The organism is Microbacterium jepli (genome assembly GCF_047237905.1).
GTDB lineage: Bacteria > Actinomycetota > Actinomycetes > Actinomycetales > Microbacteriaceae > Microbacterium.
Map to the genome: position 1 here is coordinate 2,104,632 of NZ_JBDFLW010000005.1, position 56,767 is coordinate 2,161,398.

51 protein-coding genes and 1 tRNA gene (1 of these 52 running past the window's edge) are annotated in these 56,767 nt (G+C 71.5%); 21 read left to right on the forward strand and 31 right to left on the reverse strand.

The window, feature by feature from the left end:
- Window positions 1–78 precede the first annotated feature (78 nt).
- The 4 genes from ABC304_RS14240 (at window position 79) to ABC304_RS14255 (ending at window position 2,980) form a co-directional block, all read left to right on the forward strand.
- Window positions 79–549, forward strand: a complete 471-nt coding sequence (locus tag ABC304_RS14240) for an NfeD family protein (protein ID WP_412931586.1) — start codon at window positions 79–81, stop codon at window positions 547–549.
- On the forward strand, window positions 546–1,661 hold the full coding sequence (locus ABC304_RS14245) for an SPFH domain-containing protein (RefSeq protein ID WP_412931588.1): 1,116 nt from the start codon (window positions 546–548) through the stop codon (window positions 1,659–1,661). Before ABC304_RS14240 ends, ABC304_RS14245 begins: the two co-directional genes overlap by 4 nt.
- A gap of 10 nt (window positions 1,662–1,671) precedes the next feature.
- Window positions 1,672–2,466, forward strand: coding sequence for a glycerophosphodiester phosphodiesterase family protein (locus ABC304_RS14250; RefSeq protein WP_412931590.1), 795 nt, complete (start codon window positions 1,672–1,674; stop codon window positions 2,464–2,466).
- A gap of 130 nt (window positions 2,467–2,596) precedes the next feature.
- Window positions 2,597–2,980: an RNA polymerase-binding protein RbpA gene (locus ABC304_RS14255; protein WP_127095365.1), complete on the forward strand. Its 384-nt coding sequence runs from the start codon at window positions 2,597–2,599 to the stop codon at window positions 2,978–2,980.
- Here ABC304_RS14255 and lnt read toward each other — a convergent pair.
- The 9 genes from lnt to ABC304_RS14300 all read right to left on the reverse strand — a co-directional run bounded on the left by lnt (window position 2,970) and on the right by ABC304_RS14300 (window position 13,044).
- Window positions 2,970–4,553, reverse strand: a complete 1,584-nt coding sequence (gene lnt, locus ABC304_RS14260) for an apolipoprotein N-acyltransferase (RefSeq protein WP_412931594.1) — start codon at window positions 4,551–4,553, stop codon at window positions 2,970–2,972. The two genes, ABC304_RS14255 and lnt, sit on opposite strands and share 11 nt — an antisense overlap.
- Window positions 4,554–4,615: 62 nt before the next feature.
- Window positions 4,616–7,132 (reverse strand): DEAD/DEAH box helicase, encoded by a 2,517-nt coding sequence (locus tag ABC304_RS14265; RefSeq protein WP_412931596.1) that lies wholly within the window; start codon window positions 7,130–7,132, stop codon window positions 4,616–4,618.
- Window positions 7,129–7,881, reverse strand: a complete 753-nt coding sequence (gene tatC, locus ABC304_RS14270; RefSeq protein ID WP_412931598.1) for a twin-arginine translocase subunit TatC — start codon at window positions 7,879–7,881, stop codon at window positions 7,129–7,131. Before tatC ends, ABC304_RS14265 begins: the two co-directional genes overlap by 4 nt.
- Window positions 7,882–7,945: 64 nt before the next feature.
- Complete coding sequence (gene tatA, locus ABC304_RS14275; RefSeq protein WP_412931599.1) at window positions 7,946–8,224, reverse strand: Sec-independent protein translocase subunit TatA; 279 nt, start codon at window positions 8,222–8,224, stop codon at window positions 7,946–7,948.
- Window positions 8,225–8,337: 113 nt separating this feature from the next.
- Window positions 8,338–9,297 (reverse strand): helix-turn-helix transcriptional regulator, encoded by a 960-nt coding sequence (locus tag ABC304_RS14280; protein ID WP_412931602.1) that lies wholly within the window; start codon window positions 9,295–9,297, stop codon window positions 8,338–8,340.
- Complete coding sequence (locus tag ABC304_RS14285) at window positions 9,294–10,289, reverse strand: helix-turn-helix transcriptional regulator (protein WP_412931604.1); 996 nt, start codon at window positions 10,287–10,289, stop codon at window positions 9,294–9,296. Before ABC304_RS14285 ends, ABC304_RS14280 begins: the two co-directional genes overlap by 4 nt.
- Window positions 10,290–10,333: 44 nt before the next feature.
- Window positions 10,334–11,299: an FKBP-type peptidyl-prolyl cis-trans isomerase gene (locus ABC304_RS14290; RefSeq protein WP_412931606.1), complete on the reverse strand. Its 966-nt coding sequence runs from the start codon at window positions 11,297–11,299 to the stop codon at window positions 10,334–10,336.
- Window positions 11,300–11,308: 9 nt separating this feature from the next.
- Window positions 11,309–12,361 carry a tRNA (adenine-N1)-methyltransferase gene (locus ABC304_RS14295; protein WP_412931607.1) on the reverse strand — a complete coding sequence of 351 codons (1,053 nt, stop codon included), beginning with the start codon at window positions 12,359–12,361 and terminating at the stop codon, window positions 11,309–11,311.
- Window positions 12,358–13,044, reverse strand: coding sequence for an HAD family hydrolase (locus tag ABC304_RS14300; RefSeq protein WP_412931610.1), 687 nt, complete (start codon window positions 13,042–13,044; stop codon window positions 12,358–12,360). Before ABC304_RS14300 ends, ABC304_RS14295 begins: the two co-directional genes overlap by 4 nt.
- Before the next feature lie 96 nt (window positions 13,045–13,140).
- Here ABC304_RS14300 and ABC304_RS14305 point away from each other — a divergent pair, with 96 nt between their 5' ends.
- The gene (locus tag ABC304_RS14305) at window positions 13,141–14,013 is read left to right on the forward strand and encodes a PAC2 family protein (protein ID WP_412931612.1); all 873 of its coding nucleotides are present in this window, start codon (window positions 13,141–13,143) and stop codon (window positions 14,011–14,013) included.
- Between the two features lie 25 nt (window positions 14,014–14,038).
- Here the strand turns inward: ABC304_RS14305 and ABC304_RS14310 are convergent, their stop codons facing one another.
- Window positions 14,039–14,860 (reverse strand): undecaprenyl-diphosphate phosphatase, encoded by an 822-nt coding sequence (locus ABC304_RS14310; protein ID WP_412931613.1) that lies wholly within the window; start codon window positions 14,858–14,860, stop codon window positions 14,039–14,041.
- A gap of 57 nt (window positions 14,861–14,917) precedes the next feature.
- Window positions 14,918–16,246 (reverse strand): M20/M25/M40 family metallo-hydrolase, encoded by a 1,329-nt coding sequence (locus ABC304_RS14315; protein ID WP_412931614.1) that lies wholly within the window; start codon window positions 16,244–16,246, stop codon window positions 14,918–14,920.
- Window positions 16,247–16,365: 119 nt separating this feature from the next.
- Between ABC304_RS14315 and ABC304_RS14320 the strand changes: the two genes are divergently transcribed.
- Window positions 16,366–16,450 (forward strand) — tRNA-Leu (locus ABC304_RS14320).
- Between the two features lie 57 nt (window positions 16,451–16,507).
- On the opposite strand, the gene ABC304_RS14325 is transcribed toward ABC304_RS14320, so the two are convergent.
- The 4 genes from ABC304_RS14325 to ABC304_RS14340 all read right to left on the reverse strand — a co-directional run bounded on the left by ABC304_RS14325 (window position 16,508) and on the right by ABC304_RS14340 (window position 25,829).
- Window positions 16,508–17,593: a VIT1/CCC1 transporter family protein gene (locus tag ABC304_RS14325; protein ID WP_412931616.1), complete on the reverse strand. Its 1,086-nt coding sequence runs from the start codon at window positions 17,591–17,593 to the stop codon at window positions 16,508–16,510.
- A 128-nt stretch (window positions 17,594–17,721) separates the two neighbouring features.
- Window positions 17,722–18,270 carry an alpha-1,6-glucosidase domain-containing protein gene (locus ABC304_RS14330; RefSeq protein ID WP_412931617.1) on the reverse strand — a complete coding sequence of 183 codons (549 nt, stop codon included), beginning with the start codon at window positions 18,268–18,270 and terminating at the stop codon, window positions 17,722–17,724.
- Window positions 18,270–23,819 (reverse strand): pullulanase-type alpha-1,6-glucosidase, encoded by a 5,550-nt coding sequence (gene pulA, locus ABC304_RS14335; RefSeq protein ID WP_412931618.1) that lies wholly within the window; start codon window positions 23,817–23,819, stop codon window positions 18,270–18,272. Before pulA ends, ABC304_RS14330 begins: the two co-directional genes overlap by 1 nt.
- Window positions 23,820–23,960: 141 nt before the next feature.
- Entirely contained in the window at window positions 23,961–25,829 is a 1,869-nt protein-coding gene (locus ABC304_RS14340; RefSeq protein ID WP_412932959.1) for a DEAD/DEAH box helicase, read from the reverse strand.
- A gap of 244 nt (window positions 25,830–26,073) precedes the next feature.
- Between ABC304_RS14340 and ABC304_RS14345 the strand changes: the two genes are divergently transcribed.
- Window positions 26,074–26,928 carry an SGNH/GDSL hydrolase family protein gene (locus ABC304_RS14345; RefSeq protein ID WP_412931619.1) on the forward strand — a complete coding sequence of 285 codons (855 nt, stop codon included), beginning with the start codon at window positions 26,074–26,076 and terminating at the stop codon, window positions 26,926–26,928.
- 18 nt (window positions 26,929–26,946) lie between these two features.
- Here ABC304_RS14345 and ABC304_RS14350 read toward each other — a convergent pair whose 3' ends face one another.
- A complete protein-coding gene (locus tag ABC304_RS14350) occupies window positions 26,947–27,762 on the reverse strand; it encodes a TrmH family RNA methyltransferase (RefSeq protein WP_412931621.1) in 816 nt (271 codons plus the stop codon).
- A 155-nt stretch (window positions 27,763–27,917) separates the two neighbouring features.
- On the opposite strand from ABC304_RS14350, the gene ABC304_RS14355 reads away from it, so the two are divergent.
- The 5 genes from ABC304_RS14355 to ABC304_RS14375 all read left to right on the forward strand — a co-directional run bounded on the left by ABC304_RS14355 (window position 27,918) and on the right by ABC304_RS14375 (window position 33,179).
- Window positions 27,918–28,775: a Sir2 family NAD-dependent protein deacetylase gene (locus tag ABC304_RS14355; protein ID WP_412931622.1), complete on the forward strand. Its 858-nt coding sequence runs from the start codon at window positions 27,918–27,920 to the stop codon at window positions 28,773–28,775.
- A 188-nt stretch (window positions 28,776–28,963) separates the two neighbouring features.
- Window positions 28,964–29,569 carry a histidine phosphatase family protein gene (locus ABC304_RS14360; RefSeq protein ID WP_412931624.1) on the forward strand — a complete coding sequence of 202 codons (606 nt, stop codon included), beginning with the start codon at window positions 28,964–28,966 and terminating at the stop codon, window positions 29,567–29,569.
- 93 nt (window positions 29,570–29,662) lie between these two features.
- Complete coding sequence (locus tag ABC304_RS14365; protein WP_412931626.1) at window positions 29,663–29,965, forward strand: hypothetical protein; 303 nt, start codon at window positions 29,663–29,665, stop codon at window positions 29,963–29,965.
- 156 nt (window positions 29,966–30,121) lie between these two features.
- The gene (locus tag ABC304_RS14370) at window positions 30,122–31,642 is read left to right on the forward strand and encodes an HNH endonuclease (RefSeq protein WP_412931628.1); all 1,521 of its coding nucleotides are present in this window, start codon (window positions 30,122–30,124) and stop codon (window positions 31,640–31,642) included.
- A gap of 292 nt (window positions 31,643–31,934) precedes the next feature.
- A complete protein-coding gene (locus ABC304_RS14375) occupies window positions 31,935–33,179 on the forward strand; it encodes an MFS transporter (RefSeq protein WP_412931629.1) in 1,245 nt (414 codons plus the stop codon).
- A gap of 60 nt (window positions 33,180–33,239) precedes the next feature.
- Here the strand turns inward: ABC304_RS14375 and ABC304_RS14380 are convergent, their stop codons facing one another.
- Genes ABC304_RS14380 through ABC304_RS14400 form a run of 5 tightly spaced genes read right to left on the reverse strand, consistent with a single transcriptional unit; the run spans window position 33,240 to window position 39,514 of the window.
- The gene (locus ABC304_RS14380) at window positions 33,240–34,052 is read right to left on the reverse strand and encodes an HpcH/HpaI aldolase/citrate lyase family protein (RefSeq protein WP_412931630.1); all 813 of its coding nucleotides are present in this window, start codon (window positions 34,050–34,052) and stop codon (window positions 33,240–33,242) included.
- The gene (locus tag ABC304_RS14385) at window positions 34,049–34,603 is read right to left on the reverse strand and encodes a MaoC family dehydratase (protein ID WP_412931631.1); all 555 of its coding nucleotides are present in this window, start codon (window positions 34,601–34,603) and stop codon (window positions 34,049–34,051) included. The genes ABC304_RS14380 and ABC304_RS14385 overlap by 4 nt, the downstream gene beginning before the upstream one ends.
- Before the next feature lie 4 nt (window positions 34,604–34,607).
- A complete protein-coding gene (locus ABC304_RS14390; protein WP_412931632.1) occupies window positions 34,608–35,756 on the reverse strand; it encodes an acyl-CoA dehydrogenase family protein in 1,149 nt (382 codons plus the stop codon).
- On the reverse strand, window positions 35,737–37,941 hold the full coding sequence (locus tag ABC304_RS14395) for an acetyl/propionyl/methylcrotonyl-CoA carboxylase subunit alpha (RefSeq protein ID WP_412931633.1): 2,205 nt from the start codon (window positions 37,939–37,941) through the stop codon (window positions 35,737–35,739). Before ABC304_RS14395 ends, ABC304_RS14390 begins: the two co-directional genes overlap by 20 nt.
- Before the next feature lie 4 nt (window positions 37,942–37,945).
- Entirely contained in the window at window positions 37,946–39,514 is a 1,569-nt protein-coding gene (locus tag ABC304_RS14400; protein WP_412931635.1) for a carboxyl transferase domain-containing protein, read from the reverse strand.
- Window positions 39,515–39,619: 105 nt separating this feature from the next.
- On the opposite strand from ABC304_RS14400, the gene ABC304_RS14405 reads away from it, so the two are divergent.
- A complete protein-coding gene (locus ABC304_RS14405; RefSeq protein ID WP_412931637.1) occupies window positions 39,620–40,216 on the forward strand; it encodes an SACE_7040 family transcriptional regulator in 597 nt (198 codons plus the stop codon).
- Between the two features lie 104 nt (window positions 40,217–40,320).
- Here the strand turns inward: ABC304_RS14405 and ABC304_RS14410 are convergent, their stop codons facing one another.
- From ABC304_RS14410 to pdhA, 4 genes are all read right to left on the reverse strand, one after another.
- The gene (locus tag ABC304_RS14410; RefSeq protein ID WP_412931639.1) at window positions 40,321–41,871 is read right to left on the reverse strand and encodes a DEAD/DEAH box helicase; all 1,551 of its coding nucleotides are present in this window, start codon (window positions 41,869–41,871) and stop codon (window positions 40,321–40,323) included.
- Window positions 41,872–42,297: 426 nt separating this feature from the next.
- On the reverse strand, window positions 42,298–43,749 hold the full coding sequence (locus ABC304_RS14415) for a dihydrolipoamide acetyltransferase family protein (protein WP_412931641.1): 1,452 nt from the start codon (window positions 43,747–43,749) through the stop codon (window positions 42,298–42,300).
- The gene (locus ABC304_RS14420) at window positions 43,746–44,792 is read right to left on the reverse strand and encodes an alpha-ketoacid dehydrogenase subunit beta (protein WP_412931642.1); all 1,047 of its coding nucleotides are present in this window, start codon (window positions 44,790–44,792) and stop codon (window positions 43,746–43,748) included. The genes ABC304_RS14415 and ABC304_RS14420 overlap by 4 nt, the downstream gene beginning before the upstream one ends.
- Window positions 44,789–45,934: a pyruvate dehydrogenase (acetyl-transferring) E1 component subunit alpha gene (gene pdhA, locus ABC304_RS14425; protein WP_412931644.1), complete on the reverse strand. Its 1,146-nt coding sequence runs from the start codon at window positions 45,932–45,934 to the stop codon at window positions 44,789–44,791. Before pdhA ends, ABC304_RS14420 begins: the two co-directional genes overlap by 4 nt.
- 168 nt (window positions 45,935–46,102) lie before the next feature.
- On the opposite strand from pdhA, the gene ABC304_RS14430 reads away from it, so the two are divergent.
- Complete coding sequence (locus ABC304_RS14430) at window positions 46,103–46,576, forward strand: Lrp/AsnC family transcriptional regulator (protein ID WP_127095338.1); 474 nt, start codon at window positions 46,103–46,105, stop codon at window positions 46,574–46,576.
- On the opposite strand, the gene ABC304_RS14435 is transcribed toward ABC304_RS14430, so the two are convergent.
- The gene (locus ABC304_RS14435) at window positions 46,548–47,564 is read right to left on the reverse strand and encodes an EamA family transporter (protein WP_412931647.1); all 1,017 of its coding nucleotides are present in this window, start codon (window positions 47,562–47,564) and stop codon (window positions 46,548–46,550) included. The two genes, ABC304_RS14430 and ABC304_RS14435, sit on opposite strands and share 29 nt — an antisense overlap.
- Window positions 47,565–47,637: 73 nt before the next feature.
- Between ABC304_RS14435 and ABC304_RS14440 the strand changes: the two genes are divergently transcribed.
- A complete protein-coding gene (locus tag ABC304_RS14440; RefSeq protein ID WP_412931649.1) occupies window positions 47,638–48,192 on the forward strand; it encodes a CGNR zinc finger domain-containing protein in 555 nt (184 codons plus the stop codon).
- Here the strand turns inward: ABC304_RS14440 and ABC304_RS14445 are convergent.
- A complete protein-coding gene (locus ABC304_RS14445) occupies window positions 48,152–49,051 on the reverse strand; it encodes an alpha/beta fold hydrolase (RefSeq protein WP_412931650.1) in 900 nt (299 codons plus the stop codon). The two genes, ABC304_RS14440 and ABC304_RS14445, sit on opposite strands and share 41 nt — an antisense overlap.
- 92 nt (window positions 49,052–49,143) lie before the next feature.
- On the opposite strand from ABC304_RS14445, the gene ABC304_RS14450 reads away from it, so the two are divergent.
- Window positions 49,144–49,875, forward strand: coding sequence for an exonuclease domain-containing protein (locus ABC304_RS14450; protein WP_241240295.1), 732 nt, complete (start codon window positions 49,144–49,146; stop codon window positions 49,873–49,875).
- Between the two features lie 231 nt (window positions 49,876–50,106).
- Here ABC304_RS14450 and ABC304_RS14455 read toward each other — a convergent pair whose 3' ends face one another.
- The 3 genes from ABC304_RS14455 to glgA form a co-directional block, all read right to left on the reverse strand.
- Window positions 50,107–50,364, reverse strand: coding sequence for a type B 50S ribosomal protein L31 (locus tag ABC304_RS14455; protein ID WP_315269206.1), 258 nt, complete (start codon window positions 50,362–50,364; stop codon window positions 50,107–50,109).
- 113 nt (window positions 50,365–50,477) lie between these two features.
- The gene (locus ABC304_RS14460; RefSeq protein ID WP_412931652.1) at window positions 50,478–51,263 is read right to left on the reverse strand and encodes an ABC transporter ATP-binding protein; all 786 of its coding nucleotides are present in this window, start codon (window positions 51,261–51,263) and stop codon (window positions 50,478–50,480) included.
- A gap of 52 nt (window positions 51,264–51,315) precedes the next feature.
- On the reverse strand, window positions 51,316–52,509 hold the full coding sequence (glgA, locus tag ABC304_RS14465) for a glycogen synthase (protein WP_412931653.1): 1,194 nt from the start codon (window positions 52,507–52,509) through the stop codon (window positions 51,316–51,318).
- Between the two features lie 78 nt (window positions 52,510–52,587).
- On the opposite strand from glgA, the gene glgC reads away from it, so the two are divergent.
- Together glgC and serB are read left to right on the forward strand one after the other, a co-directional pair.
- A complete protein-coding gene (gene glgC, locus ABC304_RS14470) occupies window positions 52,588–53,832 on the forward strand; it encodes a glucose-1-phosphate adenylyltransferase (RefSeq protein WP_412931654.1) in 1,245 nt (414 codons plus the stop codon).
- Window positions 53,833–53,858: 26 nt separating this feature from the next.
- Complete coding sequence (gene serB, locus ABC304_RS14475; protein WP_412931656.1) at window positions 53,859–54,497, forward strand: phosphoserine phosphatase SerB; 639 nt, start codon at window positions 53,859–53,861, stop codon at window positions 54,495–54,497.
- Between the two features lie 90 nt (window positions 54,498–54,587).
- Here the strand turns inward: serB and ABC304_RS14480 are convergent, their stop codons facing one another.
- Window positions 54,588–55,298: a beta-ketoacyl-ACP reductase gene (locus ABC304_RS14480; protein ID WP_412931657.1), complete on the reverse strand. Its 711-nt coding sequence runs from the start codon at window positions 55,296–55,298 to the stop codon at window positions 54,588–54,590.
- A 140-nt stretch (window positions 55,299–55,438) separates the two neighbouring features.
- On the opposite strand from ABC304_RS14480, the gene ABC304_RS14485 reads away from it, so the two are divergent.
- The 3 genes from ABC304_RS14485 to ABC304_RS14495 form a co-directional block, all read left to right on the forward strand.
- A complete protein-coding gene (locus ABC304_RS14485) occupies window positions 55,439–56,128 on the forward strand; it encodes a DUF4190 domain-containing protein (protein ID WP_412931658.1) in 690 nt (229 codons plus the stop codon).
- 64 nt (window positions 56,129–56,192) lie between these two features.
- Complete coding sequence (locus ABC304_RS14490; protein ID WP_412931660.1) at window positions 56,193–56,609, forward strand: DUF3099 domain-containing protein; 417 nt, start codon at window positions 56,193–56,195, stop codon at window positions 56,607–56,609.
- Window positions 56,606–56,767: the 5' portion of a hypothetical protein gene (locus tag ABC304_RS14495; RefSeq protein ID WP_412931662.1), read on the forward strand. It continues 51 nt past the right edge of the window; only the first 162 of its 213 coding nucleotides appear in the window; its start codon is at window positions 56,606–56,608; its stop codon lies off the right edge, out of view. The genes ABC304_RS14490 and ABC304_RS14495 overlap by 4 nt, the downstream gene beginning before the upstream one ends.

Consider the following 56,767-nt stretch of genomic DNA (forward strand, 5'->3'; position numbering starts at 1 on the left):
AGGGCCTTCCGACCCTACCAACCCGGCCTCTCGCGAAAGGGTCCGTGTTAGGTTCGGAAGAAGACGAGGAGGCTCATCGTGGACATCGTCACCGCCATCGAACAGTTCGCCTGGATCGCCTGGCTGGTCCTGATCCTGCTGTTCCTCGTGATCGAGATGCTGACACTCGACTTCACCTTCCTGATGCTCAGCGTCGGCGGACTCGCCGGCCTCGGCGCCGATCTGCTCGGCGCCCCGCTGTGGCTGCAGATCGTCGTCGCCGCGGTCGTCGCCGTCGCCATGGTGCTGCTGCTGAGACCGCCGCTGCTGCGCCGCCTGCGTCGCGGCGAAGACACGACGCCCTCCAACATCGAGGCCCTCATCGGCCTCCGCGGGCAGGTGCTGTCCACGGTCACGTCGCACTCCGGACAGGTAAAGCTGTCCAACGGAGACATCTGGACCGCCCGCTCGCTCCCGGGTTCCGACATCGAGCCCGGCACCACCGTGCTCGTGAACCGCATCGACGGGGCCACCGCCCACGTCCGCCCCCAGGAGGAGCTCACCTCATGAACGACTCGATCATCCCCCAGACGATCCTCTGGATCGTCGTGGCCGCGATCATCATCTTCGCCCTGGTCACGATCCTCCGCTCCATCCGCATCGTGCCGCAGGCCACGGCCGGCATCGTCGAGCGGCTCGGGCGCTATCACAAGACCCTCAACCCCGGGTTGAACCTCCTGATCCCGTTCATCGACCGTCTCCGGCCCCTGATGGACATGCGCGAGCAGGTCGTCTCCTTCCCGCCGCAGCCCGTCATCACCGAGGACAACCTCGTCGTGTCGATCGACACGGTCGTGTACTTCCAGGTGACCGACGCACGGGCCGCGACGTACGAGATCGCCAACTATCTCGGCGCCGTCGAGCAGCTGACGACGACCACCCTCCGCAACGTCGTCGGTGGGCTGAACCTCGAAGAGGCCCTCACCAGCCGCGACAACATCAACAACCAGCTGCGGGTGGTGCTCGATGAGGCCACCGGCAAGTGGGGCATCCGCGTCGGCCGCGTGGAGCTCAAGGCGATCGACCCGCCCGTCTCCATCCAGGACTCCATGGAGAAGCAGATGCGCGCCGAGCGCGACCGTCGCGCGGCCATCCTCACCGCGGAGGGCTCCAAGCAGTCGCAGATCCTCGAGGCCGAGGGCCGGCGGCAGGCGGAGATCCTCAAGGCCGAGGGCGACAAGCAGGCGGCGGTCCTTCGCGCCCAGGGTGAGTCCGAGGCCATCCAGATGGTCTTCGACGCCATCCACATCGGCGACCCCGACGACAAGCTCCTCGCCTACCAGTACCTGCAGACGCTCCCCAAGATCGCTGAGAGCGCCTCCAGCAAGCTCTGGATCGTGCCCAGCGAGCTCACGTCGGCACTCAAGGGCATCGGCTCGGCCTTCGCGGGCGCGGAGGGTTCTGCGCAGCCGAAGCCGAAGAGCGATCCGGATGCTGCGGCCTCCCCCCGCCGGACGCCCACGCTCACGCGCTCCGAGGCCGCCGAAGCAGCGGCCCAGGCCGTGCGCGAAGCCGCTGCTGCGGCCGACGCGTTCGCGTCCGACGCGCAGTCCACGGCCGTCGGGCCCGTCGGCGACGGGCCCGACGCACGTCCCGCCGGCGACGAGCCGTCCGCACGCTGACACGCTCACGGTGACGCCGCAGCATCCGTGGTTCGCCCGGGCCACCACGCCCCGGGTGCTCGCGCACCGCGGCCTGGTGACCGCTGAAGCGGCCGCGGACGGCGTCACCGAGAACACCTTCGCGGCGATCGCCCTCGCGCACGGAGCCGGCGCGACGTACGTCGAGTCGGACTGCCACCTCACAGCCGACGGGGCCGTCGTGCTCTTCCACGACGCCGACCTCACCCGCGTCGCCGGCGACCCTCGCGCCGTCGCCGACGTGCGCCTCCACGAGCTCGAGGAGCTGATGGCCGGCCGCGGCGGGCTGCTGACCCTGACGCAGGCCCTCGAGAGCTTCCCCACGCTGCGCTTCAACCTCGACGTGAAGGCCGCGGCCGCCGCCGCAGCGGTGGGAGCGGCGGTGGCGCCCTACGCGGACCGCGTGCTCCTCACGAGCTTCTCGGACGCGCGGCGCCGCCAGGCGCTCGACGCGGCCACGCGGGAGGGTGTCCGGCCGGCGACCTCCGCGGGCCGCGGCGTCATCGCGCGGCTCCTGCTGGCCGTCGGCCTCCGCTCCCCCGCCCTCGCCCGGCGCGTGCTGCGCGGCATCGACGCGGTGCAGATCCCCGAGCGACAGGGACTCCTCCGCGTGCTCACGCCGAGGCTCCTCGACTACGCCCACCGCGCCTCAGTCGAAGTGCACGTCTGGACCGTGAACGACCCCGGTGACATGCGCCGACTCGTCGCTCTGGGCGTCGACGGACTCGTCACGGATCGCGCGGATCTCGCCCTGGCACTGGTCGACGGCGACAAGCCCCGACGCTGATCCGGCCGCTCGCGCGGTGGTAACCACAACGCCCTGAGCATCGTCTGTGAATGGCGCCGGGAAGAGCGTCCTTCGGATGATCCGCACAGGTGGCGTCGTTATACCTGAGAGCAGACGAGAGGACCACAACATGGCAGATCGCAGCCTGCGCGGCATCCGACTCGGCGCCCAGAGCCTACAAAGCGAAGACGGCGTCGTGTTCCATGAGCGCGCACAGCACACCTACACCTGCACCGTGTGTGCACGTGACACGACGATGACCTTCGCGGCGGACGCCGAGATCCCGCCCGCCTGGGAATGCCGCACGTGCGGGGCCGAGGCCCTGCTGCGCATCGGCGAGGGAACCGCCACGGTCGACCACAGCGAGGACAAGGTCGCGCGCACGCACTGGGACATGCTCCTGGAGCGTCGCACCGTGCCCGAGCTCGAGGAGCTCCTCGAGGAGCGCCTCGCCTACGTGCGCTCGCGCCGCGGTGCCGGTGACGACGCCGCCGCGCACAAGCTCAGCGCCTGACGCCCAGCGCACGCGTTCTCAGACGCCGGTCCCCACGGGGGCCGGCGTCTTCGCGTCGGCGCCGCACCGCCTGCGTCACGCCCAGCAGCACGAGGGCCGCGAGGCTTCCCCATCCGAGCACGATCTTGATCCACGGTCCGGCGACCACGGCGGGGGTGAGCCCTGTCCGCAGCGGCACGTCCGTGATCATGTGACCCGTGACGTCCTCGGTCAGCCCGTCGATGGCCGCGCCGTCCGCGGTGATGACCTGGCTCGTGCCGACGGTCGAGAGATTCACCACCGATCGGCCCGTCTCGATGGCGCGCATGCGCGCGAAGGCGAGCTGCTGCAGATTCTCGTCGGTGCCCCGGAAGTCGGCGTTGTTGGTCTGGAACATGTAGACCTCGGCTCCCCCGGCAGCCCCGTCCCAGATGACGTCGTCGTAGATCACGTCGAAGCAGATCGCGAGTCCCACGCCCACGCCGTTCAGGTCGAACACGGGCGACGCCGTGCCCGGTGTGTACTCGCGGCCGATGAGCCCGATGAGGTCCGGCGACAGCTTCTCCCAGAACGACCGGTCGGGGACGTATTCGCCGAACGGCACCGGATGGCGCTTGTCATACGTCTGCACGGCGCCCTCGCCGGCGCGCCAAAGTATCGAGGAGTTGTAGAAGAGGTCGCCGCGCCCGGTGGCCGCCGCGACGATGAGCGGCGCGTCGATGCCCTCCGCGAGACGGTCGAGCACGAAGGCGGTCGCGCGGTTCGACGTCGGATCGGAGTCGATGCCGCCCTCGGGCCACAGCATCACGTCGATCTTCTCGCCCTGCAGAGGTTCGGAGGCGGCGAGCTGCGCCTCCAGGACGGCGTTGGGTTCACGCTCGTCGAAGTAGCCCGCAGGCCCGTTGCCCTGCACGGCGCCGACGCGGAGCACGCCGGCCGCCGTCGTCGGGAAGGCCGGCACGAGGAAGAGCACGGCGGCCACGATCAGCGCGGGGACGGCCGTGAGCCGGACGCGGAAGCGCCCGAGCCGCACGAACTCGATCGCCATGGCGCACAGCAGGACGACGAGGAAGGTGAGACCCGACATCCCCACCCACGACGCCAGCCCCGCGGCCGGTCCGCTGACCTGCGTCACCCCGATGCGCCCCCATGGGAACCCGCCGTAGGGCCACGACCCGACGATCTGCTCGCGAAGGGTCCAGAGCCCGGCCACCAGCGCGGGAAGGAGGAGCAGGAGGGATGCCGCGCCACGTGTGACGCGCGGCATCCACCGGTACGCGAGCGAGATCGGCACCGCGAACGCGGCGGTGAGGAGCGCCTCGAGCATCGACAGCGCGATCCACGGAACAGGGCCGAGGTAGCGCGCGGTGAAGAACAGGTTCACGAAGAAGAACGCCGCGCCGAAGGCGAAGCCGACCAGCATGGACGACCACACGCGGCGCCCCACGAGCCCGACGAGCGCGAGCACCACGGAGGGGAAGGCCATCGGCCACCAGCCCAGCGCCGGGAACGCCGTGGTGAGCAGCAGTCCGCCCGCGACGGAGGTCGCGACGGCAGCCCACAGCGGCAGCAGGGGTCGGGACGCGACGGGCACCTCACCACCCTAAGCGGCCACGGGTGGGCGTCCGCCGAGGGCCGCGCGGTGCCTGCGCAGCCTCAGACCGTGCTGTACGCCACGATGCCGCGACGGACGGAGTCCAGCGCCTTGCGCGCCGTGGTGGCCACGGCGCCGTCCGCGACGAGTGACAGCTGATCGAGCAGGTCGATCGTCTGCTTGCTCCACCGCACGAAGTCACCCGCTGCCATGTCGGCGTCCGCCAGCACCCGGTCGAGCATGTCTCCCCGGGCCCAGCCGTGCATCGCCTGCGCGAGCCCGGCGGCCACGGGCAGCGTGCCGGGCAGGTGGTGATCCTGCTCGAGGTCGTCGAGCCGCTGCCAGAGCTCCTGCGTGCGGGTCAGGGCGTTGCGGAACGGACCGCGCGGCAGCCCGCGCTCCCCCGGGTCGGACTCGTCGCGGCGCGGCTCGTAGACCAGGCTGCACGCCAGCGCGGCCAGGGACGGGGCATCCAGATCGTTCCAGATGCCGAGCCGCAGCGACTCGGCCACCAGCAGGTCGCGCTCGCCGTAGATGCGGCGCATCGTGCGACCGGCGGGGGTGAGCGTCGTCGCGCCGTCGTCCTCGACGCGCACGTAGTCGAGCGAGCGCAGCACTTCCACGACACGGTCGAACACGCGCGCGACGGTGCCGGTGCGGGTGCGGATCTGCTCGCGGGTCTTGTCGGTGGCCCGCTTGAGCTTCCAGTAGCGCTCCGCCCATCGCGCGTGGGACTCGCGTTCGGGGCAGGAGTGGCAGGGGTGCCGCTGCATGCGGCGCCGGAGCGAGGCGAGCTGCCGCTGGCGGGTGTCGCGGGTGGCGCGCGAGGCGTTGGCGTCCTTGCGGTTCAGCTTCTCGAGGTCGCTCAGCTCGCGCCGGATGGAGGAGTACTCCGCGAAGTCGCCCTGGTGGCAGGTCATGGCCTGCTGGTAGCCCTGGAGCGACTCCTCGGCCTCGCGCACCTGGCGGGCGAGACCCACCACGGCACGGTCGGCCTGGAACTGCGCGAACGAGGACTCGAGGATCTCGCGGGCGCGGGGGCGGCCGAACTGGTCGATGAGGTTGACCGCCATGTTGTACGTGGGGCGGAAGCTCGAGTTGAGCGGGTACGTGCGGCGCGATGCGAGCGCCGCGACCTGCTGAGGATCCATGCCCTCGGTCCACTGCACGACCGCATGGCCCTCGACGTCGATGCCGCGGCGCCCGGCACGGCCGGTGAGCTGCGTGTACTCCCCCGACGTGATGGCCACCCGGGCCTCGCCGTTGAACTTCTCGAGCTTCTCGAGCACCACCGTGCGCGCCGGCATGTTGATGCCGAGCGCCAGCGTCTCGGTGGCGAAGACGACCTTCACGAGCTTCAGGCGGAAGAGCTCCTCCACGACCTCCTTGAACGCGGGCAGGAGGCCGGCGTGGTGCGAGGCGACCCCCCGCTCGAGGTTGTCGAGCCACTCGTGGTACCCGAGCACGGCGAGATCCTCGTCGCGAAGGGTGCGGGTGCGCTCCTCCACGATCGCGCGGATCTCGCGCCGCTCGTCCTGATCGGTGAGCCGCAGCCCCGAGCGCCGCACCTGCTGCACCGCGGCGTCGCAGCCGACGCGCGAGAAGATGAAGAAGATGGCCGGCAGCAGGGTGGCGCGCTGCAGCAGCTGCACGACGTCCGGACGGTCGAGCCGCTCGATGCGCTGGACGTTGGCCGAGCGCACCGGTCGCTGACCGCCCTTGTGCGGGCGGCGCCCCGACGAGCCGTACCCGCCGCTCCGGTCGCTGTGCCCCTGGGACCGCCCGCCCTCGGCGGAGCGGAACGACGAAGCCCGGCGGTTGTTCTCGTACGTCGGCCCCTTGAAGGAGCGGATGCGCATGAGCTCCTGGTTCACCTGCGCGGTGGCGATCCCGGCGCGGTCGTCGAAGAGCGGCAGGAGGTCTCCGCGCACCAGCACGTGCTGCTCCAGCGGCACGGGGCGCACCTCGGAGACGATCACCTCCGTGTCGCCGCGCACCGTGTCGAGCCAGTCGCCGAACTCCTCGGCGTTCGACACCGTCGCCGACAGCGACACCAGCCGCACGCGCGACGGCAGGTGGATGATGATCTCCTCCCACACCGCGCCGCGGAACCGGTCGGCCAGATAGTGCACCTCGTCCATCACGACGAACCGCAGTCCGCGCAGGGAGGCCGAGTCGGCGTAGAGCATGTTGCGCAGCACCTCGGTGGTCATGACCACGACGCGGGCGTTGCCGTTGATGTTGGTGTCACCGGTGAGCAGGCCGACGTTCTCGGGACCGTAGACGTCCTGGAGCTCACGGAATTTCTGGTTCGACAGGGCCTTGATGGGCGTCGTGTAGAACGCCTTGTCACCGTCCTCCAGCATGGCGAGGTGGATCGCGAACTCTCCGACGACCGTCTTTCCGGCACCCGTCGGCGCGGCGACGAGCACGCTGCGGCCGTCCTCGAGAGCCTGGCATCCCGCCATCTGGAAGGGGTCGAGTTCGAATCTCTGGGATGCCGCGAACGCGGCCGTCACCGGATGGGACTGCCGCTGCCGCGCGCTCGCGAACCGCTCCGCCGGACTGGGGTCGCTCACGCGGGCGCCCCGGCGGCGAACTCGGCTGCGGCGCGGCGCGCGCGGCGCCGGTCGACGAGGAGCGCGATGCCGACGGCTGCGAAGTACAGGCCGAGCATCGGGATCGCCAGCAGGAACATGGAGATGACGTCGGCTGCCGGCGTCGCGAGGGCGCAGAAGACCGTGATCGCGATGATGGCGAAGCGCCAGCCGCGCAGGATCGCCATGCCGCTGAGGATGCCCGCGACGTTCAGCAGCACGAGGAAGACGGGCAGCACGAAGGCCACGCCCACGACCAGGAGCAGCTTGAGGATGAAGTCGTAGTAGTAGCTGTACTGGAAGAAGTTGGCCGCGCCCTCGGGCACGAAGCTCGACATGAGCTCGATGATGTGCGGCATGATCAGCCAGCCCGCGAAGGTGCCGGCGAAGAACAGCGGGATGGCGGCTCCCAGGAAGCCGACCGTGTACCGCGTCTCCTTGCGGGTCATGCCGGGGGCGATGAACAGCCAGATCTGCGACAGCCAGACCGGCGACGAGATGATGAGCCCCACCGCGAACGCGATGCGGATCTGCAGATCGAAGGCGCCGGTGACGGTGTCGAAGTTGAGCACCGCCTTGCCGGTGCGTTCGGCGATCACCGAGATCGGCACCGTGAGCAGATCGATGATCGGCTTCGCGAGGAAGAACGCGATCACCATGCCCGCGACCAGGCCGAGCGCGCTGATCATCAGGCGCTTGCGTAGCTCGATCAGGTGCTGACCGAGCGACATCCTCTTCTCGCGCCGCACCTCCGACGCCGCCGGGCGCGGCGCACGCGCCGTCGTCACCGCCGGGTCAGGGCTTGGGGTCGGCGGCAGCCGAGCTGTGCGCCGGTGCGCTCACGGGTGCATCGGCGACGACGGGCGCGACGGTGGGCTGCGGGGCCGCGGTGTTCGTGGCGACGGGGGCCGCCGTGGCGGCGTCCTCCTCCTTCATCGCCTTGATCTCACCCTTGAACACGCGGGCGGACTGCCCCATGCTCTTGGCCAGCGCGGGCAGCTTCGCGGCTCCGAAGACGAGCAGGATGACCGCGAGCAGGATCAGGAAGTGCCATCCGGTCAGATTGCCAAGCATGGGTTTCTCCTTGCGTATGCGGGGTCCGACAAGTCTAACCCTGCACGCGCGAGCCCGGGCAGAAGCAGGCAGTCGCACTCGGCACGGGATCGCGTCGCCTCGCGGACGGATGCTCAGCGGTACTGCGCGAGACCCGCCTCTGCCCAGGCTGCGGCCGCCGTCCGCGCATCGGGCGGGTCGAGGATCTCGACGGATCCTCCGCGGCGGGCGGCGATGCGGCGGAGCGCGTTCTCGTCGGGGAGCCGGAGCGAGGCCACGACCAGGTCGCCGTCGGCCACGACGTCGGCCCGTCCGAGATAGTCGCCCAGCAGCGGCGCGACGGACGGGGCGTAGCGGATGCGCACGACGATGTCGTCGTCCGCGGGGGTGAACGGCGCCGGCACCGGCTCTCCGCCGTGGGTGATGGGCATGTCGGTCAGCACCAGCTCGCTCACCCGATCGAGGTGGAACGTCCGCATCGCCTGCCGCATGTGGCACCACCCCTGCAGGTACCAGTTTCCCGTGGCGATGTGCACCTTGACCGGGTCGACCGTGCGCGTCGTGGGCGCGGCATCCGGAGCCTTGTAGGTGAACGACACCGCCACCTGACGCTGCAGCGCCTCCGCGACCGTGTCGCGGACCTCCGACACCGGACCCGGCGCCACGATGACGTCGGCCGGAGCGCCGGAGGCGCCGCGCGCGAGCTTGGCCAGCAGCCCGGCGAACAGGGCACTGTCGCCGAAGCCGGGGACGGTGCGGGCGAGCTGCAGGCCCGCGAGGAGAGCGGCCGCTTCGCGGGCCGTCAGCTTGGGAGAGCGCTCGAGGCCGACGGTGTTGGTGATGACGATGAGGTCGCGCTGGTCGAGGAGGTCCCAGTCGATGTCGAACAGGTCGTTGGACATCTGCCAGTAGCCGCGCTCGCCGGGCAGGCCGATCACCGTCAGCTTCTCGACCATCGAGCGCATCTGATCGGGTGTCACGTCGAACTCGTCGGCGGCCTCGGCCACCGACACCTCGCCCTTGCCCAGCAGGTAGGGCACGAGCTGCAGCATGAGGGCGGCGCGATCCGTGGCCACCAGCGGCCGGGGGCTCATCGCGCACCCCCGTGGACGGCCAGGGTCGCCTCGAGCCGCGCGATGACCTGCTCGCGCAGCGCGGCGGGCTCGACCACCCGCACCTCGGGACCGTAGGAGGCGAGCTCGTCGGCGAAGATGTGCACGTCGACGTAGGGCACCTGGATGCCCTGCTCCGCGGGGAAGCCCCGGCGACCGAGTCGGAGCGCGGCCTCCGTGCCGGGATCGACCTCGAGCAGGGCGCGCTGGCGCGCGGCGAGCTCCTCCAGCCCCGCGAGGGCGCGGTCGCCGGCGCCCTCTCGCAGCGCGGCGGGGAATGTCTGGCGGTGCACGTCGACGTCGCCGGTGATGCGCGACAGGAGGAAGGTGCGATCGGCGTCCACGTCGAGGTCGACGCCGTAGACGTGCCAGCGGGCGTCGTACTCGACGAGCGCGAGGGGGCGCAGGCGGCGGGCGCGCGGCGCGTCCTCCCCCGGCTTCAGGTACGGGAACGACACCGTGCGGCACTGCTCGATGGCCTGCTTGAGCGGGCCGAAGGCCGGCTCGTGGATGCTGATCCGCGGTGAGAAGCCGATGATCGGCTCGTCGACCGTGTTGCCTAGCGCGCGGATCTTGCGCAGCCCGCTGCGGGCGTCGTCCGACATCGAGCTCTGCGACCAGACGCCGCCGGCGAGGGTCAGCAGTGCCACCTCGGCCGGCGAGAACTCGATGTCGGCGGGAAGCTCGTACTCCGAGACGGGCACGCGGTACCGCGCCTCACGGAGGTCGTCGGGATCGGCCCAGTCGCCGATCGTCTCGATCGGGACGCCGAGGCCGCGCAGGCTCTCCTTGTCGCGCTCGAACATCTTCTCGAGGGCGTCCTTGGACGCGCCCGCCTCGTTCTGCTCGCGGTAACCGGCGACGGACGAGAGGATCGTGTCCTTCGTCAGCCCCTGCTCGGTCGCCATGAGCGCCACCACGAGGTTGACGAGCCGCTCCTCGGGAGGATTCTTCGCAGGGGTGTTCGAAGGCACTCACTCATCCTAAAGGCGGGGGATGCCGCGGCGCCGGGCGCCGGTCACTTCGCGGGGGTCGCGTCCAGCCCGAGGATGTCCACGACGTAGACGACCGTCTCCCCCGCCGTGACACCGGCCGGGGGCGTGTCGCCGAGCTGGTCGGGCGGGATCACCACGAGAACCTGCGAGCCGACCGTCTTGCCCTCGATCGCACTGCGGAAGGCGTCGGACTCGGTGCTCAGGCCGACCGAGACGGGCTCGGAGCCCCAGGTGTCGGTGAACGTCGTGCGCCGCGGGTTGTCCCAGGTGACGCCGGTCATCGCCAGGCGGACGGGCTGATCGCCGGTGACGACGTCGCCGTCGCCCTTCTTGAGCGTCTGCACGACGAGGTCGGTGGGCGCCGTGGCGTCGGGGACGATGATCCCCGGCCGTCCGTCGGGCGCCCGCACGACGGTCGGCATCCCGAGCGCGTCGTTGTACTGGTCGGCGCCGTCGGCCTTCGGCAGGTACGTCTTGCGGACGTCGACCACGGCGATCGCCGAGTCGCCCTCGGTGAGCCCGACCGACGAGGCCGTCTGGGCGGCGATGCCGTCCGGCGGCAGGGCGATCACGGTGCGTGTGCCGGGCGTGGCGCAGTGCAGCGCGTCGGCGAAGGACGGGAACGTCTCCGACCAGCGGGCGAGCGAGAACACCGACGAGTCCGAGCCGTCGTACGCGGTCTTCACCAGCGGCTGGCCCGTGGTGCCGTCGTAGAGCGAGATGTCGAGCACGACGAGCTGGTCATCGGTCGAGATCGGCGTTCCCGAGCCGGTGGCGAGGTCGGCGAAGGCCGTCGTGTCGGCGTGGAACGGCGTGTAGACCGACACGGAGGGCGCAGCATCCGTCGATCCGGTCACCGTGATCAGGTCGGTCGTGCTGCGATCCGTGGCCGCGGGCCGGGGGCACGCCTCCGTGGCTCCGGCGGAGCAGCCCACCAGTCCGACGGTCGCGAGTCCGACGAGGGCGATGAGAGCGGGGATCTTTCGCACCGGAACAGTCTAGACGCGCGGTGCGTCGTCGCCTTCCGGCAGGTTGTCGGGCTCGTCCTCGTCGCCGCCCGCGGCGGATGCCGACGCCAGCCGGGCGCCCGCGGCCGCCCGCTGCGCCTCGCGCACCCGCTTGCGCAGGTTCTTGTCGGTGATGTCGCGGTCGCCGACGGCGCCGGGAGTCCACAGCTCCACGTCCTCGTCGCCGTAGCTCGACTTCGACGCGCGCCGCTTCTGCTCCGGCAGCACGGCCCCGGGAGCCAGCCTGCGGGCGGTCAGGAGGAAGCCGGTGTGGGCCACCATGCGGTGGTCGGGACGCACGGCGAGCCCCTCGACGTGCCAGCCGCGCACCATCGTCTCGCTGGCGTCGGGGTCGGTGAACAGCCCCGTGCCGCGGATGTACTCCGCGACGCGGCTGAGCTGCGTGGCCGTGGCGACGTAGCAGAGCACGACGCCGCCGGGCGTGAGGGCATCGGCCACCGCGTCGATGCACTCCCAGGGGGCGAGCATGTCGAGGACGACACGGTCGACGGATGCCGCGGTCACCGCCCCCGGAAGCTCTTCGACGAGGTCGCCGACCTGCACCGTCCAGTTCGCGGGCGGGGCGCCGAGGAAGGTCTCGACGTTGGCGACGGCCACCTCGGCGAACTCCTCGCGGCGCTCGAACGAGATGAGCCGTCCCTCCGCGCCGATCGCGCGCAGCAGCCACAGCGACAGCGCCCCCGAGCCGACGCCCGCCTCCACGACCACGGCGCCGGGGAACACATCGGCCTGCGCGAGGATCTGCGCGGCGTCCTTGGGGTAGACGATGGCCGCGCCGCGCGGCATCGACATGACGAAGTCGCGCAGCAGCGGGCGCAGCGCGAGGTACTCGTGGCCCCCGCTGCCGGTGACGATCGAGCCGTCGGGCAGCCCGACGAGGTCCTCGTGGCGGAGCACGCCGTGATGCGTGTGCATCTCGCCGAGCTCGCGCAGGGTGATGGTGTGCAGGCGCGCCTTCGGCCCGGTGAGCTGCACGCGGTCGCCGAAGCGGAACGGCCCGCTAGGCCGCAGGTCGTCGATCACCGCACGCTCCCCGCGGTGGTGCGGCCCGCGTGCACCGCGGCGACGTCGGCGACGCCGCGACCGGCCAGCGTCGGCCAGAGCGCCTGCGCGCCCGTGCCCTCGAGCGGCACCATGTGGGGCACGCCGATGACGGAGGCGCCGGAGGCGACCGCGGACAGCAGCCCGTTGGGCGAGTCCTCGATCGCGACGGTGTCGAGGGGGTCGACGCCCAGCAGCTCGCACGCCTGGAGGTAGGGATCGGGGAACGGCTTCGGGCGGGTGGCGTCGTCACCCGCGATCACGACATCGAACGCGTCGAAGTCGATGAGGTCCACGACGCTGCGCGCCATCCTCCCCATCGACATCGTGACCAGGGCGGTCTTGATGCCGGCGGCGCGCAGCTCGGCGAGGAGCTCGCGCGCTCCCGGACGGAACGGCACGCCGTCGGCGGCGAGGCCGGCCATCACGTCGTCGGTCAGCCGGTCGATGATCTCCGGCACCGACATGCGCACCCCGGCGGCCTGGAAGATGCGCGCCGAGTCCTCGAGCCCGCGGCCGACGAGGTCGAGCGCCTGCTCGTGCGACCACGTGCCGCCGAACTCCTCGACGAGGGGCGTCTCGGCGGCCATCCAGTAGGGCTCGGTGTCGACCAGTGTGCCGTCCATGTCCCACAGGACCGCGGCGGGGACAGGGTTTCGTTGCACCGGTCCATGCTACCCAGCGCCCCCGGGGCGACCGACCCGCCGGCAGCGCGGTGCGCCTATCCTGGAACGAATCGCCGGACGGTCGGAGGGGGTCGCGTGGAAGGACTGGGACGCCGAGTGGTGGTCGTCGCGTTCGACGGCTGGAACGACGCCGGGGAGGCCGCGTCCGCCGCCGTCTCCCTGCTGCGGGAGCAGGGCTCGTACGAGCCGGTGTTCTCCGTCGACCCCGAGCTGTACTTCGACTACCAGTACACGCGCCCGCAGATCTCCACCGACGGAGAGGGCGCGCGGGTCATCCGCTGGCCCGAGGCGACCCTGTACCGCCCCACCACGACGGCCCGGGGCACGCAGCTGTGGCTGCTGGCCGGCGTCGAGCCGGCGCGTGCGTGGCAGGCGTTCGCGACGGAGTTCATCGACGTGGCCCTCCGCGAGGACATCACGGGCATGGTGGCCCTGGGCTCGATGATGTCCGACGTGCCCCACACCCGTCCGATCTCGATTTTCTCCGGCAGCGACAACGAGCAGCTGCGCACGACGCTCGACATCGAGCGCAGCTCGTATGAAGGCCCCGTCGGCATCCTGAGCGTGCTCGGCGCCGCCGCCGACGCCGCCGGCATCCCCGCGGCGTCGCTGTGGGCGAGCGTGCCGCACTACGTGGCCGGCCACACCCCGTCGCCGAAGGCGACGCTGGCCCTCCTCGACCGCCTGGAGGACCTCACCGGCGCGCAGGTGCCGCGCGCCCAGCTCGCGACCGAGTCGGCCGCGTGGGAGGCGTCGATCGACGCCGCCGCGGCGGACGACGAGGAGATGACGGAGTACATCCGTCAGCTCGAGCGCACCCGCGACACCTGGGACTCCCCCGAGGCGTCCGGCGACGCCATCGCGCAGGAGTTCGAGCGCTACCTGCGGCGCGGCGGCGGCGAAGGACCGACCAAGCCGGGTCGCGACCGCGACGACCCGCGCCGCTGACGGAAAGGCGTGGATCGGGCCGCGCTCACGCCGCGAGGACGCCGGTCGCCAGGAGCACCATCACCAGGGCGCCCAGCGCCACGCGGTAGATCACGAAGGGCAGGAAGCTGCGCTTCGAGATGTAGCTCATGAAGAAGGCGATGACGGCGAGCCCGACGACGAACGCGATGCCGGTCGCCAGCGCCGTCTCGCCGAGGCTGAACACGCCCGGCTCGTCCATGCTCTTGAAGAGCTGGTAGAAGCCGCTGCCGAAGACGGCGGGGATCGCCAGCAGGAACGCGTACCGCGCCGCGGCCGCGCGCTCGAAGCCCATGAACAGCCCGGCGGTGATCGTGCCGCCCGAGCGCGAGACGCCGGGGACCAGGGCGAGCGCCTGAGCGAAGCCGAAGACCGCGCCCTGCCCGATGTTGATCTCGTTCAGCTTGCGCTTCTTGGCACCCACCATGTCGGCGATGCCGAGCAGCACGCCGAAGAGGATCAGCATGGCCGCCACCAGCCACAGCGAGCGGAAGGTCGTCTCGATCTGGTCCTGGAACAGCAGTCCGAGCACGACGATCGGGATCGATCCGACGATGATGAGCCACCCCATCCGGGCGTCCGGATCGTTGCGCGGCACGCGACCGGCGAGCGAGCGGAACCAGCGCCCGATGATGCGCACGATGTCGCGCCAGAAGAAGACGACCACGGCCGCCTCGGTGCCGATCTGCGTGATCGCGGTGAAGGCGGCGCCGGGATCCTGCGCCGACGGCATGAGAGCCCCGACGATGCGCAGGTGGGCACTGGAGGAGACCGGGAGGAATTCGGTCAGTCCCTGGACGAGTCCCAGGATGATGGCCTCGATGAGCATGAGCGCCTTTCGGTGGAGAAGCGGAGCGGAGGATGCCGCGGCATCCGGCTCCTCCGGTCAGTATGTGCGAAGCAGGTCGACGAGCACGTCCCGGCCGAAGTCGAGGGCGTCCAGGGGGACGCGCTCGTCGACGCCGTGGAACATGCCGGTGAAGTCGAGGTCGGCGGGAAGCCGGAGGGGGGCGAAGCCGTAGCCGGCGATGCCGAGCCGCGACAGCGCCTTGTTGTCGGTCCCGGCGCCGAGGAGGTACGGGATGACCGGCACGCCCGGGTCGGCGCGTCCGAGCGAGGCGACCATCGCGTCGACGAGGCCGCCCTCGAAGGGCACCTCCATGCCGATGTCGCGCACGACCGTCTCGATCGCGATGTCGTCGCCCACGATGCGCTGGATGTCGGCCAGCACGGCGTCCTCGGTGCCGGGCAGCACCCGGACGTCGATGAGGGCCTCCGCGCGGTCGGGGATCACGTTGTGCTTGTAGCCGGCCGTGAGCCCCGTCGGATTGGCGGTCGTGCGCAGGGTGGAGCGGATGAAGGCGGATGCCGCGCCGGTCGTGTCGGCGAGCGCGTCGGGGTCGGCGTCGCCGATGCCCGAGAGGTCGGCGAGGTGGCCGAGCAGGTCGCGAGTGGTGGACGTGAGCGCGATCGGCCACTCCGTGCGTCCGAGAGCGGCCACGGCCTCGGCGAGGCGCGTCACGGCGTTGTCGGGGTGGAAGCGGCTGCCGTGGCCGGCTCGGCCGCGCGCGACGAGCTTGATCCACATCAGGGCCTTCTCGCCCACCTGCAGCAGGTAGGCGCGGCGGTCGCCGACCGCGATGGAGTAGCCGCCGACCTCGCTGATGGCCTCGGTCGCGCCGGCGAACCACTCCGGGTGGTCCTGCACGACGAGCGCCGAGCCCTCGACGCCGCCGTTCTCCTCGTCGGCGAAGAACGCCAGCACGAGGTCGCGCGCGGGCTGCTCGCCGGCCCGCAGGATGTCGGCGACCGCGGTGAGGATCATCGCGTCCATGTTCTTCATGTCGACCGCGCCCCGGCCCCACAGCATGCCGTCGCGCACGACGCCGCCGAACGGATCGACGCTCCAGTCCTCTGCGATCGCCGGAACGACGTCGAGATGGCCGTGCACGACGAGGGCGGGCAGCGAGCCGTCGCGTCCCGGCACGCGCGCGAGCACGTTCGTGCGCCGCGGGATCGGCTCGTAGTACTGCGGCGAGAGACCCAGACCGGACAGGTAGGCGCCGACGTACTCGGCCGCCTCGCGCTCGCCGTTCGCGCGGCCACCGCCGAAGTTGGACGTGTCGATGCGGATGAGATCGCGGGCGAGCTCGGCGACCTCGCTCAGCTGCGGTTCGTCCGGGCGCGCCGGAACGGACGTGTCGAGCGGGGCCATGGCGAAAGGCTACCGTCCGGATGCCGTCGCGCCCGCCAGGGCGGAGGGCGGCGTCGATTCCAGGCGTCTGAGGAAACGTGGTAACGTCGTTCCTCGGCTGGTGACAGCTTCGACACCTTGCGCGGGTGGCGGAATAGGTAGACGCGCTAGCTTGAGGTGCTAGTGCCCGGATAGGGCGTGGGGGTTCAAGTCCCCCCTCGCGCACAGAAGAAAGGCCCCCGGTCAGGGGGCCTTTCCTGTTTCTGCGGCGTTGCCGCCGGTTCAGCCGGCCGACACGCCGAAGAGCAGGCCGAGCAGGTAGGTGACGGCCGCGGCGCCGAAGCCGATCAGCAGCTGCCGGAGCGCGCGGCGGAACGGCGGGGCGCCCGACAGGAGCCCGACCATGGCCCCGGTGCTGAGCAGGGCGATGCCCACGAGGGCCAGGGCGAGGACCACCGCCGACAGGCCCGACAGGCCCAGCAGCCAGGGCAGCACCGGGATGATCGCGCCCGAGGCGAAGAAGAGGAAGCTCGACAGCGCCGCGCCCCACGCGCTGCCAACGACGTCGTGCGAGGAGGCCGTCGCCACGACGATCGGGCCGGTCACGGGCTGCCCGGGCGACTGGACGACCGCGAGCGTGCGTCGCGCCTGCACCAGGGCGTCGGCCTCGGCCATGCCGCGGGCGCGGTAGACGAGGGCGAGCTCGTTGGCGTCGAGGTCGAGGTGCGGCAGCGCCTCGTCGGCGTAGTCGCTCGGCTCGGTGGCCTCGAGCAGCTCGCGCTGCGAGCGCACTGAGACGAACTCCCCCGCGCCCATCGACAGAGCGCCCGCGAGGAGGCCGGCGACGCCGCTGAAGAGCACGAACTGCGGCGCCACTCCCGTCGCGCCGATGCCGAGCACCAGCGCGAGGTTGGACACGAGCCCGTCGTTCGCGCCGAAGACCGCCGCGCGGAACGTGCCGGACAGCCGCCGGCGTCCGCGGGCGGCGAGCTCGCGCACGACCTCGCGGTGGATCTTCTCATCGGCCGCCATCACGGCCGGGGCGAACGGCTCGTCGCCGTACGGCGACCGCCCCTCCGCGTTCTGCGCGAGAGCCAGGACGAAGATCGACCCGAAGCGCGTCGCCATCCACCCGAGCAGACGAGTGCCGAGGTCCGGCCGCGGGAGCCGGCCCGGCTCGCCGCCGAGCAGGTCGAGCCAGTGCGACTCGTGACGCCCCTCCGCGTCGGCGAGGGCCAGGAGGATCTCACGCTCCTCCCCCTCGCGGCGGGTGGCGAGCTGCCGATAGACGCGGGCCTCGGCACGCTCGTTCACGAGGTACTGCGCCCAGCGACGGCGATCTCGGGCGGTGGGGACGGGGGTGGTCAACGGGACTCCTCGGGTGGCCTGCGGTGCAGCCTCCCACCGTAATCAACGCCCGCGCGACCACCCTCCTCCGGGCCGGTATTGCCAGCATTTCGGGCCGCCGCACACGTATCGGCCGTGTTTCCTCCTGGTCAGTACACCAGGAGCGGGAACGGGATCCGCGACCGCGAGTCCTCGTACGGATCCGTGCCGGTGAACGTCGCGCGCAGCAGGTGCAGGCCGCGTCCGAGCGACGGCAACGCCACGCTGAAGCGTCCCTTCGCCGACGCGTCGAGGACGACCGTCGCGACGACCACTCCCCTGTCGGACACGGTCACCGTACCCGTCGGAGCGGAGCCGTCCGCAGCGAACACCGCGCCCACCATCGAGACGGGCGTTCCCGCTTTCGCGATAAGCCGCGACGGCGCCGCGTAGATCGTGGTCTCGACCGGTGCCGTCTGTGCGTCCACGAGCACGGCGACCGAGCGGCCGGGCACCGTCACCGTGCCCGTCGTCGCGTCCCACGTCGTCGTCTTCACGACGGCGTCGGAGCCGGACGCCTGGGCGTCGGCGAGTGCGAAGCCGCGTCCCGCCAGCGCCGGCACCGCCTGGGTGACGGCGTCGGGTGACGAGTTGAACACCACGAGCGCCCCGTCGAGTGCGGCGTCGGTGTCGGCGCCGACCAGATCGTCGACGAGCATCACGACGACGCCGGGTGCGGCATCCGTTCCCGCGTTCGGGACGAGACCTTCTGCTCGATGAGGTCCGCAGACCCGAGTCGCAGCAGGGGTACCTCCTGGCGCAGCCGCAGCAGATCGAGGGCGGATGCCTCGGCCTGCGCGATGTCGGCGGGGCCGGGCTTGAGCGCCGGGTCTGCCAGCAGCGGGGCCATGTCGGGCCACTTCTCCTGGTTGTCGGCGGCGGGGGGCAGTCCCGAGCCGAACGTCGAGGTCTGACCGGTCCAGTCGATGCGGTTGAACCAGTCGCCCGAGTTGAAGCTGTTGCGGTCGAGCGACTTCGAGCGCAGCAGCTCCGTGCCCGCGTGCCAGAACGACGGCGTCTGCGACAGCGCGGTGGTCGCGAGCTGCAGGGTGTTCATGCGCACGCGATCCGCCATGCTCGTCTCGACCGGCAGCTTGAACACCGAGAGGTCGTACAGCGTCTCGTTGTCGTGGGCGTCGACGTAGCTGATGATCTCGTCGGGCTGGTCTGCGTAGCCGGCTGCCTGCCCGTTGTAGTCGAGCTCGGATCCCGAGCGCACGGTGCCGTCCGACGTGGTGAACGAGAAGTCGCGCAGGTTGCCCGCGAGGCCCAGCTTCACCAGGTCGGTGTCGTGACCGAGGTCGGCCAGCGCCTGGTCGGCCGAGCGTCCGTCTCTGCCGTTCGGGTCGGTCGCGAGACCCGTGCCGAAACCCTGCTGGTAGGTCGAGCCGCTGTCGACGGGGCTTCCGCCGTGCACGGCGTCGCGGAGCCGGTCGCTGAACGTGCCGATCCCCGTGCCGCCGAGGTTGCCCTGACGAGCCTGCTCGAAGAGGGCGTCGTCGGCGACCTCGCCGAAGTTCCACCCCTCGCCGTACAGGTAGATCTTCTTGCCGTCCACACCGTCGCGCGCGAGCGTCAGCTCGTCGAGCGCGGCGCGGATGGCGAGCATGTTCGCCTTCGAATGGTGGCCCATGAGGTCGAAGCGGAATCCGTCGACGTGGTAGTCCCGCGCCCACAGCACGACGGAGTCGACCATGAGCTTCTGGGCCACCTGGTGCTCCGTGGCGACGTTCTGACAGCAGGTCGAGGTCTCGACGGCACCGGCGGCGTTCAGTCGCTGGTAGTAGCCGGGCACCACGCGGTCGAGGACCGAGCGTGCGCCCTGTCCCGACTCGGCGGTGTGGTTGAAGACCTGGTCGAGCACGACCTGGAGTCCCATGCCGTGGAGGGCCCCGACCATCTCCCGGAACTCCGAGACGCGCGCCCCGCCGTTCGCGTCGACGGCGTAGGAGCCCTCGGGTGCGGAGAAGTGGAACGGGTCGTAGCCCCAGTTGTAGCCGTCGGCGTCGGCGACCGCTCCGACGCACGCCTGCTGCTCCGCCGAGTCGGGGGCGAACGAGGCCAGGTCGCACGCGGGCTCCTGCTGGAGCGCCCGGTCCTCCTGGATCGTGGCGATGTCGAACGAGGGCAGCAGATGCACGGTGTTGATGCCGGCGTCGGCGAGCTGACGCAGCTGCGCCGTCCCCGCGCTGTCGCGCGTGAAGGCGCGGTAGGTGCCGCGCTCGGCCTCGGGCACCGACTCGTCGCCGATGGAGAAGTCCCGGATGTGCAGCTCGTAGATCGCCCGGTCGACGGGACGCTCGATGACGGGGGCCGCGGTCGTCCGCCACGCGCGCGGCTGCCACCGCCGATCGTCGATGTTGACGGCGACGGACCGCGTGGAGTTCGGCGTCAGCGCGACCGACGCCGGATCGGTGACGTCGTTGGTCTCGATCGCTCCGGTCGTGGGCGCGTAGACCACGACCTGCCAGAGGTACTCGTCGCCCTTCAGCGCGCGTGCGCCTTCCACCGTCCAGACACCGGATGCCGCGTCCCAGGTCGCTTCGTGACGCTGCGGGTCGCCCGTCGAGCCCGCGTCCCAGGTGAGGAGCACGGCGCTGCGTGCGGTCGGCGCCCACAGGCGGAACGTCGGGGCATTCCGGGTGAAGGACACGCCGAGCGGCACATCGGCCACGCCCTCCGCGTACAGGTCGTCGAGGACGCCGGGGATCTGCACCCCGGTGTAGGCGACGGCGGCACCCGTGCCGGTGCGCTGGACGACGGCGAGCTCGCCGCGCAGCAGGGCTGCAACCGCCGCGCGGTCGGCACCCTCGACATGCAGGGCGATGGCGTCGGACAGAGCGGGGAAGCGTGCCTTCTGCTCCTCGGTGAGCCCGCCCTCCACCCGCGTCAGCGAGATGCGATCGTCACCGCCGGTCACGACGCCGCTGACGAGATCCAGACCCGCCTGCGATGCGGCGTGCAGCCACCAGTCCGACGAATCGTCGACCGGCGCCAGCGCGGCCGGCCAGGCGAGCGTCTCCGCGTCGATCCAGTGGGCCCGCGACTCCCCCTCGCCGGGCAGCGGCTGCGCGCCGCCGCCGCTGGTGATGGTCAGCAGGTGCGTGGCGAGGTCGTAGCGGAAGGTGACGATCTCCCCCGCCGTCGCGTCGAAGCCGATGTCGGCGCCGTTCAGGCCGCCGTCCGCCCCGTAGTTGACGTCCCAGCTCAGGTCGTGCGCGACCTTCGTCGCGTACCGGCCGGTGGGCAGGTCGTCGGTGGTGAACTGGTAGACGCCGTCGCCGTCGCGGTCGAACATCATCGAGGCGAGGCAGCCCGGCGACCAGTCCGCCGGGCAGCCGAGCTCGCTCTGGAAGGAGCCGGCGAGGGTCACGGGAGGATCCTCCTCTGCGGTGGAGCGGATGCCCTTGGTGCGCGGGTCGAAGTAGAACGAGATGGCGCCGCCCGCGTGGGTGATGGCGATGTCCCCGCCGTTCGGGGCGCCGCCCGCGCCGAAGTTGACGTCCCAGCTGTTGTCGGTCGCGATCTTGTAGGCGTAGTCCCCTGCTGGAAGGTCGGGGATGGTCAGGGTCCAGATGCCGTCGACGTCCGTCATCTGCACCTGGGGGCAGTCGGGCTGCCAGTCGCCCGGGCAGCCGGCCTCGGAGTCGAGGCTTCCCGCGACGCTCGCCGTGCCGTACACGTCGGGCGTCTGCGGCTCGCTGGGCGCGGGCTCCGCGCCGTCCTCCGGAACGGGCGCGAGCGTGACGCGGTTGCCGACGGAGGCGTACGTGGATGCGGCGGAACGGTGACCCGCGGCATCCGTCGACACGGCCCGGTACTCCACCAGGGTGCCCGCGGCCAGTCCGGTCACGTCGTGGAACACCCGCGGGGTCGTGTCCTCCGCGGTGCCGAGCGCCGTCCAGTCGTCGCTACCGGCGACCCGCCACGAGAAGCTGGTCTCGCGCCAGGAGTCGTCCGTGTCGGCCTGGACGGGGGCGAGTCCGGACAGCGCCTCGCCGGCGGCCGGAACGCTGATCGTCAGCCCCGCCGCGGCATCGGGCGCGGTGACGGTGCCGTCTGCGGTGAAGACGACCGCGGAGAGCGCCGGGATCGTCACCGCCGCCCTTGCGTCCCCATCGGTCTGGAACGACGTCCCGGCGCCGTACAGCGGGGTGAAGGTGGCATCGGCGGTCAGTGTGGGCACGTCCACGGTCTGGTCGGTCGCGGAGTTGTTCGTCGCGACGAGGTACTCGACGCGCTCGTCGCGGTCGACGCGGCTGAACGCGTAGACGCCCGAGCCGTCGTCGGCCAGGCGCTCGATCTGGGCGCCGGTGTCGAGGGCGGGGTGCGCGTCGCGCAGGGCGGAGAGCGACGCGATGTGCTGGTAGAGCGGCGCGTCCGTGTCGTAACGGTCGACGCTGCCGAGCTGCTCGCCCGTGATGAGCGGCTGATCCGCGTACTCGGCCGTCTGGGTCGCGAACAGGCTCTGGCGGGCGTCCTTGTCGCCGCCCGTGCCGGCGAAGCCCTGCTCGTCGCCGTAGTAGACGACGGGCTGCCCCCCGCTGAGGAACATGAGGTCGTGCGCGAGACGGTCGCGGGCGACGGGGTCGTCGGTTCCGTTCAGGAAGAAGCCGATGCGGCCCATGTCGTGGTTGCCGAGGAAGGTCGGCAGAGCCGTGGCCGATGAGTCGGCCGTGGTGAAGTAGTCGTCGCCCGCGAACAGCGAGCTGAGCACGGCGGGCGAACCGCCGGTGACGTAGTTCTTCGCCTTGTCCTGGAACGAGAAATCGAGCACCGAGTTCATGTCGGTGTCGCGGACATAGGGCGCGAGGCGGGAAGGGTCGGCGTCATAAACCTCGCCGAACATGAAGAAGTCAGGCTTGCCGGCCACGTCGCGGGCGTAGTCGAGCACCTCGGTCGACCAGGTCTGCCAGAACTCCGGGTTGACGTGCTTCGCGGTGTCGATGCGGAAGCCGTCGATGCCGAGGTCCACCCAGTCCTGGTAGACGTCGACGAAGCCGTCGACGACCACCGGGTCCTCGGTCATGAGGTCGTCGAGTCCCGAGAAGTCGCCGTACGTCGTCGACTCGCCCTCATACGTCGTGTCGCCGCGGTTGTGGTACTTCGTCGGGTCGTTGAGCCATGCCGGCACCTTGACGTCGCGCTCGGCCTCGGACACCACCGGGGTGTACGGGAAACTGGTGGCCGGGTCGAAGGTCGGGAAGTCGGGCTTCCCTGCCTCCGCGGCGATGTCGACTACGGCGCCCGACGCGTCGGTGTAGGGGCTGTCGGCGAAGGGGACGTAGCCGTACTCGCCTTCGGCGTAGCCGATCACATCGGCGGTGTGGTTGGTGATGATGTCGAAGTAGACCTTGATGCCCCGCGCGTGAGCGTCGGCGATGAGGCCCTCGAGCTCCGCGTTCGTGCCGAGGTGCGGGTCGATCTGCGTGAAGTCGGTGATCCAGTAGCCGTGGTAGCCGGCGGAGACGTTGTCGCCGGTGCCCTGCACCGGCTTGTTCTTGAAGCTCGGCGTGAGCCAGATGGCGCTGGTGCCGAGGCCCTCGATGTAGTCGAGCTGCGAGCGGAGTCCGGCGAGGTCACCGCCCTGGTAGAAGCCCTTGTCCGTGGGGTCGAAGCCGGTCGTGAGGCGGTCGCCCTCGAGCCCGCCGAGGTTGTTGGCGGTGTCGCCGTCGGCGAACCGGTCGGTCATGACGAAGTAGAACGTCTCGCCGTCGCCCGGCTGACGGACGGGGTCCGCGACGAGCGCAGCATCCGTCGCTTCGTCGTAGTCGGCGCGCGTGCTCAGCAGCTCCAGGCCGACGCGCTTCAGCTCGTCGTCGAACACGACGCGCACCCGCGACGGTCCGGCCGTGACGAGCGGGATGTCATCGGCTCCGCCGTCGAGACCGTAGGACTCGTCCCATGCGTCGTTCGCGGCGACCTTGTACTCCCACGTGCCCGCCGGGATGTCGAACTCCGCGGCGTATCGCCCGGCGACGTCGGTCGGCGCGAGCTCCGTGGCACCGCAGTCCGGCTGCCAGTCGGCGGAGCATCCGAGCTCGCTCTGAAGGCTGCCGACGAGCGCGAACGAGCGCGCCTCGGCGGCCGCGGCCGCAGGGGCGGCCGACGCCGGCGCGGCCGCGAGCAGGCCGCTCGACAGGGCGAGGAGGACGGAGGTGGAGAGGGCCAGCGCACGGCGTGTGCGGGCGGCGGTCGTCGTCGACACGGGACTCCCTGGGGGTGGAGCGGCACGTCGATGTGCCTGCTGTGGCACCTGCGATCGTTGAGGGGAAACTCACAGGTTCCGGGGGGTGCCCACGCTACGCGCTCTCCGCGCGCTGTCAAGGGCGGGGTCGAGACCGTGGGGTCAGGACCGCACGCGCGAGCGCAGGAGGTCGATGCGCGCCTGAAGCTGCGCCACTGTGGCCTGCGCGACCGCGGGACCGCCGCACACCCGCCGGAGTTCGGAGTGCACCGCGCCGTGCGGCTCGCCGCTCTGCCGCGCGTACACGCTGACGAGGCTGTTGAGCAGCTGGCGCTGCTCCTTGAGCGTGCGGTGCAGGGGCGCGGGCAGGGCCGCCTCCGCCGCACCGTCCGGTGTGCCCTCCTGCGCCTCGCGTGCCTCCCGTGCGGTGCGATGGCGTCCTTGGCGCGCCTGACGCTGCATGAGCAGCTCGTGCACGTGCTCCGGTTCCAGGAGTCCCGGGAGGCCGAGGAACTCCTCCTCCTCGGGAGTGCCGGGCACCGCCAGCTGCCCGAACTCCTTGCCGTCGAACATGACGCGGTCGAAGTGAGCGTGCGAGCCGAGCGCCTGGTACGTGAACTCCTCGGTGAGCGCGTCGGACGCCTTGTCCTCGCGCTCCGCCGCGTCCATCATGTCCTCTTCGGCGTTCCACTCGTCGCCGTCGCTCTCGCGGTCGAGGGCGTGGTCGCGCTGGCGCTCGAGCTCCTGGGCCAGCGCGATGAGCGCGGGGACGTTCGGCAGGAAGACGCTCGCGGTCTCGCCGCGTCGACGGGCGCGCACGAAGCGGCCGATGGCCTGCGCGAAGAAGAGCGGCGTCGAGGCCGAGGTGGCGTAGACGCCGACGGCGAGCCGCGGCACGTCGACGCCCTCCGACACCATGCGCACGGCGACCATCCACCGGCTCGTGCCCGACGAGAACGCGTCGATGCGGGAGGAGGCCTCGGCCTCGTCCGACAGCACGACCGTCGGGGCCTCGCCGGTGATCGTGCGCAGAATCTCGGCGTACGCGCGCGCGGCGGTCTGGTCGGTGGCGATCACGAGGCCGCCGGCGTCGGGCACCTGCTCGCGCACCTCCGTGAGGCGGCGATCGGCCGATCGCAGCACGGCAGGGATCCACTCCCCCTCCGGATCGAGCGCCGTCCGCCAGGCCTGGGAGGTGATGTCCTTCGTGTTGTCCTGCCCGAGATGCGCCTCCATCTCGTCGCCGGTCTTCGTGCGCCACCGCATCTTGCCCGCATAGACGAGGAAGATGATCGGGCGCACCACGCCGTCCTCGAGCGCCCGGCGGTAGCCGTAGACGTAGTCGGAGCGGGAGATGCGGATGCCGTTCACGTCGGGGTGGTACTCGACGAACGGGATGGGCGCGGTGTCGCTGCGGAAGGGTGTACCCGACAGCAGCAGACGACGGGTCGCGCGGTGGTACGCCTCGCGCAGGGCGTCGCCCCAGCTGAGGGCATCGCCGCCGTGGTGCACCTCGTCGAGGATCACCAGCGTGCGCTTGTCCAGGATGAGCGACTGGTGGACGGATGCCTTCACCGCGACCTGCGCGTAGGTCACCGCCACGCCGTGATAGTGCCGGCCCGGCACCGAGTGGCGGTTGCTGAAAGCCGGATCCAGTCGGATCGAGACCCGGGCCGCAGCATCCGCCCACTGGGTCTTCAGATGCTCGGTGGGGGCGACCACGACGATGCGGTCGACGATCCGGCGGCGCAGCAGCTCGGTCGCCAGGCGCAGGGCGAACGTGGTCTTGCCGGCGCCCGGGGTCGCCGCCGCGAGGAAGTCGCGGGGTCCGCCGCCGGGTCCGTCGGGGCCGTCGAGCGAGAAGTAGAGGTCGAGCGCCTCGGCCTGCCACGCGCGCAGGCGCTGCGCGGTGCCCCACGGTGCGCGCTGCGGGAAGGCGGGTGAGAGGTGCTCCGCGGCGAAGCTGCCGATGTGGGCAGCTTCGGCGTCGGTGCCGCCGGTGGCGGCGGTATCGGTGTCGCCGGTGTGGATGGATGCCGCGGCCTGTGCGTCGCCGGTGTGAGAGCGGTCGTCGGGCAGCAGCTCCGGAGCGGTGGCGGCGAACGCGTCCACGCAGCCTCCTTCCGACCTGTGCCCGCCCCTGACGGCGGGCGGCACGAACGACAACCCTAGACGCTGTCGGGGACATCGCCGGGGTCGGCCGCCTCGCCCGGGCGGCGCCGCTGAGAACGATTCGCTAGCCTCGAAGCCGATGGACGACGGCGAGGGGACACGCATGAACGACGACCGGCGGAGTCCGCACGTGCCGAACAGCGACACCCACCCGTGGCGCCGCTACGTGGCCCTCGGCGACTCCTTCACGGAGGGCATTGGCGACCCGATCCCGGACGCGCCCGGTGAGCACCGCGGCTGGGCCGACCGAGTGGCCGAAGTGCTCGGTGCGCAGGTCGAGGACTTCGCGTACGCGAACCTCGCAGTGCGCGGAAAGCTCATCCGCCAGATCGTCGCCGATCAGATCGAGCCCGCTCTCGCGCTGAAGCCCGATCTGATCACCATCTCGGCGGGCGGCAACGACGTGATCCGCCCCGGCTCGGACCCCGATGAGATCTCGCAGATCTTCGAGGATGCGATCGTGCGCCTGGTGAGCGACGGGGCGACCGTCGTCGTGTTCACCGGTATCGACACCGAGTTCACACCGGTGTTCCGCAACATCCGCGGCAAGGTCGCGATCTACAACGAGAACATCCGCGCGATCGCCGAGAAGTACGACTGCCTCGTGGCCGATCAGTGGGCTCTGAAAGAGGTGCAGGACATGCGCTTCTTCGACGACGACCGGCTGCACTACAACGCGCTCGGACACCACGAGGTCGCCCGGATGGTGCTGCGGACGCTCAACGTGCCGAACGACCTGCAGCCGATGCAGCCGGAGGCGCTTCCGCCGCGCACCTGGCGGCAGGCGCGCACCGTCGACCTCGTCTGGGCGCGCGAATACCTCGTGCCGTGGGTGCTTCGGCGCCTGCGCCATCAGTCGTCCGGCGACGCGATCTCGGCCAAACGGCCCGACGCGCTCCCGGTGACGACGCTCGCGCCGGGCGCGGACCCGACAGCTCCGCGCGGCGAGAAGGCCTGAGCGACCCGCCCCGGCGTCTCAGGACGCCGGTGTGCGCGGGGCGAGGGCCCACAGCACGACGGCGCTCGCTGCCGCGACGTTGAGCGAGTCCACTCCTCCGGCCATCGGGATCGTCACCACGGTGTCGGATGCGGCGAGCGCACGCCGGGACAGTCCGTCGCCCTCCGATCCCATGAGCAGCGCGATGCGATCCGGTCGCGACGCCGCGAACTCGTCGAGGGGCACGGCGTCGTCCGACAGCGCGAGCGCCGCCAGGTGCAGCCCCGCGTCGTGCAGCACGGCCCCCGCCTCGGGCCATTCCGGCAGTCGCGTCCACGGCACCTGGAAGACGGTGCCCATGCTCACCCGGACGCTCCGGCGATAGAGCGGGTCCGCGCACCGCGGTGACACGAGCACCGCGTCGGCGCCGAGTCCGGCAGCTCCCCGGAAGGCGGCGCCGACGTTGGTGTGATCGACGATGTCCTCCAGCACGAGCACGAGGCGTGCACCGGCGACCACGTCCGCCACGCTCGGCAGCGCCGGCCGGTGCATCGCCGCGAGCAGTCCGCGGTGCACGGTGTAGCCGGTGATCGCCTCGGCGACCTCCGACGTCGCGACGTAGACGGGCACGTCGAGGCCGTCCAGCAGCCGCTCCGCATCGGCGAGCCACTTCTCCTGCACGAGCACGGAGCGCGGTCGGTGCCCCGCGGCGAGCGCGCGCGCCAGCACCTTCTCGGACTCGGCCATGTACAGCCCACCGGCGGGTTCGAGCACGCGTCGCAGCGCGACATCCGTCAGATCCCGGTAGTCGGCCAGCCGGGGATCCTCCGCCGACGAGATCCGCTCGATGCCCATGTGCACGCCTCCTCCGTCCACTCTCCCAGGTCTGGCGCCGTCGCTCGTCCGCCGCCGGGCGGCGGGGCGGACGGATGCCGCGGCCACGGCACCCGGGACGACGCTTCCCGTGACCTCGGCGTCATCTGCGGCCCGTACACTCGGACCCCGAGGGGGTGGCGGTGCAGACGCGAGCGGAGTGGGACGACGCGGTGGCCGCCGACGTCGACCGGGCCGTCGAGGCCCTCGCCGGACGCCGGATCGCCGTGCTGACGGGTGCCGGGGTCTCCACCGACTCGGGCATTCCGGACTACCGCGGCAAGGGTGCCCCCACGCGCACCCCGATGACCGTGGACCAGTTCTTCGCCGGCGAGGAGGCCCGCCGCCGCTACTGGGTCGGCAGCCATCTGGGCTGGCGCACGTTCGCCGCCGCGGGGCCCAACGCCGGACACGAGGCGATCGCCGATCTCGAGCTGTCGGGCGTCGCGACCGGCGTCATCACGCAGAACGTCGACGGCCTGCACATCAGCGCCGGCAGCCGGCGGGTCGTGGAACTTCACGGCACGATGCGCCGCGTCTTCTGCACCCACTGCGGGCAGGTCTTCGACCGGCGCGACCTGGCGCTGCGCGTCGAGGCGGAGAACCCGTGGCTGCGGGTCGACACCGACGTACTGCTCGGGCCCGACGGCGACGTGCGGCCCGAGAGCGTGGACGGGTTCCGCGTGCCGGAATGCAGCGTCTGCGGCGGCCTCCTCAAGCCCGACGTGGTGTTCTTCGGGGAGTTCATCCCGCTGGAGAAGTTCCGCGAGGCCGAGCAGCTCGTGCAGACCAGCCAGGCGCTGCTCGTGGCCGGGTCGTCGCTCGTGGTCAATTCCGGCATCCGTCTCGTCGAGCGCGCCCGCCGTCGCCGGCTGCCCGTCGTGATCGTCAATCGCGGCGAGACGCGCGCGGACGGTCGCGCGACGGTGAAGGTCGATGCCGGCACCAGCGAGGTGCTCGCGGCCCTCGCGGAGCGGCTGCCCGCGCTGCGGTGATCGGGCGGTGTGTCGGGTAGATGCCGGCGCACGCGGTCGTGGACCTGGCGTTTGCTCCGGTTGCGGTTTCGGTTCCGGCTGCGGCTGCGGCTCCGGCTCTGCCCTGGCTCCAGCTCCGGCTTTGCCCTGGCTCGCGCGGCTCCGGCTCCGGCTCCGGTTCCGGTTCTGCGACGCCTTAGGCTCGACAGGTGACCCCGCTGACCCTCATCCGCCACGGCGAGACCGACTGGAACCGCGACCGGCGCATCCAGGGAAGCACCGACATCCCCCTCAACGACACCGGCAGGCAGCAGGCGAAGGATGCCGCGACTCTCCTGCGCGAGACGCTTGAGCCGGGCACGCCCGTCGTCATCGCCGCGAGCGATCTGTCGCGCGCGCGGGAGACGGCTGAGATCATCGCGGACGAGCTGGGCATCGACCGGCCGAGCCTCTACCCCGCGCTCCGCGAGCGCGCCTACGGCGAGGCCGAGGGGATCGACGCCACCGAGTTCGCCGCCCGGTGGGGCGACTGGCACACGGCCGAGGTGCCCGGCGCGGAGCCGTGGCCGGCACTGCGGCTGCGCGCGCTCGCGGGGCTGAGGGCCGTGGCTGACGACGCGGTCCGTGCGACTGCGGGAGCTGCAGCATCCGTCATCGTCGTCACGCACGGCGCGCTCATCCGGGAGGTTCTCCGGTCCGCCACCGACGGCGCCTACCCGGTCGTCGGGCAGCGCCTCGCGAACGGGTCGGCGCACGCGCTGGAGCTCGACGGCGAGGTGCTCCGCCTCCTCACACCGGTCGCCGACGGGGTCTGAGAGCCGCACGATGAGCGGTGCGGACGACGTCCACGCCGACATCGGCGGCTTCCGCCGGAGATCGCCGACCGTCTGCGTCGCGTGCGCGCAGCCATGACGGATGAGGTGCCCGGCGGCGAGCTGCGCATGCGCTCCGGGATGCCGGGGGTCCTCGTCGGCGGCCGCTGCGCCCTCCCCATCGCCGGGTGGAAGAAGCACATCGGGCTGTCTCCGGTGCCCGTTCTGCACGACTCCGTCGAAGCCGGGATCGCGCCGTACCGGTCGAAGACGGACGCCGTGGTCTTCCCGCACACCGGGCCTGTGCCCTACGGGCTGATCCGGCGGGTGACGGCGGTGGCCCTGGAGTTGCGCGCTAATCGGGCGGAAGACAGCGGTGGTCGTGGCGTTGCGGGCTGAAGGTGTTGGGGCCTCGCTGCGCGGGTGAGTGATGCGGGCTGAGGGGTGCTCGGTCGGGGAAGTCGCTGTGCGAGGCGATGTCGGACGCCCGGCGTAATCTCATCCCATCAGCCGAGAGACGTGCCCGCTCTCCCTTCCGGAGACAGGTGCGCACCGATGTCCGTTTCATCCACCTCACGACTCGTCGAGTCGGCGCGGCTGATCGTGGACAGGCTCGGCGACGGAGACCCGACCTCGCGGATCGTCGCCAGCGACGACGACGGACTGCTGGCGCTTTTGGCCGATTGCGCCGACGCACAGCGCTCGCTGAGCCTGCTCGTCGCCGTCGCGACGGCCGAGGTCGAACGTCGCTCCGATCGGTCGCGCGGCTACGACGGACTGTCGCAGCGTCTCGGACACCGCACCGGCACCGATCTCGTGCAATCGCTGACGGGCACGACGAGGGCGGACGTCCGCCGCGCGACCGCGGTCGGCGAGGACCTTCGGCTGACGCTCGATGCGCGCGCGACTCACAGCGGCGTCGGAGAAGGCGGCGCAGGAGCGGACGACGCGGTGCCGATCGCTCCGCCGTGGTTCGCGGCGCTCGTCGACGGGCTCACCCGCGGTGAACTGACTCGCGACCAGTACGACGCCATCAGGCGCGGTCTCGGTGAGCCGCCCATAGAGCACTACCCGGAAGACGAGGGCGACATCATCGTCTCCTCGTGGCGGGTCGCCGCCGCGCAGCTGCTCGACGAGGCGCCTCATCGCAACGTCGAGGACCTCGCCGCGGCCGCTCGACTCGCTCGCGACTCGCTCGACCCGATCGGCGTGCAGATCCGCTTCGACGAGCGGTTCGAGCGGCGCTCGTTCCGCGCGTGGATCGACAGCGACGGCCAGCACCATGCGCGGATCGTCTTCGATGACGACGCCGCGATGTGGGTGCACACCATCCTCAGCGCGGCGCTGCGCCCACGTCGTGGACCGCGTTTCGCGGCGTCGACAGTGCCGCATTCCGCGCCTCCGCAATCCGAATCCGCATCCGGATCCGGATCCGGCGGAGGATCAGCCGGGAGCGCCGTCGTTCCGCACGACGGCCGGCCCGCCGACGAAGAGGACCGCCGCACGAACGAACAGCTGCAGTACGACACACTGCTCGCGATCCTGCGCACCGGGGCCGCTGCCGATCCCGCGCAGGCGTTCGGCGACAGACAGCCCGGCGTGCGCCTGATCAGGACGATGAACGAAGCACGCCGCTCCCCCGTGATCGTCGCCGAGGAGACCGGGCAGGTGATGCCATCCGGCATCGGCGAGCAGTACGAGTGCGACGCCGGACGGGTGCCCGTGTGGGCCGACTCGAGTCGTCGTCCTCTCGATGTCGGGCGGCACCAGCGTCTCTTCACGAAGGCGCAGCGCACGGCGCTCGCCGTCCGCGATGGTGGCTGCGTCTGGTGCGGCGCTCCGCCCTCGCGCTGCGAAGCGCACCACATCCGTCACTGGCACGCCCACCATGGGTCCACCGACCTGGCCGACGGAGTCCTCCTCTGCCGCAACTGCCACATGAGGCTGCACAATCAGGGCTGGCGCATCGCCCGACGCGGCACCGACTATCACCTGCATCCGCCGGACGGCGGCCGACCGCGTCTCCTCCGTCCGAGGTCGCTCCTCCGCTTCGTGAGCGAGCCGGATCCGCCATGATGAAACCGCCGATGGCCGGCGCGGTTGCCCGCTCGTCCTTGAGTGATGTATCGCGTCGCCTCTCGGCGATGAAAGTTCAACCGCTGGTGGGCACGGAATGGCAAGGCCACTGAGCCCGCCGCGGGCCGCCGTGCCGTGTGGGCCGTCCATCAACATCCACCTATCCGACAGCATCACGCTGGAGCCGACCGGAGAGCTTCGACGTCGACGTCGAGGTCGAGGTCCGAGGTCCGAGGTCTAGGTCGAAGTCCACCGGAGAGAGCACACGCAGACCGCGGGCTACGCTCGGGGCGTGCCTCCGGTCGAGCTCGAGCAACTGAGGCCCGTGCCCGCGTTCCGGCGCGATCAGGTCGCGCACGCGTGGGTGCTCATGCGCGGGATCAGCGACGCGGGAGACGCCATCTGGTCCGTTGCGCTCGCGTGGACAGCGGTCCAGACCACGACACCGGCCCTCGCGGGACTGATCGTGGCCGCAGGCTCCATCCCCCGGGCGGTCGCGCTGCTCTTCGGCGGCGTCCTCGCCGATCGTCTGAATGCCCGGCGGATCATGCTTCTGTTCAACATCGCTCGCACGGCGGTGATCACCACCGTGGCCGTCTGGTCCGTGATGACCACACCGACGGTGGCGGTCCTGCTCGGTGCCGCGCTGCTGTTCGGGCTGTGCGACGCGTTCTACGACCCAGCTAGCGGCACCATCTCGCGACAGCTCGTGCGGAGGGAGGATCTCGCGGCCTACACGGGCGCAATGCAGACAGCCGGACGCCTCGGCGGCAAGTTCGGCGCGGCGACCGGCGGCATCCTCGTCGCCCAGGCCGGACTCGCCGGATCGGCCGCCGTGAACGCGGTCACCTTCGCCGTCCTCGTCGGCTTCATCGCCATCTGGCTGCGCCCGCGCTTCGCCCTTCCGCGTGCGGCACGCGAACCGGTCCTCCGCGGGATCGCGGCCGGCTTCGTGCACCTGCGCGACGCGCCTACGACCCGCGCGCTCGTCATCGCCCTGGGCACCCTCAACGTCGCCATTGCGCCGGTACTGGGCGTCGGCGTCGCTCTGCGCGCCAGCGCGGCGGGATGGGGGGCAGAGGGTGTCGGCTTCTTCGGAGCGGCGACCGGCATCGGCGCCGCCGTCGGAGCCGCGATCGTGATCCGCTGGCGGCCGCAGAGAGAGGCGTTTGCGGGATTCCTGTCCTTCAGCCTCCAGGGCGCGGCCATCGTGGGCGTCGGCCTCGGACCCTACTGGCTCGTCGTCATCGCCGGCATCGTCATCGGCTTCGGCGCCGGCTTCGGATCCGTGCTGCTCGGAGCCACCTTCGCCGGCGTCACCGAGCCCAGCTTCCTCGGACGTATGGGGTCGATCATCCGCCTGGGCGACGACAGCCTGCGCCCACTCACCACCGTCGCCTTCGGAGCGCTGGCGACGGTGACCGCGCTCTGGGTGCCGTTCGTGGTCTACGGCGGGGCGTTCACGGTCCTGATCGTCGTGCTGCTGACGAACCGGCAGATCCGCACCCTCACCCTGCGCGAAGAACCGGCAAGCTGACCCCCAGGGCGCCCGGCGCGACCTCGCAGGCCGGCGCGACGCTGAGGAACCGGCCGAGCCTCAGCGCGCGACGCGTCCCAGCGCAGCGCGCGCGTGCCGCAGCACCGGCTCGTCCACCATGCGCCCCTGATACGTGAAGACGCCGCCCTGCGACTCCGCCGCGGCGAGCACCCCTCGCGCCCAGGCAATCGTCTTCGCGTCCGGCGCGTAGGCGCTGCGGATCACGGGCACCTGGCTGGGGTGGATGCACGCGGTCGCGGCGAAGCCGGAGGCCGCAGCATCCGTCGCCTCCCGTGAGAGACCTCTCGTGTCGGCGATGTCCAGGTGCACCGCATCGATCGCCGCCTTGCCGCTCCCGGCGGCGGCGAGCAGCACCCGCGAGCGCGCGACCCGCGCCACATCGCGATAGCGGCCGTTCGGCTTCCGGCTCGAGGTGCCGCCCATACTCGCGACCAGGTCCTCGGCGCCCCACATGAGCGCGACCACGCTCTCGTGCGCGGCGAGTTTCTCCGCCGCGACGACACCTCGCGCCGTCTCGCAGAGCGCGATCAGACGGAACCGCGCGTCGAACGCCTTCAGCGACTTCGCCGTCTCGGCCTTGGCGACCATGACGGTCCGGTAGTCGGTCTGCGACAGCGTCGCGAGGTCTGAGGCGAACGCGTCGGTTCCGGGGGCGTTGACGCGCACGATCACGCGCTCCGGATCCAGCTCCGACTCGATGAGCGCGCCGCGGGCAGCGGTGCGCCGGGCGGGGGCGACGGCGTCCTCGAGGTCGAGGATGACGGCGTCCGCCCTCTCCAGAGCCTTCGCGAACCGCTCGGGACGATCGGCGGGACAGAACAGCAGCGCGGGTCCGAGCGTGAACGGGTTCATGAGGACGCCTCCGTGTGCGCGGGAGCGACGGATCCGGATGCCGCGGCCGCAGCATCCGCGGATCGCCACATCAGCGCGACCCGCGTCGCCCTCCCGACGACCGCCCCGGACTGCGAGGTGCCGGTGTGGGCGAGCGTCACCACGGCCTGCCCCGGTCTCGACGCCGACGGCCGGACCGAGACGACCTCGGTCTCCACCGTGAGCGTGTCACCGGCGAAGAGCGGCGCAGGGAACGACACATCGGTGAGGCCGACCTGCGCGACGAGCGTGCCCTGCGTCAGCTGCGCGACCGATGCGCCGACCATCGTGGAGAGCGTCCACATCGAGTTCATGAGGCGCTCTCCGAACGGCTGCGTCGCGGCGAACGCGGCGTCGAGGTGCAGCGCCTGGGTGTTCATCGTCAGTGAGGAGAAGAGCACGTTGTCGGCCTCCGTCGCCGTGCGACCGGGCCGATGCCGGTACCGCGCTCCGACCTCCAGCTCGTCGGCGAACAGGCCGCGCTGCTCCACCACCCGGCCGGCCGGAGCCGGGGGCACGCGATCGTCGGTCACGCTGTCACGCTACCCCGAGCGCCCGCGCGATCACGAGCAGCTGCACCTCGTTCGTCCCCTCGCCGATCTCGAGGATCTTCGAGTCGCGGTAGTGCCGCGCGACGGGATACTCGTTCATGAAGCCGTTGCCGCCGAAGATCTGCGTCGCGTCGCGGGCGTTGTCCATCGCCGCGTCGCTCGAGGTGAGCTTCGCGATGGCGGCCTCGGTCTTGAACGGCCGTCCGCGGTCGCGCAGCCGTGCCGCGTGATGCCACGCGAGACGGGCGTTGTGCACGCGCAGCTGCATCCGCGCGATCATGAACTGGATGCTCTGCCGCTTGGACAGCGACTCCCCGAAGACCATGCGCGAGCGCGAGTACTCCACGGCCGCTTCCAGGCATCCCTCCGCGGCACCGGTCGCGAGCGCGGCGATGGCGATGCGCCCCTCATCGAGGATGTGCAGGAAGTTCGCGAACCCGCGACCCTCCTCCCCCAGCAGATTTCCGGCCGGAACACGCACGCCGCTGAACGTCAGCGGATGCGTGTCCGACGCGTTCCACCCGACCTTGTCGTAGGCGGGCTCGACGGTGAAGCCCGGCGTGCCGCTCGGCACGATGATCGTCGAGATCGCCTTACGTCCGTCGCGCTCGCCTGTCACGGCGGTCACCGTGACGAAGCGGGTGATGTCGGTGCCGGAGTTGGTGATGAACTGCTTCGACCCGTCGATCACCCACTCGTCGCCGTCGCGCCGGGCGGTCGTCCGCGTGGCGCCGGCATCGGACCCGGCCTCCGGCTCGGTCAGCCCGAAGCCCGCCAGCGCGCGCCCCGCCAGCAGATCAGGCAGCAGCTCCTGCTTCTGCTCCTCCGTGCCGAAGCGGAACACCGGCATCGCGCCGAGGCTGACACCGGCCTCCAGCGTGATCGCGAGGGACTGGTCGACCCGGCCGATCGCCTCGATCGCCAGGCACAGAGCGAAGTAGTCGCCGCCCTGCCCGCCGTACTCCTCGGGGAACGGCAGCCCGAACAGACCCATGTCACCCATCTGCGCGACGACGTCCAGCGGCAGGGTGTGGGTGCGGTCGGCCTCGTACGACTGCGGCGCGATCACCTCGTCGGCGAACTCGCGCACCATAGCGGCGAGGTCCCGCTCGTCCTCATTCAGCTCGTACTGCATCTGCGTCCTCCGATCGGTTCGTCCCCTCGTGAGGGAGGTCGTCCTCTGCGCGCGCATCGATGCGCGCGATGGTCTGATCCCGGCGCACCTGATCGCCGGCGGCGACGTCGAGCCGGGCGATGCCCTCGTGCGGAGCGAGCACGGCGTGCTCCATCTTCATCGCCTCCACCGTCACGATCCGGTCGCCCGCCGCGACAGGGGTCCCGTCAACGACGTGCACGGCGACCACGGTCCCCGGCATGGGAGCCCGCAGGACGGGATCGGATGCTGCAGCCCCCCGCTCGCGCGCGTCCCGCCGTCGCTGCGCCGCCTCCCGGCGCGAGAGCGGACGCAGCCGCCAGGTTCCGCCGCCGCTGTGCACCCACACGGCGCCCTCGTCGTCCAGGGCGACCGTTGTGGGGATGGCTGGGGCGGCGTTGGATGGGGCGGCGTTGGAGGGGGCGGGGATGGCCCTGTCAGCCTCCGCCTCATCGGCGCCGGCCGCGCCGCCGGTCGGGGCGTTTCCCTCGCCCGCCGTGCCGGCGTTGGCCTCGTCGACACCGACCGCGCCACCTTCGTCGCCCGCTCCGGAACCAGCGCGGCCCTCGACGACGACATCCCCGTCGGTGAGGAACGCGCGCGTCGCGACGACGGCGGGGGCGGCGATGCGCCATCCCGGGAGCGACGTCCATGGTGCACCGGCGGCACCCGGCCGAGACCCGGTCGCGCCGGTCGCCGCATGGGTCGCGCCGGTCGCCGCACCGGTCGCACCGGTCGCGCCGGTCGCGTCGGTGGCCGCATCGAGCGCGGCCGCAGCGAGCGCCGCACCATCGGGCGGCTCCGCGACGAAGGGCGGCAGGCGATCGATCAGCCCCGTGTCGAGGTCGCCGGCCGCCACCGCGGGATCGGCGAGGAGCAGTCGGAGGAAGCCGACGTTCGTGTCGACGCCGAGCACGGCCGTGTCCGCGAGCGCGGCGTCCAGGCGAGCCAGCGCCGTGGCGCGGTCCGCGCCGCTCGCGATCACCTTCGCGATCATCGGGTCGTAGTCCGCCGTGACGCGCGACCCCGACTCGACGGCCCCGTCGACGCGGACGCCCTCGCCCCGCGGCGCCCGCCAGACGACCACGGTCCCGGCGGCCGGCAGAAAGCCACGCTCGGGCGACTCCGCGTACACGCGCGCCTCGACGGCGTGCCCGCGGAGTTCGATGTCGTCCTGCGCGAGGGCGAGTGCCTCCCCCGCCGCGACGCGCAGCTGCTGCTCGACGAGGTCGATGCCCGTCACGAGCTCGGTGACGGGATGCTCGACCTGCAGCCGGGTGTTCATCTCGATGAAGAAGAACTCCTCCGGGCGGTCGGCGGCGACGAGGAACTCCACCGTCCCCGCCCCGCGATACTGCACGGATGCCGCGGCCGCGCAGGCGGCAGCTCCGAGGCGGGCGCGGGTCGCGGCATCCACGATCGGAGAGGGCGCCTCCTCGATGACCTTCTGATGCCGGCGCTGGAGGGTGCACTCGCGCTCGCCGAGATGGATGACGGCACCGTGCGCATCCGCCAGCACCTGCACCTCGATGTGCCGGGGACGCTCGATGAGACGCTCGAGCAGCAGGGTGTCGTCGCCGAACGCCGCGCTGGCCACCCGCCGCGCGGTCGCCAGCGCATCTGGCAGTTCGGCCGCCTGCCGGACGATCTGCATTCCCTTGCCGCCGCCCCCGGCGGACGGCTTGACGAGCAGCGGATACCCGACGCGCTCCGCCTCGGCCGCGATGGCCTCGTCCGCGAGACCAGCTGCGCTGAAGCCCGGGACGACGGGGACGCCGTGCTCCTGCACGTGCGCCTTGGCGCGGATCTTGTCGGCCATGACGTCCAGCGCGCGCTCGCCCGGACCGATGAAGACGATGCCCGCGGCCGCGCAGGCGGCGGCGAATGCGGCGTTCTCGGAGAGGAAGCCGTAGCCGGGATGGATCGCCTCGGCGCCCGTCTCACGGGCGGCGGCGATCACCGCGTCGATCGAGAGGTAGGAGGCCGACGCGACGGCGGGTCCGATGCGCACGGCGACGTCCGCCTCGCGCACGTGCGGCGCGTCGGCGTCGGCGTCGCTGTAGACGGCGACGGAGCGGATGCCGAGGCGACGGAGCGTGCGGATGACGCGGCGCGCGATCTCGCCGCGATTGGCGACCAGCACCGTGTGGAAGAGCGTCTCGGTCATCACATCACATCCGGAAGAGGCCGAAGCGGGGCTCGGGCAGCGGAGTGCGGGACACGACGTCCAGCGCCAGCCCGAGGAGGTCGCGCGTGTCGAGTGGATCGATCACGCCGTCGTCCCAGAGGCGCGCGGTGGCGTAGTAAGGACTGCCCTGCTCGTCGTAGCGCGCGCGGATCGGCGCCTCGAACGCGGCCTGGTCCTCTGCGGACCACTCCCCGCCGGCGGCCTCCAACTGATCCCGCTTCACAGTCGCCAGCACCGAGGCCGCCTGGGGACCGCCCATGACGGAGATGCGACTCGCGGGCCAGGTCCAGAGGAACCGCGGCGAGTACGCCCGTCCGCACATCGAGTAGTTCCCGGCCCCGAAGGATCCCCCTATGACGACGGTGAGCTTCGGCACGCGCGTCGTGGCGACGGCGGTGACCATCTTGGCGCCGTCCTTCGCGATGCCCCCGGCTTCCGCGTCGCGCCCGACCATGAAGCCCGAGATGTTCTGCAGGAAGAGCAGCGGGATGCCGCGCTGATCGCACAGCTCGATGAAGTGGGCGCCCTTCGAGGCCGACTCCGAGAAGAGCACGCCGTTGTTGGCGACGATGCCGACCGGATGACCGTGGATGCGCGCGAACCCGGTCACGAGCGTCTCGCCGTACTCGCGCTTGAACTCGTGCAGCGCACTGCCGTCCACTAGGCGGGCGATGACCTCTCGCACGTCGTACGGCTGGTTCACATCGACCGGGACGACGTCGTACAGCTCGCCCGGGTCTGCCACGGGCGCAACGACGGCGGCGACGTCCCAGACGGGCGGCCCGGGGAGCGGCAGCGTCGCGACGATGTCGCGGACGATCTCGAGCGCGTGCTCGTCGTCCTCCGCGAGGTGGTCGACGACTCCCGAGCGGCGGGCGTGCAGCTCGCCGCCGCCGAGCTCCTCCGCCGAGACCACCTCGCCGATCGCGGCCTTCACGAGGGGCGGTCCGCCCAGGAAGATCGTGCCCTGGCCGCGGACGATCACCGTCTCGTCGCTCATCGCGGGCACGTACGCGCCGCCCGCCGTGCACGAGCCGAGCACGGCGGCGATCTGCGGCACGCCCTCGGCAGACAGGCGCGCCTGGTTGTAGAAGATGCGTCCGAAGTGGTCGCGATCGGGGAAGACCTCGTCCTGCATCGGAAGGAACGCGCCCCCGGAGTCGACGAGGTAGGTGCAGGGCAGCCGGTTCTCGCGGGCGATCTCCTGCGCGCGGAGGTGCTTCTTCACCGTCATCGGGAAGTACGTGCCGCCTTTGACCGTCGCATCATTGCACACGACCATCACATGCCGACCGTGCACCAGCCCGATCCCGGCGATCACGCCTGCGGCCGGCGCCTCTCCCCCGTACAGTCCGTCCGCTGCGAGCGGCGACACCTCGAGGAACGGGCTGCCCTCGTCCAGCAGACGCGCGACGCGGTCGCGCGGGAGCAGCTTGCCGCGCGCGACGTGTCGCGCACGCGAGGATTCCGATCCACCGACGGATGCCGCGGCCACCCGCTCCCGCAGCATCCGCGCCAATGCGGCTTGGTCCACGGTCGCTGGGCCGGTCATGTCATCTCCGTCGACGTCACGATCGGATCACGCCGGTTGTCCGCGCGCAATCCTTCTGGTTAGTGTTCACTAACTCAGACTTCAGGTTAGCGAGGGTTAACTGAGATGGCAAGCGGACTCACCGAACGCGACCGCGCGAAGGCGGACCGGCAGAGCGCCCTCCTCCAGGAGGCGGCGCGGCTGTTCGCCGAGCGCGGCTTCACGGGCGTGAGCCTGGAAGACCTCGGCGCCGCCGTCGGTGTCAGCGGACCGGCCGTTTATCGGCACTTCGCCAACAAGCAGGCGCTGCTCGGCGCGATCCTGCTGCGCGTCAGCGAGCGCCTCCGCGACGGCGGTCGGCGCGTCACCGAGGCGCACGACGACCCGCGCGCGCAGCTCGAGGCACTCGTGGAGTTCCACGTCGATTTCGCCCTGGCGGAGGCCGATGTCATCCGCGTGCAGGACCGCGACCTCGCCAGCCTCAGCGAGGCCGACCGCCACAGCGTGCGGCGCCTGCAGCGCGAGTACGTCGACGGGTGGGTGCAGGTGCTCTCCCGCGTGCACCCCGGCCGCTCCGAGGACGAGCTGCGCGTGCGCGCGCTCGCCTGCTTCGGTCTCATCAACTCCACGCCGCACAGCGTGAAGGGCGTCCGGAGCACGCCGACCGACAGCACCGTCCGGCAGATCCTCGCCGCCATGGCGACCTCGGCACTCACCGTCTGACGCGCGGACTCACCCGGATACGCGAGAAGTCGCAACACACCGTGTCCGGCCGGAGGCGGGCGGCGTGCTGCGACTTCTCGAGGGAGGTGAGCCGCGGCGCGGGATCAGCCCTGCGCGCGACGGTTCGTGCGGTTGCTGCGAACGGCGTCGCCGACGCGGAGACCGCCCGAGCGGGCGCCGGGGCGTCCCGAGCCCGCCGCCGCGGATCGACCCGCACCGGCGCCGGAGCGCTGGCCACCGGAGCGCTGGCCGCCGGCCGACGCACCGCGCGACGCACCGGTTCCCGCGGGCTGCGCGGGCGCGGAGCGCTGACCGCCGCGACCCTGGCCGGAGCGGCCCGCACCGCCGTCGCGGCCGGAGCGCTGCGACGGGTCGGAGTGCTCGCCGCGGGCGGCGCGCTTGCGCTGGGCGTTGGCGCCCTGCGAGCGTCCGCCGCCGGAGGGCTGCTCCTGGCGGGGCTGCGGCTTCACGTACGCGGCGGTCGGGCCCACGAGCTCGCCGACGACGGCCGAGTCCGCGGCGACGGCGACGGGGCGCGCCGAGATGGCGGCCTTGCGCAGCAGCGCCTCGGTGTCCTTGCGCTGGGCGGGGAGCATCACGGTGACGACGTCACCGGCGCTGCCGGCACGGGCGGTGCGGCCCGAGCGGTGCAGGTACGCCTTGTGCTCCATGGGCGGGTCGACGTGCACCACGAGCTCGACGTCGTCGACGTGCACACCGCGCGCCGCGACATCCGTCGCCACCAGCACGCGCACGCTGCCCTCGCCGAACGCGGCGAGGTTGCGGTCGCGCTGCGGCTGCGAGAGGTTGCCGTGCAGGTCGACCGCGGGGATGCCCTGGTCGGTCAGCTGCTTGGCGAGCTTCTTGGCGTGGTGCTTGGTGCGCATGAACAGGATGCGACGGCCGCGACCGCTGGCGAGCACGCGGACGAGCTCCTTCTTCGTGTCGGCATCCGCCGTCTCGAAGACGTGGTGCGTCATGGCGGCGACGGGCGAGTTGGCCTCGTCGACGGAGTGGAGCACCTCGTTCTGCAGGTAGCGCGCGACGAGCTTGTCGACGCCGTTGTCCAGCGTCGCCGAGAACAGCAGGCGCTGTCCGCCGCGGGGCGTCTTGTCGAGGATGCGGGTGACGACCGGCAGGAAGCCGAGGTCGGCCATGTGGTCGGCCTCGTCGAGCACGGTGATCTCGACGGCGTCGAGGGTCACGACGCCCTGCTTCATGAGGTCCTCGAGGCGACCGGGGCACGCCACGACGATGTCGACGCCGGCGCGCAGGGCGTCGACCTGACGCTTCTGGCTGATGCCGCCGTAGATGGTGGTGGTCTTGAGTCCGTAGGCCGCGGCGAGCGGGGCCAGCACGGCGTCGATCTGCGTGGCGAGCTCGCGCGTCGGGGCGAGCACGAGTCCGAGCGGACGACCGGCGCGGCGGGTGCCGCCGGCGAGCGAGCCGCCGAGACGGGCGACCATCGGGATGGAGAACGCCAGCGTCTTGCCGGAGCCGGTCTTGCCGCGACCGAGCACGTCGCGGCCGGCGAGCGTGTCGGGCAGGGTGTCGACCTGGATCGGGAAGGCGCTGGTCTTGCCCTGCTCGGTGAGCACGCGCACCAGCGGTGCGGGCACGCCGAGTTCGGCGAAGGTGGGGATGTCGGAAGACATGGGTGAGCCTTTCGTGGCGGGCGGCATCACGCGTCCGAGCCGAAGCGGCGCGGGGCGGCGATGCACCGACGCGGCGGTGACGGCGCGTCAGCAGGATGGCGAAGGCGCCGGTCGGCGCAATCGTTCGCCGTGAGAATGTTTCCGTCGCGCGGGGCCGAGGCCGGCCGCGGAGGGAAGGAGCGTTCTGACGACGCAGGGAGTCCGAGCGGACTCGCAAGTGGTCCCAGTCTAGCGGATGCTGCGCCGGACGCTCGCAGGGACCCTCCGTGTGCCGCGGGCCGCGGCATCCGAATCCCCCGATGAGCGCCCCGCTGCCTGAGCGACTCCCCAGTCGGCGCATACCCTCGCGGGCGTGTCGCCCCGCCGACCCGCCGCGATGTCCGGTCGGGTCGGCGGGGACGGCGCCAGAGGCTATTCCCCGCAGGGTCAGCGCAGGAGCATCACCCGGCCGGGCTCGCGCAGCACGTCGCCCACCGCGGTGAGGAACCGCGCGCCCTGCTCGCCGTCGACGAGGCGGTGATCGAACGAGAGCGCGAGGGTCATCACGTCGCGCAGCGCGATCTCGCCGCGAAACTCCCACGGCTGACGCCGGATCGCGCCGAGCGCGAGAATCCCGGCCTCGCCGGGATTGATGATCGGCGTGCCGGCGTCGACGCCGAAGACCCCGACGTTCGTGATCGAGAACGTCCCGCCGCTCATCTCGGCTGGTGTCGTCCGACCCGCACGGGCCGTCTCGGCGAGCGCGCCGATCGCATCCGCCAGCTCGACGAGGGTGAGCTCCTGCGCGCGTCGGATGTTCGGCACGACCAGCCCTCGCCCCGTCGCCGCGGCGATGCCGAGATGCACGTCATGGTGCTGGACGATCTGGTAGGCATCCTCGTCCCACTGCGAGTTGAGCTCGGGGTGCGCGCCGAGCGCGAGGCATACGGCCTTCGCGGCGACCGCGAGGATGCCGATCCGGTGCCCCTCGAGCGCCCGATCGCGCTTGAGCGAGGCGACGAGCTCCATCGTCGGCGTGACGTCGACGGTCAGGAACGTCGTCACGTGCGGCGCCGTGAAGGCGCTGCGCACCATCGCCTGCGCCGTGTGCTTGCGCACCCCGCGGATCGGCGTGCGGGTCGTCCGCGCCCCGTCGTCCGCCCGCGTCGGGATGCCGGCGGGCGCCCCTGCCGGCGAAGTGGCTGCCGCGGCATCCCCGCGCTTCGCGAAGGCCTCGACGTCGTGGCGGGTGATCAGGCCGTGACGACCCGTGCCCGGCACGACGGCGAGGTCGACGCCCAGGTCTTTGGCGAGGCGGCGCACCGGCGGCGTCGAGCGTGGCCGGTCCAGCAGCGCATCGGCGAGCGACTCCGCTCCGCCGTGGGCACCGATCGCATCGTGCGGAGCGGCCTCGCGGACAGCGGAATCGGATGCTGCGGCCGCCCCCGACGCGGCGCCCGCGCGTGCGCGGCGCTGGGGTCGGGCCGTCGAGCGCGGCGCCGCACCGTAGCCGACGAGGTTGGGCTGCGACTTCTCCTCGGCCGGCGCCTCAGGTGCGGACGGGGCAGAGGCCCCGGTCTCGGACGCGGCGTCCGCGGATGACGCCGTGGCAGCCGCCGATGCGTTCACCGGCTCAGGCGCCCGCGACTCGACCTCCGCGCCCGGAAGGTCGAAGGAGATGAGCACGGAGCCGACCTCCACGACATCGCCCGCGGCGGCGTGCAGGGTCGCGACGGTGCCGGCGAACGGCGACGGCAGCTCGACGACGGCCTTGGCGGTCTCGACTTCGGCGATCGTCTGGTTGAGCGTGACGGTCTGCCCCTCGGCGACCTGCCACGACACGAGCTCGGCCTCGGGAAGCCCTTCGCCGAGATCGGGGAGACGGAAGTCCTGGATCACCGCGCGCCTCCGCCCGACAGACCGGAGCTGTCGCCCGACGCGACCCGGTCGAGACTGCTGGGCCGGTCCATGACGGCGTCGACGGCGTCCAGGATCCGGTCGAGGTCGGGCAGGTGGTGCTTCTCGAGCTTCGCCGGCGGATACGGGATGTCGTGCCCGGTGACGCGCATCGGCGGCGCCTCGAGGTAGTGGAAGCAGCGCTCCGTGACGCTGGCGATGAGCTCGGCGCCCATACCCGCCTCGCGCGCCGCCTCGTGGGTCACCACGACGCGTCCGGTGCGACGGACGGAGGCCTCGATCGTGCGGTAGTCCACGGGCGACAGCGAACGCAGGTCGATGACCTCGAGCGAGATGCCCTCGTCCTCGGCTGCGGTCGCGGCGTCCAGCGCCGTGCCGACCTGCGCGCCGTAGGTGAGCACGGTCACGTCGGTCCCGGGGCGCGCGACGCGCGCGAGACCCATGGGCGGCGCGTCGGCGAGGGAGGCGTCGAGATCGACCTCGCCCTTGGCGTGGTACAGCCGCTTCGGCTCGAAGAACACCACCGGGTCGTCGGAGGCGATGGCCTGTCGCAGCATGACGTAGGCGTCCTGCGGCTGGGAGACGGCGACGACCCGGAGCCCCGAGGTGTGTACGAAGTACGCCTCCGGCGACTCCGAGTGGTGCTCCGCGGCGCCCACGCCGCCGGCCCACGGGATGCGGATCGTGACCGGCATCCGCACATTGCCCGACGAGCGGTAGTGCAGCTTGGCGACCTGGCACACGATCTGGTCGAACGCGGGATAGACGAAGCCGTCGAACTGGATCTCGACGACCGGCCGGTAGCCGCGGTAGGCGAGGCCCACGGCCGTGCCCATGATGCCGGACTCCGCCAGCGGGGTGTCGATGATGCGCGACGGGCCGAACTGGTCGAGCAGTCCGTCGGTGATGCGGAACACTCCGCCGAGCTTGCCGACGTCCTCGCCCATGACGAGCACCTTCGGGTCATCGGACATCGCGCGGCGCAGACCCTCGTTGAGCGCCTTGCCCATGGTGAGCTGCGTCATCGTCCCGCTCCCCCGGCGTCGGTCGCGGCATCCGCGAATCCGTCGAGGTAGGCGCCGAAGCGCTCGCGCTGCTCGTCTATGCCGACGTGAGGCTCGGCGTAGACGTTGTCGAGCAGGGTCAGCGGGTCGCGCGTGGTCGCGCCCAGCGCGGCGGCGCGCACCTCGGCGGCGAGCGCGTCGGCGTCGGCCGCGACCTCGGCGGCGAACGCCTCGTCGAAGGCGCCCTGCGCGCGCAGGTACGTCTCGAGGCGCAGCAGCGGATCGCGCTCGCGCCAGCGCTCGACCTCCTCCTTGTCGCGGTAGCGGGTGGGGTCGTCGGAGGTGGTGTGCGGCCCCATGCGGTAGGTCACCGCCTCGATGAAGGCGGGACCCTTGCCGCTGCGCGCGTGCTCGAGCGCCCAGCGCATGGCCGCCGTGCAGGCGAGCACGTCGTTGCCGTCGACGCGCATGCTCGGGATGCCGAAGCCCGGCGCGCGTCCCGCGATCGGGTAGCTGGCCTGCACCGTCACAGGCTCGGAGATCGCCCACTGGTTGTTGGTGCAGACGAACACGACGGGCGCGCGGAAGGACGACGCGAAGATCATCGCCTCGTTGACGTCGCCCTGGCTCGTGGCGCCGTCGCCGAAGTACGCCACGGCGACCTGATCGGCACCGTCGCGCTGGATGCCCATCGCGTAGCCGACGGCGTGCAGCGTCTGCGCGCCGATGATGATCTGCGGCACGGCGCTGTTGATCTCGAACGGGTTGTAGGTGGAGTGCTCCTCACCCCGCCAGGCGATGACGAAGTCGCGGGGCGCCGCGCCGCGGGCGTAGCCCACGCCGATCTCGCGATAGCTGGGGAAGGCGAAGTCGTCGGCGCGCAGGGCGCGAGCCGTGCCGATCTGGGTGGCCTCCTGGCCGTTGCAGGGCGCCCAGAGACCGAGCTGGCCCTGGCGCTGGAGGGCGACGCCCTCGGTGTCGATGCGGCGCACGAGCACCATGTCGCGGTAGAGGCCGCGGAGCGCGTCGGCGTCGAGGTCGCTCACCCACGGGTCGAGGTCGGCATCGCGCACCCGCACACCATCCTGGGTGAGCAGGCGGGCCACGTCGTCGACGTCGGTGGCGCGGTCGTCCGTGGGGGTCAGGGTGTGCATCATCGTCATCCCTCCGATTCGCTTCGGGGCCTTCGTGGGGCCCGTCCGCTGCGGTCGTCGGCAACTCTGCCGACAGGGCCGACGATACGTCGGGCACTCAACTAGCTCAAGCATTCGCGATCGCCCTGAGCATGTTGACAAGAGGCGGCGATTTCCGGGGTGCTAATCTTTCGCACTATGGGAAACCTCGACCACGTCGACCTCGAACTCCTGGCCGCGCTGTCGACGGATCCCCGGGCGACCGTGGTGGCCCTCGCCGAGAAGCTCGGCCTGTCGCGCAACACGGTGCAGGCGCGGATGTCGCGGCTCGAGCGCGCGGGCGTGTTCCTGTCCTACGAGCGCGCCCTGTCGTCCTCGGCGCTCGGGTTCCCGATCGAGGCGTTCATCAACGTGATGGTGCGCCAGGCGGAGCTCCCGCGCATCACCGTCGAGCTCCAGCGCGTCCCCGAGGTCGTCCAGGCGCACGGGCTGAGCGGGCAGGTGGATCTCCTCGTGCGCGTCGCGTGCCGCGACACCCAGCACCTCTTCGACACCGACGCCCGCATCCTCGCCATCGAGGGCGTGGAGCGCACGGAGACCTCGCTGGCGATGGGCGAGGTCATCGGCTACCGCGTGACGCCGCTCATGGAGCTGGCGCGACGGGACTCGTGACCGCGGCGCCGACGCCCGTCGACGGCGCGTCCGCCGTCGGGGCACCGGCGTCCAACCGCACGAGCACCACGCCCACCAGGATCAGCGCGCCCCCGGCGAACTGGATCGGCGCGGGCACCTCGGAGAGGAACAGCCACGCGAAGCCGAGGGCGAACAGCACCTCCGACAGCACGACGAACGAGGCCAGCCGCGACCCGATGCGCGGCACGGCCATCACGCCGAGCGCATAGCCCACCGTCGTGCCGACGGCCGCCACCCACAGCATCGGCACATACCACGCGACGTCGAGCCCCCCGAGGACGATCGACACGTCGGGTGCGGCGAACGGCATGAGGCCCGAGACGCAGAGCACCGCCATCACGACGGCGCCCACCAGCAGTCCGCCGGCGGAGAGCGCCAGCGCCGGCAGCTCGTCGTCGACGCGCTCCGAGATGACGAAGTAGACGCAGACGCAGACCGCCGCGCACAGGGCCAGCACCGTCCCGAAGAGGTCGAAGGACGAACCCGAGACGTCGACCACCAGCACGAGTCCGACCACGGCGACCGCCGTCCCCCACAGCACGAGCCGGGACGGGCGCCGCCGTGTGCGCAGCCACACCCACGCGACCAGGAGCACGGGAGCGAGGTACTCGATGAGCAGCGCCACCGCCACCGGCATCCGCTGCATCGCCGAGAAGAAGAAGATCTGGGTTCCGAGCACGGGCATGAGGCCGAAGAGCACGATGATCCGCCAGTGGCGCCGCATGAACCCCCGCTGCGCGCGCATCGCACGCACGAGGGCGGGCGAGAGGATGATCCCCGCGATGCCCATGCGCACGAGGAGCGCGGCGCCGAGCGTCCAGCCCTCCTCCAGCAGGGGCTTCACGAAGGGGCCGCTGGAGGCGAAGGCCAGAGCGGATGCCAGCGCAAGCACGAGTCCGGATCGCTGCGCGCCGAACGGCCGCGCGGAGAGCGTCGGAGCTGTCGATGCGGCGGAGGGAGCGACCATGGCTGACCCTGACTGTCAGGAGCGAACGTGCGTACACTTGTGACAGTAGGACCCCGGACAGTCAGGAGTCAACATGGTTTTCATCCATGACACCAAACAGGCCCTCACGGCTGCCGTCGTGCTGGTCAACACGCTGCCCGGCTACGACGGCGTCGACACCCTGCAGACGCCCGATGACCTCCGCGCCTACCTCGAGGTGAATCCCTACACGGGCGTCATGCGCAAGGATCAGGCCGAGATCGACGCGGTGCGCGAGATCCGTCAGCGCCTCCGGCAGCTGTGGGAGGTCGACCGCGACGACGCTGTGCCGCTCGTCAACGAGATGCTCCGCGACGGGCGCGCCCTCCCCCGCCTCGTCATCCACGACGGCTACGACTGGCACATCCACGCCACCGACGACGACGCGCCGCTGGCGACGCGCATCCTCGTCGAGGCAGCCATGGCCTTCGTCGACGTCATCCGCGCCGACGAGTACGACCGGGTGCGGGTGTGCTCGGCGGACGACTGCGAGTCGGTCTACATCGACTACTCGAAGAACGGCTCGAAGCGCTACTGCGACACCGGCAACTGCGGCAACCGCATGAACGTCAACGCGTACCGTCGGCGGAAGGCGCGAGAAAGCGCCTGACGGCCTCCGCCGCGGGGGCCGGCGTCTCGTAGTGGATGAGGTGCCCGACCTGGGGGATCTCTACGAGCTGGGCGTCGGGGAACACGGTCGCGAGCCGGCGCTCCACCTCGATGGAGGTGATGTCGTCCTTCTCGGCGGCGATGAGCAGCGTCGGCTGCGCGATGCGCGCGGCGAACTCGCTGACGTCGTGCGACACGGAGGTCACGAACGCCTCGTGCAGCACGTCGCGGTCGGCGAAGCGCGAGAAGTACGTGTCGTGCTGGTCGTGGATGAAGCGCCGCAGCGCCCGGTCGCGGGTCTTGACCATGGCCAGGCTCGTGAGCCGGACGATGGCGCGGTTGCGCAGCACCGCCTCCCCCAGCGGCTTCGGCAGGCGCGCTCCGGCCCAGTAGTAGAAGATGGCGAGGCGGGTCAGGATGCCGCGGGGTCCCTCCAGCGCGGGTGCTCCGATCGGGTTGACCAGCACGACCTTCGGCGTCGCCAGGCCGCCGGCCACGGCCGCAGCCGTCACGATGGAGCCGAAGGAGTGGCCGAGGACGGGTGCTCCGGGAGCCACCTCGGCGGCGAAGGCCGCGAGCCACTCCGTGTAGGCCGCCAGGTCGTGCGGGCGTCCGGGAAGCGGACCAGACTCGCCGAAGCCGGGCAGGTCCGGCGAGATGACGCGCAGGTCGGGGAGGTGTCCGACGACCGGCTCGAGACCGTGGTGCTCCCCGCGGAAGCCGTGTACGGCGAGCAGGGTGGTTGCGGCATCCTCCGGCCCGTAGACCCAGTACGCGGTCGTCGCGCCGAGCACGGTCGTCTCGTGCCGCTGCACGGGGAGGCGCTCCAGGAGCCGGGCGTAGGGCGAGGCGACGGGCATTCCGCGAGTCTACGTTCGGAGCGTGTCCTCCCCTGCCCGCCTCCCGGTGCGCCGCTCCCCCGATGTCGGGGGCGCCGCATACTCTCAGCGGCATGGACCGATGGCACGCCGAGCCCCTCGCCCTCTTCGAGAGCCCGGAATGGTCGCGCGTGATCGGGGTCTTCGACCTCGAGACGACGGGTGTCGACGTCACCCGCGACCGCATCGTCACCGCTCACGTCGGACTGCTCGACGGCACCGGCGCCCACGTGCGGGCGCGTGACTGGCTCGCCGATCCGGGCGTCCCCATCCCCGACGGCGCGGCCGCCATCCACGGCATCACGACAGCTCGTGCCCGCGCAGACGGACGGCCGGCGCGCGAGGTCGTGGCCGAGGTGACCGAGGCGCTGCGGGCGATGCTCGACGCCGGCATCCCCGTCGTCGCCTACAACGCGCCGTACGACTTCTCGCTCCTCAAGCACGAGGCGCAGCGCCACGGGGTCGAGCCGATCGTCTCGCCGTCGCCGGTCATCGACCCGCTCGTGGTCGACAAGACGTACGACCGCTACCGCCGGGGCAAGCGCACCCTCTCGGCGGTCGCCGCGCACTACGCGGTGCGCCTCGACGACGCGCACGACGCCGCCGCCGACGCGGTCGCCGCGGGGCGGCTCGCACAGGCGCTCGCCGAGCGCTTCGCGCCGTGGCTGCCGCCCACCGCGGCCGAGCTGCACACGCGCCAGATCGGCTGGGCGCGGGCGCAGGCGGCGAGCCTCACCGAGTACTTCGTCTCCATCGGCCGCATCGAGGCCACCGCGCGGCTCGACGGAAGCTGGCCGATCCGCTGACCCGGATGAAGACGCGGATGCGCGCGCGAAGAGCCGGGCCTCACCGTGCCAGGGAGAGCGCGGAGACCCCGGGCGAGCTCGGCAACGCCGGGAAAGCACGGCGACGCCGAGCGCACGGCAACGCGCAGTGCGCGGCGACGCCGAGGGCACGGCAACGCGCCGCAACGCCCCAAATCACCCGGGAACGACAGAAGCCCCCGGCGAACCGGGGGCTTCTGAGGGCGACGAGGCTTACTTGCTCGAGCCGCCGAAGTTCTTGAAGCGCTGGTTGAACTTCTCCACGCGACCGGCGGAGTCCATGATGCGCTGCTTTCCCGTGTAGAACGGGTGCGACGCGGACGAGATCTCGACGTCGATGACGGGGTACTCGACGCCGTCGAGCTCCATCGTCTTGTCGCTGGTCACGGTCGAGCGCGTGAGGAAGGTCTCGCCGGAGCCGAGGTCGCGGAACACGACCGCCTTGTACTCGGGGTGGATGTCAGTCTTCATGGTGTTCCCTTGAATGGTGCCCTGGATTGTGCCAGGGCGGTGGAAGTCTGCGGTGCGAGCGCACCAAACGACGATTCTACCAGCCCGCGGGCGAGCTCGTGAACTGCGGAGGCTCAGCCCGCGGCGCGGGCGGCGTAGCGGCCGTCCGCCGCGGTGAGGGTGATCGGCAGCCCGAACGTCGCGGTCAGGTTCTCGGCCGTGAGCGTCTCCGCGAGCGGGCCCACCGCCACGGCTGCGCCGTCGCGGAGCAGGAGCACATGGGTGAAGCCGGCGGGGATCTCCTCGACGTGATGGGTCACCATCACCATGGCCGGCGTCATCTCGGAACGCGCGTACTCGCCGAGGAGCATCAGCAGCTCCTCGCGCGCGCCGAGGTCGAGGCTCGCGGTGGGCTCGTCCAGCAGCAGCAGCTCGGGGTCGGTCATGACGGCGCGCGCAATCTGCACGCGCTTCTGCTCGCCGTCGGACAGCGTGCCGAAGGTGCGCTCGGCGAGGTGGTCGAGGCGCCACTCGGCGAGCACCCGCAGCGCGCGGCGCTCGTCGATGGAGTCGTAGTCCTCGCGCCAGCGGCCGACCACCGAGTACGCGGCGGTGAGCACGACGTCGACGACGCGCTCCTCGGCCGGGATGCGCCGCGCCATGGCGGAGGAGGCGAAGCCGATGCGCGGACGCAGCTCGAAGACGTCGGTGCGCCCGAGGCGCTCCCCCAGCACGGACACGACGCCCGAGGTGGGGTGCAGCAGCGTGTCGGCCAGCTGCAGCACCGTGGTCTTGCCGGCGCCGTTGGGTCCGAGGATCACCCAGCGCTGATCGCCGGAGACGGTCCAGTTCAGCCCCGAGATGATGTCCTTGGCGTTGCGACGGACGACGACATCGGAGAACTCGAGCACCTGCGGCATGGGGCCAGCCTATCCGTCGGATCGCGCACCGCTCGGGCTCATCCGCGCCGCGTCAGGCCGACGTGCCCGAGACCTCGGCGTAGAGCGCGGCGGTCTCGCGGGCGATGGCCGCCCAGCTGAAGTCCTCCGCCGCACGGCGGCATCCCGCCTCGCCGTAGGCACGCGCCGTCGCCGGGTCGGAGACGACCTCGGTGAGCACGCGGGCGAGGTCGGCGACGAAACGCTCGGGATCCACCGGCGTGCCCGTGCCGTCCTGCACCTGCTCGATCGGCACCAGCCGGCCGGTCACCCCCTCGACGACGACTTCGGGGATGCCCCCGGTCGCCGTACCCACGACAGCCGCTCCGCACGCCATCGCCTCGAGGTTGACGATGCCCAGCGGCTCGTACACCGAGGGGCACACGAAGGTGGTCGCGGCACTCAGCACGGCGCACAGCTCGTGCCGCGACAGCATCCGGTCGATCCAGACCACACCGTCGCGGGTCTCCTGCAGCGCCCGGACGAGCCCCTCCACCTCTTCGAGGATCTGCGGGGTGTCGGGCGCGCCGGCGCACAGGATGACCTGCACCTCCGGCGGCAGCAGCTCGGCGGCGCGCAGGAAATACGGCAGGCCCTTCTGCCGGGTGATGCGGCCCACGAACACCACCGACGGCCGCGACGCGTCGACGCCGAGCTGCGCGAGCACGTCGGGGTCGTCGACCGGATGCCACGCCTCCACGTCGATGCCGTTGTAGATCACGCGCACCTTGGCCGGGTCGAGCGCGGGGTAGCTGCGCAGGATGTCCTGGCGCATCCCGTCGCTCACGGCGACGACCGCGGCGGCGTTCTCGTACGCCGTCTTCTCGATGTAGCTCGAGACGGCGTAGCCGCCGCCGAGCTGCTCGGCCTTCCAGGGCCGCAGCGGCTCGAGACTGTGCGCGGTGACCACGTGCGGGATGCCGTGCAGCAGCGATGCGAGATGCCCGGCGAAGTTGGCGTACCAGGTGTGGCTGTGCACGACGTCGGCTCCGGCGACGTCCGACACGATCTCCAGGTCGGTGCCGAGCGTCTGCAGCGCGCCGTTCGCGTCGGCGAGCTCGGCGGGCACGGCGTAGGCGGTCGTGTCGGCCTCGTCGCGCGGGGCGCCGAACGCCCGCACCTGCACCTCGATGCTCTCGCGGAGCGCCTTGACGAGCTCGGTCGCGTGGACGCCCGCGCCCCCGTAGATCTCCGGCGGGTACTCCTTGGTCACGATGTCGACGCGCATGGCACGAACGCTAGTACACGCGAGACTCACGGGACCAGACGCTCCCCGCGGCACCGATCGCGGCCCTAGGGTGGTGCCATGCCTACGACGCCGAAGGTCTTCGGAATCATCCTCGCCGGTGGCGAGGGCAAGCGACTCATGCCGTTGACGGCCGACCGGGCCAAACCGGCGGTGCCGTTCGGCGGTCAGTATCGGCTCATCGACTTCGCGATCTCGAACCTCGTGAACTCCGGCCTCCGGCAGATCGTGGTGCTGACGCAGTACAAGTCGCACAGCCTCGACCGCCACGTCTCGCAGACGTGGCGCATGTCGCCGCTGCTGGCCTCATACGTGACGTCGGTGCCGGCGCAGCAGCGACTCGGCAAGCGCTGGTTCTCCGGCTCCGCCGACGCCATCCTGCAGAGCCTGAACCTCATCAACGACGAGAAGCCCGACATCGTCGTGGTGATCGGCGCCGACCACGTCTACCGCATGGACTTCCGCCAGATGCTCGACGCCCACATCTCCTCGGGAGCCCGCGCGACCGTGGCCGGCATCCGCCAGCCGATCGCGCTGGCGAACCAGTTCGGCGTCATCGACGTCGACGCGAAGGACCCCGCGAAGATCAACGAGTTCCTCGAGAAGCCGCAGAACCCGACGGGGCTGGCGGACTCCCCCGGCGAGGTGCTCGCCTCGATGGGCAACTACATCTTCGACACCGACGCGCTCATCGAGGCCGTCGAGTCCGACGGCGAGCTGCCGACGTCGAACCACGACATGGGCGGCGACATCATCCCCTACTTCGTGAACCGCGGCGAAGCCGGCGTGTACGACATGAAGCGCAACGACGTGCCGGGCTCCACGGATCGCGACCGCGACTACTGGCGGGACGTCGGCACCATCGAGTCGTTCTTCGACGCGCACATGGACCTGATCTCCACCCTGCCCGTGTTCAACCTCTACAACATGGAGTGGCCGATCCACTCGCAGACGGTCAACTCCCCGCCGGCGAAGTTCGTCCGCGACTCGGTGGGCCGCATCGGCGCGTCGATCGACTCCATCGTGTCGCTCGGGTCGGTGCTGTCGGGCACCCACCTGGAGCGCAGCGTCGTGGGCGCGTGGACACTCGCCGGCGGAGGATCGACCATCACCGATTCGGTGCTGTTCGATCACGTCGAGGTCGGGTCGGGAGCGCGCATCCATCGCGCGATCCTCGACAAGAACGTCACCCTCGCCGACGGCGCGACGGTCGGCGTCGACCGCGAGCGGGATCTCGCCCGCGGCTTCACGGTGACCGACTCGGGCATCACCATCGTCGGCAAGAACGTCCACGTCGAGGGCTGACGCGGCCTGCCGCTAGCGTGGACGTCGTGCTCTCGGACGTCCGCTTTCTCGTCGTGCTCGACGCCGACTCCACGCTGATCCGCAACGAGGTCATCGAGCTGATCGCCGACGAGGCCGGCCGAGGGCCGGAGGTGGCCGCCGCCACGGAGGCGGCCATGCGCGGCGAGGTCGACTTCGCCGAGAGCCTCCGCACCCGCGTGCGAGCGCTCGCGGGTGTGCCGACGAGCGCGTTCTCCCGGGTCCTCGCCCGCATCGAGCCCACCCCCGGGGTGCGGGAGCTGATCGATGCCGTGCACAGGCGCGGCGGAGGGGTGGGTGTCGTCAGCGGCGGCTTCCACGAGATCCTCGACACCGTCGCCCCCGACCTCGGCGTCGACGTGTGGCGCGCCAACCGCCTGAACGCCCCGGACGGCGTGCTCGACGGCACGGTCGACGGAGACATCGTGGATGCCGCGGCCAAGGCCGACACGCTGGGCGCATGGGCCGCGGGGGCCGGCGTGCCGCTCCAGCGCACCCTCGCGATCGGCGACGGCGCGAACGACCTGCGCATGATGGCCGTCGCGGGCCTCGGACTCGCCTTCAACGCGAAGCCCGCGGTGCGGGCTCAGGCCGACCTCGTCGTCGGTCCGGTCGACCTCCGCGAGGTCATCCCCCTGCTCCCCTGACGGCGGGCGGCGAGACCCCCGCCGCGACGTCGCGCGAGGACACCGCCGGCATGACGTCGGGCGTCGAGACCGCCGGCGTGACGGCTCGGGTCAGTGCCCCATCCCGAGGCCGCCGTCCACGGGGATCACCGCGCCGGAGATGTAGGCCGCGGCATCCGACGCCAGCCAGGTGACCACGCCGGCGACCTCGTCGGGCGTCGCGAACCGGCCCGCGGGGATGTTCTTCCTGTACTCGGCCTGCGTGTCCTCGGGGAGCGCGGCGGTCATGTCGGTCTCGATGAAGCCCGGGGCCACGACGTTGGCGGTGATGCCCCGGGCTCCGAGCTCGCGTGTGAGGGAGCGGGCGAAGCCCACCAGCCCGCTCTTGGACGAGGAGTAGTTGATCTGGCCGGCCGAGCCGTACAGGCCGACGACGCTGGAGATGAGGATGACGCGGCCCCAGCGTGCACGCAGCATGCCTTTCGACGCGCGCTTGACGACGCGGAACGCGCCGCCGAGGTTCGTCGACACGACGCTGTCGAAGTCGTCCTCCGACATGCGCAGCAGCAGGGTGTCCTTCGTGATGCCGGCGTTGGCGACCACGATCTCGACCGGGCCGAGGGCCTTCTCGACCTCGGTGAAGGCCTCGTCGAGGGATGCCGCGTCCGTCACGTCCGCGCGCACCGTCAGAGCACCCTCGGGGCCTTCTCCCGAGCGGGCGGTCACGGCCGTGCGGTATCCCTTCGCGAGGAAGCGCTCCGCGATCGCACGGCCGATGCCGCGATTCCCGCCGGTGACGAGGACGACGCGATCGTTGGACATGAGATGCTCCCGGGGGTCGGCGGATGATCGGATCCAGCCTATCGGCGCGGCCGTTTGACACTGCGGCGGGGGCGCTGGGACGCTGGGACGGTCGCCCCGTGACCGCGGGGCCGGCCGCATGTGCAGAGGAGACAGCACCCATGAGCGACGACACCACCCGCGGACCCGGCAACGACGGCGCCGAGCAGCCCGCATCGGGGAGTGTGCCTCCTCCGCCGCCCGCCCCGCCGGCGTACGACCCGTCCGCGGCGTACTCGAACGACGCCGACGGTCAGCGCCCTTACGGAGAGCCGCCGACCGCTCCCGCCTACGGAGCACCCTCGTACGGCGACACCTACGGCGATCAGCCGACGGCGCCCTACGGCGACGCGTACCCCACCCCGCCCCAGGGGCCGGCAGGTTACGGCGCGCCGTCGTCCTCGGCGCCGTCCTACGCCCCGCCGACCGGACCCGCGTACGGTCAGGGCGGCTACGGACAGCAGCCCTCCGGCTACCCGGCCGCCGCGCCCTACGGCGCCGCGCAGGGCTACCCCGCCGCGTACACGCCCTACCCGACAGAACCCAAGACCAACGTGCTCGCGATCATCTCGCTGATCGCGTCGATCGTCGGATTCATCTGGATCATCCCGTTCCTCGGCGGGCTCGCCGGCGCCATCATGGGACACATCTCGCTCGGTCAGATCAAGAAGAACGGCGAGAAGGGCCGGGGCCTCGCGCTGGCCGGGATCATCGTCGGCTGGGTCGGCGTGGGCCTGTTCGTGATCGGCGTCATCGCCTTCTTCGGCATCATCGCCGCCGGCGTGGGCAGCGGCTCGCGCTACAGCGCCTGAGCACCGCAGATCTGTGCCGTGAGACGGATCCACCGCCTCCCACGCGGCGTAGTCTGGGACCACTGTGAAGAGTTCGGCGCACGCCCAGTCCGCGACCTCCCTCCCCCGTGCCCCCAAGGACGACGTGAGCTCGCGGTCGGTCCGGTATCTCATCACCATGGGCATTCGCATCCTGTGCTTCATCCTCATGGCCGCCATCACGCCGTACGGCTGGTACACCTGGGTGTTCGCCGCCGCCGCGGTGTTCCTGCCCTACATCGCGGTCGTGATCGCGAACGCGGGATCGGACGTGTCGGAGCCCCCGGCGGAGAACCCCGAGCGCATGCTCGAGGCGCCTGCGAGCCGCGTCTCCACGCCGTCCGCTCCCGCGGCGGCCGCCACGTCGTCGCCGATCATCCTGCACGAGACGGGCAGCGCCTCTTCGGTCTATCGCATCCAGGAGTCCTCGCAGGCCTCCCCGGGGCGCGAGCCGAGGGAATGACCGAGGGCCTCCCCGGTACGCAGTGCTCCCGGGCGGGTTGCCGGGAGCTCGCCGTCTGGCGCGTGCTCTGGCGCAATCCGCGCATCCACACCGAGGACCGGCGCAAGGTGTGGGTCGCCTGCGACGAGCACGTGGGCTATCTGCGGGAGTTCCTCGCC

What these genes read in the sequence shown, in the direction of transcription:
- tatA (WP_412931599.1), bottom strand. Translation starts at nt 8,224, where the DNA reads ATGCTTGGCAATCTGACCGGATGGCACTTCCTGATCCTGCTCGCGGTC.
- ABC304_RS14430 (WP_127095338.1), top strand. Translation starts at nt 46,103, where the DNA reads ATGGGAAACCTCGACCACGTCGACCTCGAACTCCTGGCCGCGCTGTCG.
- ABC304_RS14395 (WP_412931633.1), bottom strand. Translation starts at nt 37,941, where the DNA reads ATGACCGAGACGCTCTTCCACACGGTGCTGGTCGCCAATCGCGGCGAG.
- ABC304_RS14345 (WP_412931619.1), top strand. Translation starts at nt 26,074, where the DNA reads ATGAACGACGACCGGCGGAGTCCGCACGTGCCGAACAGCGACACCCAC.
- ABC304_RS14370 (WP_412931628.1), top strand. Translation starts at nt 30,122, where the DNA reads ATGTCCGTTTCATCCACCTCACGACTCGTCGAGTCGGCGCGGCTGATC.
- ABC304_RS14445 (WP_412931650.1), bottom strand. Translation starts at nt 49,051, where the DNA reads ATGCCCGTCGCCTCGCCCTACGCCCGGCTCCTGGAGCGCCTCCCCGTG.
- ABC304_RS14450 (WP_241240295.1), top strand. Translation starts at nt 49,144, where the DNA reads ATGGACCGATGGCACGCCGAGCCCCTCGCCCTCTTCGAGAGCCCGGAA.
- tatC (WP_412931598.1), bottom strand. Translation starts at nt 7,881, where the DNA reads ATGTCGCTCGGTCAGCACCTGATCGAGCTACGCAAGCGCCTGATGATC.
- ABC304_RS14455 (WP_315269206.1), bottom strand. Translation starts at nt 50,364, where the DNA reads ATGAAGACTGACATCCACCCCGAGTACAAGGCGGTCGTGTTCCGCGAC.
- ABC304_RS14420 (WP_412931642.1), bottom strand. Translation starts at nt 44,792, where the DNA reads ATGACGCAGCTCACCATGGGCAAGGCGCTCAACGAGGGTCTGCGCCGC.
- ABC304_RS14380 (WP_412931630.1), bottom strand. Translation starts at nt 34,052, where the DNA reads ATGAACCCGTTCACGCTCGGACCCGCGCTGCTGTTCTGTCCCGCCGAT.
- ABC304_RS14485 (WP_412931658.1), top strand. Translation starts at nt 55,439, where the DNA reads ATGAGCGACGACACCACCCGCGGACCCGGCAACGACGGCGCCGAGCAG.
- ABC304_RS14460 (WP_412931652.1), bottom strand. Translation starts at nt 51,263, where the DNA reads ATGCCGCAGGTGCTCGAGTTCTCCGATGTCGTCGTCCGTCGCAACGCC.
- ABC304_RS14255 (WP_127095365.1), top strand. Translation starts at nt 2,597, where the DNA reads ATGGCAGATCGCAGCCTGCGCGGCATCCGACTCGGCGCCCAGAGCCTA.
- ABC304_RS14390 (WP_412931632.1), bottom strand. Translation starts at nt 35,756, where the DNA reads ATGCAGTACGAGCTGAATGAGGACGAGCGGGACCTCGCCGCTATGGTG.
- ABC304_RS14440 (WP_412931649.1), top strand. Translation starts at nt 47,638, where the DNA reads ATGGTTTTCATCCATGACACCAAACAGGCCCTCACGGCTGCCGTCGTG.
- glgA (WP_412931653.1), bottom strand. Translation starts at nt 52,509, where the DNA reads ATGCGCGTCGACATCGTGACCAAGGAGTACCCGCCGGAGATCTACGGG.
- glgC (WP_412931654.1), top strand. Translation starts at nt 52,588, where the DNA reads ATGCCTACGACGCCGAAGGTCTTCGGAATCATCCTCGCCGGTGGCGAG.
- ABC304_RS14315 (WP_412931614.1), bottom strand. Translation starts at nt 16,246, where the DNA reads ATGGCCCCGCTCGACACGTCCGTTCCGGCGCGCCCGGACGAACCGCAG.
- pdhA (WP_412931644.1), bottom strand. Translation starts at nt 45,934, where the DNA reads ATGACGATGATGCACACCCTGACCCCCACGGACGACCGCGCCACCGAC.
- ABC304_RS14435 (WP_412931647.1), bottom strand. Translation starts at nt 47,564, where the DNA reads ATGGTCGCTCCCTCCGCCGCATCGACAGCTCCGACGCTCTCCGCGCGG.
- ABC304_RS14365 (WP_412931626.1), top strand. Translation starts at nt 29,663, where the DNA reads ATGACGGATGAGGTGCCCGGCGGCGAGCTGCGCATGCGCTCCGGGATG.
- ABC304_RS14310 (WP_412931613.1), bottom strand. Translation starts at nt 14,860, where the DNA reads ATGCTCATCGAGGCCATCATCCTGGGACTCGTCCAGGGACTGACCGAA.
- ABC304_RS14400 (WP_412931635.1), bottom strand. Translation starts at nt 39,514, where the DNA reads ATGACCGGCCCAGCGACCGTGGACCAAGCCGCATTGGCGCGGATGCTG.
- ABC304_RS14280 (WP_412931602.1), bottom strand. Translation starts at nt 9,297, where the DNA reads ATGAGCCCCCGGCCGCTGGTGGCCACGGATCGCGCCGCCCTCATGCTG.
- ABC304_RS14410 (WP_412931639.1), bottom strand. Translation starts at nt 41,871, where the DNA reads ATGTCTTCCGACATCCCCACCTTCGCCGAACTCGGCGTGCCCGCACCG.
- ABC304_RS14405 (WP_412931637.1), top strand. Translation starts at nt 39,620, where the DNA reads ATGGCAAGCGGACTCACCGAACGCGACCGCGCGAAGGCGGACCGGCAG.
- ABC304_RS14480 (WP_412931657.1), bottom strand. Translation starts at nt 55,298, where the DNA reads ATGTCCAACGATCGCGTCGTCCTCGTCACCGGCGGGAATCGCGGCATC.
- ABC304_RS14245 (WP_412931588.1), top strand. Translation starts at nt 546, where the DNA reads ATGAACGACTCGATCATCCCCCAGACGATCCTCTGGATCGTCGTGGCC.
- ABC304_RS14350 (WP_412931621.1), bottom strand. Translation starts at nt 27,762, where the DNA reads ATGGGCATCGAGCGGATCTCGTCGGCGGAGGATCCCCGGCTGGCCGAC.
- ABC304_RS14330 (WP_412931617.1), bottom strand. Translation starts at nt 18,270, where the DNA reads ATGCTCGTCGACGATCTGGTCGGCGCCGACACCGACGCCGCACTCGAC.